The organism is Reticulibacter mediterranei (genome assembly GCF_016587455.1).
On record NZ_BNJK01000001.1, the window covers coordinates 2,302,876 to 2,360,546 of the forward strand.

52 protein-coding genes (2 of these 52 only partly in view) are annotated in these 57,671 nt (G+C 51.5%); 27 read left to right on the forward strand and 25 right to left on the reverse strand.

The genetic code is table 11. The features are described 5' to 3' along the window. The 3 genes from K3T83_RS09855 to K3T83_RS09865 form a co-directional block, all read left to right on the forward strand. A protein-coding gene (locus K3T83_RS09855) for a trypsin-like serine peptidase (protein ID WP_220202797.1) crosses the window boundary here: on the forward strand, positions 1 to 288 show its 3' portion. The gene continues 693 nt to the left of window position 1, outside the view; the window shows 288 of its 981 coding nt (coding positions 694–981); the start codon falls outside the window, past its left edge; its stop codon occupies positions 286 to 288. A gap of 188 nt (positions 289 to 476) precedes the next feature. Further along, entirely contained in the window at positions 477 to 1,385 is a 909-nt protein-coding gene (locus K3T83_RS09860; RefSeq protein WP_220202798.1) for an LLM class F420-dependent oxidoreductase, read from the forward strand. A gap of 17 nt (positions 1,386 to 1,402) precedes the next feature. Then, positions 1,403 to 1,852 (forward strand): TIGR03668 family PPOX class F420-dependent oxidoreductase, encoded by a 450-nt coding sequence (locus tag K3T83_RS09865; RefSeq protein WP_220202799.1) that lies wholly within the window; start codon positions 1,403 to 1,405, stop codon positions 1,850 to 1,852. On the opposite strand, the gene K3T83_RS09870 is transcribed toward K3T83_RS09865, so the two are convergent. Next, complete coding sequence (locus K3T83_RS09870) at positions 1,839 to 2,429, reverse strand: 3'-5' exonuclease (RefSeq protein WP_220202800.1); 591 nt, start codon at positions 2,427 to 2,429, stop codon at positions 1,839 to 1,841. The genes K3T83_RS09865 and K3T83_RS09870 overlap by 14 nt on opposite strands. A gap of 149 nt (positions 2,430 to 2,578) precedes the next feature. Between K3T83_RS09870 and fes the strand changes: the two genes are divergently transcribed. Further along, a complete protein-coding gene (fes, locus tag K3T83_RS09875; protein WP_220202801.1) occupies positions 2,579 to 3,829 on the forward strand; it encodes an enterochelin esterase in 1,251 nt (416 codons plus the stop codon). A 35-nt stretch (positions 3,830 to 3,864) separates the two neighbouring features. Here fes and K3T83_RS09880 read toward each other — a convergent pair whose 3' ends face one another. Further along, a complete protein-coding gene (locus K3T83_RS09880) occupies positions 3,865 to 4,491 on the reverse strand; it encodes an FMN-binding negative transcriptional regulator (protein ID WP_220202802.1) in 627 nt (208 codons plus the stop codon). Positions 4,492 to 4,693: 202 nt separating this feature from the next. Between K3T83_RS09880 and K3T83_RS09885 the strand changes: the two genes are divergently transcribed. Together K3T83_RS09885 and K3T83_RS09890 are read left to right on the forward strand one after the other, a co-directional pair. Then, complete coding sequence (locus K3T83_RS09885; RefSeq protein ID WP_220202803.1) at positions 4,694 to 5,479, forward strand: RNA ligase family protein; 786 nt, start codon at positions 4,694 to 4,696, stop codon at positions 5,477 to 5,479. 15 nt (positions 5,480 to 5,494) lie between these two features. Beyond that, positions 5,495 to 6,655 carry an AAA family ATPase gene (locus tag K3T83_RS09890; RefSeq protein ID WP_220202804.1) on the forward strand — a complete coding sequence of 387 codons (1,161 nt, stop codon included), beginning with the start codon at positions 5,495 to 5,497 and terminating at the stop codon, positions 6,653 to 6,655. 95 nt (positions 6,656 to 6,750) lie between these two features. Here K3T83_RS09890 and K3T83_RS09895 read toward each other — a convergent pair whose 3' ends face one another. From K3T83_RS09895 to K3T83_RS09920, 6 genes are all read right to left on the reverse strand, one after another. Then, positions 6,751 to 7,278, reverse strand: coding sequence for a general stress protein (locus K3T83_RS09895; protein WP_220202805.1), 528 nt, complete (start codon positions 7,276 to 7,278; stop codon positions 6,751 to 6,753). 293 nt (positions 7,279 to 7,571) lie between these two features. Then, entirely contained in the window at positions 7,572 to 8,486 is a 915-nt protein-coding gene (locus K3T83_RS09900; RefSeq protein WP_220202806.1) for a protein DA1, read from the reverse strand. A gap of 8 nt (positions 8,487 to 8,494) precedes the next feature. Then, positions 8,495 to 9,379, reverse strand: a complete 885-nt coding sequence (locus K3T83_RS09905) for a GNAT family N-acetyltransferase (protein WP_220202807.1) — start codon at positions 9,377 to 9,379, stop codon at positions 8,495 to 8,497. A gap of 210 nt (positions 9,380 to 9,589) precedes the next feature. Further along, positions 9,590 to 10,681 (reverse strand): WD40/YVTN/BNR-like repeat-containing protein, encoded by a 1,092-nt coding sequence (locus K3T83_RS09910; protein ID WP_220202808.1) that lies wholly within the window; start codon positions 10,679 to 10,681, stop codon positions 9,590 to 9,592. A gap of 70 nt (positions 10,682 to 10,751) precedes the next feature. Beyond that, the gene (locus K3T83_RS09915; protein WP_220202809.1) at positions 10,752 to 11,852 is read right to left on the reverse strand and encodes a WD40/YVTN/BNR-like repeat-containing protein; all 1,101 of its coding nucleotides are present in this window, start codon (positions 11,850 to 11,852) and stop codon (positions 10,752 to 10,754) included. Between the two features lie 36 nt (positions 11,853 to 11,888). Further along, on the reverse strand, positions 11,889 to 12,164 hold the full coding sequence (locus tag K3T83_RS09920; protein ID WP_220202810.1) for a MoaD/ThiS family protein: 276 nt from the start codon (positions 12,162 to 12,164) through the stop codon (positions 11,889 to 11,891). 348 nt (positions 12,165 to 12,512) lie between these two features. Between K3T83_RS09920 and K3T83_RS09925 the strand changes: the two genes are divergently transcribed. Continuing rightward, positions 12,513 to 12,863, forward strand: coding sequence for a hypothetical protein (locus K3T83_RS09925; protein WP_220202811.1), 351 nt, complete (start codon positions 12,513 to 12,515; stop codon positions 12,861 to 12,863). 16 nt (positions 12,864 to 12,879) lie between these two features. After that, a complete protein-coding gene (locus tag K3T83_RS09930) occupies positions 12,880 to 13,050 on the forward strand; it encodes a hypothetical protein (protein ID WP_220202812.1) in 171 nt (56 codons plus the stop codon). 94 nt (positions 13,051 to 13,144) lie between these two features. Here the strand turns inward: K3T83_RS09930 and K3T83_RS09935 are convergent, their stop codons facing one another. Further along, positions 13,145 to 14,386 carry a multicopper oxidase domain-containing protein gene (locus tag K3T83_RS09935; protein WP_220202813.1) on the reverse strand — a complete coding sequence of 414 codons (1,242 nt, stop codon included), beginning with the start codon at positions 14,384 to 14,386 and terminating at the stop codon, positions 13,145 to 13,147. 344 nt (positions 14,387 to 14,730) lie between these two features. Here K3T83_RS09935 and K3T83_RS09940 point away from each other — a divergent pair, with 344 nt between their 5' ends. Beyond that, positions 14,731 to 16,011, forward strand: a complete 1,281-nt coding sequence (locus K3T83_RS09940) for an alkaline phosphatase family protein (RefSeq protein WP_220202814.1) — start codon at positions 14,731 to 14,733, stop codon at positions 16,009 to 16,011. Positions 16,012 to 16,015: 4 nt separating this feature from the next. Here K3T83_RS09940 and K3T83_RS09945 read toward each other — a convergent pair whose 3' ends face one another. The 3 genes from K3T83_RS09945 to K3T83_RS09955 form a co-directional block, all read right to left on the reverse strand. Next, the gene (locus K3T83_RS09945; protein ID WP_220202815.1) at positions 16,016 to 16,303 is read right to left on the reverse strand and encodes a hypothetical protein; all 288 of its coding nucleotides are present in this window, start codon (positions 16,301 to 16,303) and stop codon (positions 16,016 to 16,018) included. Between the two features lie 18 nt (positions 16,304 to 16,321). Next, a complete protein-coding gene (locus tag K3T83_RS09950; protein WP_220202816.1) occupies positions 16,322 to 17,611 on the reverse strand; it encodes an alpha/beta hydrolase family protein in 1,290 nt (429 codons plus the stop codon). 119 nt (positions 17,612 to 17,730) lie between these two features. Beyond that, positions 17,731 to 18,213 carry an NUDIX domain-containing protein gene (locus K3T83_RS09955; RefSeq protein ID WP_220202817.1) on the reverse strand — a complete coding sequence of 161 codons (483 nt, stop codon included), beginning with the start codon at positions 18,211 to 18,213 and terminating at the stop codon, positions 17,731 to 17,733. Between the two features lie 553 nt (positions 18,214 to 18,766). On the opposite strand from K3T83_RS09955, the gene K3T83_RS09960 reads away from it, so the two are divergent. The 5 genes from K3T83_RS09960 to K3T83_RS09980 all read left to right on the forward strand — a co-directional run bounded on the left by K3T83_RS09960 (position 18,767) and on the right by K3T83_RS09980 (position 22,531). After that, positions 18,767 to 19,021, forward strand: coding sequence for a hypothetical protein (locus tag K3T83_RS09960; protein WP_220202818.1), 255 nt, complete (start codon positions 18,767 to 18,769; stop codon positions 19,019 to 19,021). A 188-nt stretch (positions 19,022 to 19,209) separates the two neighbouring features. Then, positions 19,210 to 19,920 carry a thiaminase II gene (gene tenA / locus K3T83_RS09965; RefSeq protein WP_220202819.1) on the forward strand — a complete coding sequence of 237 codons (711 nt, stop codon included), beginning with the start codon at positions 19,210 to 19,212 and terminating at the stop codon, positions 19,918 to 19,920. A 100-nt stretch (positions 19,921 to 20,020) separates the two neighbouring features. Next, positions 20,021 to 21,133 carry a glucose 1-dehydrogenase gene (locus K3T83_RS09970; RefSeq protein ID WP_220202820.1) on the forward strand — a complete coding sequence of 371 codons (1,113 nt, stop codon included), beginning with the start codon at positions 20,021 to 20,023 and terminating at the stop codon, positions 21,131 to 21,133. A gap of 174 nt (positions 21,134 to 21,307) precedes the next feature. Next, a complete protein-coding gene (locus K3T83_RS09975) occupies positions 21,308 to 22,081 on the forward strand; it encodes a phosphatase PAP2 family protein (protein WP_220202821.1) in 774 nt (257 codons plus the stop codon). Between the two features lie 246 nt (positions 22,082 to 22,327). Continuing rightward, positions 22,328 to 22,531 (forward strand): helix-turn-helix domain-containing protein, encoded by a 204-nt coding sequence (locus K3T83_RS09980; RefSeq protein WP_220202822.1) that lies wholly within the window; start codon positions 22,328 to 22,330, stop codon positions 22,529 to 22,531. A 343-nt stretch (positions 22,532 to 22,874) separates the two neighbouring features. Here the strand turns inward: K3T83_RS09980 and K3T83_RS09985 are convergent, their stop codons facing one another. After that, positions 22,875 to 23,852 (reverse strand): diacylglycerol/lipid kinase family protein, encoded by a 978-nt coding sequence (locus K3T83_RS09985; RefSeq protein WP_220202823.1) that lies wholly within the window; start codon positions 23,850 to 23,852, stop codon positions 22,875 to 22,877. 432 nt (positions 23,853 to 24,284) lie between these two features. Here K3T83_RS09985 and K3T83_RS09990 point away from each other — a divergent pair, with 432 nt between their 5' ends. After that, positions 24,285 to 25,541 carry a glycoside hydrolase family 18 protein gene (locus K3T83_RS09990; protein WP_220202824.1) on the forward strand — a complete coding sequence of 419 codons (1,257 nt, stop codon included), beginning with the start codon at positions 24,285 to 24,287 and terminating at the stop codon, positions 25,539 to 25,541. Between the two features lie 19 nt (positions 25,542 to 25,560). Here the strand turns inward: K3T83_RS09990 and K3T83_RS09995 are convergent, their stop codons facing one another. Together K3T83_RS09995 and K3T83_RS10000 are read right to left on the reverse strand one after the other, a co-directional pair. After that, entirely contained in the window at positions 25,561 to 26,310 is a 750-nt protein-coding gene (locus K3T83_RS09995) for an SDR family oxidoreductase (protein WP_220202825.1), read from the reverse strand. Positions 26,311 to 26,337: 27 nt separating this feature from the next. After that, positions 26,338 to 27,123 carry an SDR family NAD(P)-dependent oxidoreductase gene (locus K3T83_RS10000; RefSeq protein WP_220202826.1) on the reverse strand — a complete coding sequence of 262 codons (786 nt, stop codon included), beginning with the start codon at positions 27,121 to 27,123 and terminating at the stop codon, positions 26,338 to 26,340. 173 nt (positions 27,124 to 27,296) lie between these two features. On the opposite strand from K3T83_RS10000, the gene K3T83_RS10005 reads away from it, so the two are divergent. From K3T83_RS10005 to K3T83_RS10015, 3 genes are all read left to right on the forward strand, one after another. After that, positions 27,297 to 28,436: a Gfo/Idh/MocA family protein gene (locus tag K3T83_RS10005; RefSeq protein WP_236064863.1), complete on the forward strand. Its 1,140-nt coding sequence runs from the start codon at positions 27,297 to 27,299 to the stop codon at positions 28,434 to 28,436. Positions 28,437 to 28,625: 189 nt separating this feature from the next. Continuing rightward, positions 28,626 to 29,603 carry an ABC transporter ATP-binding protein gene (locus K3T83_RS10010; RefSeq protein WP_220202827.1) on the forward strand — a complete coding sequence of 326 codons (978 nt, stop codon included), beginning with the start codon at positions 28,626 to 28,628 and terminating at the stop codon, positions 29,601 to 29,603. Beyond that, positions 29,600 to 30,517, forward strand: a complete 918-nt coding sequence (locus K3T83_RS10015; RefSeq protein ID WP_220202828.1) for an ABC transporter permease — start codon at positions 29,600 to 29,602, stop codon at positions 30,515 to 30,517. The genes K3T83_RS10010 and K3T83_RS10015 overlap by 4 nt, the downstream gene beginning before the upstream one ends. Before the next feature lie 65 nt (positions 30,518 to 30,582). On the opposite strand, the gene K3T83_RS10020 is transcribed toward K3T83_RS10015, so the two are convergent. Continuing rightward, positions 30,583 to 31,614: an N-acetylglucosamine kinase gene (locus tag K3T83_RS10020; protein WP_220202829.1), complete on the reverse strand. Its 1,032-nt coding sequence runs from the start codon at positions 31,612 to 31,614 to the stop codon at positions 30,583 to 30,585. A 20-nt stretch (positions 31,615 to 31,634) separates the two neighbouring features. Further along, on the reverse strand, positions 31,635 to 32,933 hold the full coding sequence (locus K3T83_RS10025; RefSeq protein WP_220202830.1) for a family 4 glycosyl hydrolase: 1,299 nt from the start codon (positions 32,931 to 32,933) through the stop codon (positions 31,635 to 31,637). Between the two features lie 770 nt (positions 32,934 to 33,703). Between K3T83_RS10025 and K3T83_RS10030 the strand changes: the two genes are divergently transcribed. After that, positions 33,704 to 34,828 (forward strand): ABC transporter ATP-binding protein, encoded by a 1,125-nt coding sequence (locus K3T83_RS10030; protein ID WP_220202831.1) that lies wholly within the window; start codon positions 33,704 to 33,706, stop codon positions 34,826 to 34,828. A 57-nt stretch (positions 34,829 to 34,885) separates the two neighbouring features. Here K3T83_RS10030 and K3T83_RS10035 read toward each other — a convergent pair whose 3' ends face one another. After that, positions 34,886 to 36,052 carry an aminotransferase class I/II-fold pyridoxal phosphate-dependent enzyme gene (locus tag K3T83_RS10035; protein ID WP_220202832.1) on the reverse strand — a complete coding sequence of 389 codons (1,167 nt, stop codon included), beginning with the start codon at positions 36,050 to 36,052 and terminating at the stop codon, positions 34,886 to 34,888. A 1,150-nt stretch (positions 36,053 to 37,202) separates the two neighbouring features. On the opposite strand from K3T83_RS10035, the gene K3T83_RS10040 reads away from it, so the two are divergent. The 3 genes from K3T83_RS10040 (at position 37,203) to K3T83_RS10050 (ending at position 40,564) form a co-directional block, all read left to right on the forward strand. Then, positions 37,203 to 38,585, forward strand: coding sequence for an ABC transporter substrate-binding protein (locus K3T83_RS10040; protein WP_220202833.1), 1,383 nt, complete (start codon positions 37,203 to 37,205; stop codon positions 38,583 to 38,585). Between the two features lie 102 nt (positions 38,586 to 38,687). Then, positions 38,688 to 39,626 carry a carbohydrate ABC transporter permease gene (locus K3T83_RS10045; protein WP_220202834.1) on the forward strand — a complete coding sequence of 313 codons (939 nt, stop codon included), beginning with the start codon at positions 38,688 to 38,690 and terminating at the stop codon, positions 39,624 to 39,626. Positions 39,627 to 39,661: 35 nt separating this feature from the next. Next, entirely contained in the window at positions 39,662 to 40,564 is a 903-nt protein-coding gene (locus K3T83_RS10050; protein WP_220202835.1) for a carbohydrate ABC transporter permease, read from the forward strand. Between the two features lie 111 nt (positions 40,565 to 40,675). Here the strand turns inward: K3T83_RS10050 and K3T83_RS10055 are convergent, their stop codons facing one another. Then, positions 40,676 to 41,341 carry a hypothetical protein gene (locus tag K3T83_RS10055; protein WP_220202836.1) on the reverse strand — a complete coding sequence of 222 codons (666 nt, stop codon included), beginning with the start codon at positions 41,339 to 41,341 and terminating at the stop codon, positions 40,676 to 40,678. 408 nt (positions 41,342 to 41,749) lie between these two features. Beyond that, positions 41,750 to 43,204 carry an NADP-dependent isocitrate dehydrogenase gene (locus K3T83_RS10060; protein ID WP_220202837.1) on the reverse strand — a complete coding sequence of 485 codons (1,455 nt, stop codon included), beginning with the start codon at positions 43,202 to 43,204 and terminating at the stop codon, positions 41,750 to 41,752. Positions 43,205 to 43,516: 312 nt separating this feature from the next. Between K3T83_RS10060 and K3T83_RS10065 the strand changes: the two genes are divergently transcribed. Then, positions 43,517 to 44,098 carry a hypothetical protein gene (locus K3T83_RS10065; RefSeq protein ID WP_220202838.1) on the forward strand — a complete coding sequence of 194 codons (582 nt, stop codon included), beginning with the start codon at positions 43,517 to 43,519 and terminating at the stop codon, positions 44,096 to 44,098. Between the two features lie 12 nt (positions 44,099 to 44,110). On the opposite strand, the gene K3T83_RS10070 is transcribed toward K3T83_RS10065, so the two are convergent. Together K3T83_RS10070 and K3T83_RS10075 are read right to left on the reverse strand one after the other, a co-directional pair. Next, positions 44,111 to 45,136, reverse strand: coding sequence for a LacI family DNA-binding transcriptional regulator (locus K3T83_RS10070; protein WP_220202839.1), 1,026 nt, complete (start codon positions 45,134 to 45,136; stop codon positions 44,111 to 44,113). A gap of 350 nt (positions 45,137 to 45,486) precedes the next feature. Beyond that, positions 45,487 to 45,732 (reverse strand): hypothetical protein, encoded by a 246-nt coding sequence (locus K3T83_RS10075; protein ID WP_220202840.1) that lies wholly within the window; start codon positions 45,730 to 45,732, stop codon positions 45,487 to 45,489. Between the two features lie 93 nt (positions 45,733 to 45,825). Here K3T83_RS10075 and K3T83_RS10080 point away from each other — a divergent pair, with 93 nt between their 5' ends. The 4 genes from K3T83_RS10080 to K3T83_RS10095 all read left to right on the forward strand — a co-directional run bounded on the left by K3T83_RS10080 (position 45,826) and on the right by K3T83_RS10095 (position 50,148). Beyond that, positions 45,826 to 47,214: an extracellular solute-binding protein gene (locus K3T83_RS10080; protein WP_220202841.1), complete on the forward strand. Its 1,389-nt coding sequence runs from the start codon at positions 45,826 to 45,828 to the stop codon at positions 47,212 to 47,214. A gap of 187 nt (positions 47,215 to 47,401) precedes the next feature. After that, the gene (locus K3T83_RS10085) at positions 47,402 to 48,346 is read left to right on the forward strand and encodes a carbohydrate ABC transporter permease (protein WP_220202842.1); all 945 of its coding nucleotides are present in this window, start codon (positions 47,402 to 47,404) and stop codon (positions 48,344 to 48,346) included. Between the two features lie 22 nt (positions 48,347 to 48,368). Beyond that, positions 48,369 to 49,190 carry a carbohydrate ABC transporter permease gene (locus K3T83_RS10090; protein WP_220202843.1) on the forward strand — a complete coding sequence of 274 codons (822 nt, stop codon included), beginning with the start codon at positions 48,369 to 48,371 and terminating at the stop codon, positions 49,188 to 49,190. Positions 49,191 to 49,410: 220 nt separating this feature from the next. Continuing rightward, a complete protein-coding gene (locus K3T83_RS10095; protein WP_220202844.1) occupies positions 49,411 to 50,148 on the forward strand; it encodes a cytidylate kinase-like family protein in 738 nt (245 codons plus the stop codon). Between the two features lie 12 nt (positions 50,149 to 50,160). Here the strand turns inward: K3T83_RS10095 and K3T83_RS10100 are convergent, their stop codons facing one another. The 3 genes from K3T83_RS10100 to K3T83_RS10110 form a co-directional block, all read right to left on the reverse strand. Next, on the reverse strand, positions 50,161 to 50,916 hold the full coding sequence (locus tag K3T83_RS10100; RefSeq protein WP_220202845.1) for a thioesterase II family protein: 756 nt from the start codon (positions 50,914 to 50,916) through the stop codon (positions 50,161 to 50,163). A 209-nt stretch (positions 50,917 to 51,125) separates the two neighbouring features. Then, positions 51,126 to 56,630, reverse strand: a complete 5,505-nt coding sequence (locus tag K3T83_RS10105) for a non-ribosomal peptide synthetase (RefSeq protein WP_220202846.1) — start codon at positions 56,628 to 56,630, stop codon at positions 51,126 to 51,128. Between the two features lie 5 nt (positions 56,631 to 56,635). After that, positions 56,636 to 57,671, reverse strand: partial view of a type I polyketide synthase gene (locus tag K3T83_RS10110; RefSeq protein WP_220202847.1) — the final stretch only. 2,912 nt of this gene lie beyond the right edge of the window; the window shows 1,036 of its 3,948 coding nt (coding positions 2,913–3,948); the start codon falls outside the window, past its right edge; its stop codon occupies positions 56,636 to 56,638.

A 57,671-nucleotide genomic window follows, 5' to 3' on the forward strand; every position in this document is an offset into this window, starting at 1 on the left:
TTCTACGCCTATGGTTATCCCGCTGCGTATCCCTTCGACGGGCAGACTCGCCAATCCTGCGAAAATCGTAGCAGTAGAAGCTGGCAGCATGCAGGTGGCCTGGTGATCTCCATTCCATGCAATATGACTGGTGGCTCCAGTGGTGGCCCCTGGTTTGTGCAGATCAACGGCAAACTGTACCTCAACGGCCATAACGATTTCACTAGTAGTATTCAGCCTGGACACATGTTCTCGCCCTACTACGACGATACCTGGTACGCCCTTTACGACAAAGCACAGCATACCTAAAAATACATACCAGAAGCTCGATCAGGCTTCCAACGCTTTGTCACACGTCCCGCAAGTCCAATCAAACCCATTTGTTGAGCTTGCGGGACAAACATGTTGTTTTGTATATTGATCGAAGAAAGCCAATCAAGGCTGTTTTTTTGTTGATAGATATACAACGAAGGCAGTAGTGCAGGAGTAGTTTATACATGCGATTAGGATTACAAGTCCCCAACTTTACCTGGCCCAACGGTCAGGGAGAGCTTGGTGAGACCTTTGGTTTGATTGCGCAACGGGCCGAACATGCTGGCCTCTACAGCCTGTGGGTCATGGACCACTTCTTTCAAATCCAAAATGTTGGTCCCGCTGAAAACGAGATGCTCGAAGGGTGGAGCGCGCTGGCCTTTGCCGCTGGTCACACCAATCACATCAAGCTTGGCACGATGGTAACAGGCGTGACCTATCGGTATCCAGGTCTGCTGGTCAAAACGGCAACCACGCTCGATGTCCTCTCACACGGACGCGCCTATTTTGGCGTCGGTGCCGCCTGGAACGAACAGGAGCATGCCGGTCTTGGCGTGCCATTTCCACCGCTGGGCGAGCGCTTCGAGCGATTGGAAGAGATGCTGCAAATCGCCCTGCAAATGTGGTCGGGAGATGAGAAAGCCTACGAGGGCAAACACTATCAACTTGCTCGCCCGCTCAACTCACCACAATCCATCCAGAAGCCGCACCCACCCATTCTGATTGGTGGAACTGGCGAGCGCAAAACGCTGCGGCTGGTGGCACAATATGGCGATGCCTGCAACATCTTCCTGCGCCTGGGCAAAGACGAGGTGAAACGCAAGCTGGATGTGTTGCGCGAACACTGCGATAAGCTGGGTCGCCCCTATGAGCAGATCGAGAAGACCACCCTCGACACAATCCGCCTTTCGCGCGATGGTCGCAACGGCACGCTCAGCCCCTCGGCGGCAATCGATCACTTCGCGGAACAGGCGGCGATAGGCATCGATCAGGCCATCTTCAATTCGCCCGATGTCACAAACCTGGAATTCTTTGATGTGCTGGCACAGATTATGCCAGAGGTCGAAAAGATCCCGGTCGCTGGTCGTGAGTAGAGAAAGCAGCAATAGAGATGAGCAAACGTACGGCTCTAAGCGAGGCTGAGGGTGCATTTGTACACAAGCAACGGGTCGCACGGCTCGCAACGGCAGACGAGAATGGGAGTCCGCATCTCATTCCCGTCTGCTACGCCTTCGATGGCACCTATTTCTACACACCGCTCGACGAGAAACCCAAACGTGTCACAGGAACACGCCTGCGCCGCGTTCGCAATATCGAAGCTCGCCACGAGGCCGCTCTGCTGATCGATCAGTATGACGATGATTGGTCGCGCTTAGGATATGTGCTTGTGCAGGGGAGAGCGGAACTGATCGAGCCGGAGCATCACTCACACGCCGGGGCGCTGGTCCTGCTGCGAGCGCGCTATATCCAGTATCACACAATGGCGCTGGAACAACTGCCGGTGATTATGATCACGCCCGAAAGCATAGCCTCCTGGGGACCGGCGATCACGGCTGGTTAGCTGATGTCTCGCTACTGAAAGAAGTTCTGAAATGTTTCAGCAACTCGGACAGAATACCCGCGATATTCCAGGCATCATCTCCCCCTCGATGATGCGTCCCCTCTAGAGGCAGTTGCATGATCCGCAGCGCCTCCGCCATTCCGGGTTCATAGCGTGTGGCATGCACCAGGGCAAAGAGCGTCTTGACATTCAAATGCCTGACGCCAAAAGGATATTCGATCTGGGACTCGCGACACTGCCGCTCGAAGACGCGCCGATCATAATCGCCATAGCTGGCCCAGACGCGCTCTTTTGAGGCATATTCTTGTCTGAGAATCGTACAGGCTTTTGTAAAGGACATTCCATGATCTACCATCTGCTGCGTTATGCTGGTGAGCTGCGTACAAAAGGGGCTGACGCGCGATCGTTGCGGCTTCACCAGCAAACTACGCTTCTCTACACGCTCGCCTGAAGCCACATCAAGCGTACAGAGTCCAATCTCAATGATCTCGCTTTCCTGATCCTCCGGTGCCGGTCCTTCCCAGCAGGTTGCCTCGACATCCACAATCAACACCTGATCCAATATTTTTCTTGGCACAACGCCCTCTTTTCTTACATACTCATTTCTTTCCACGGATCGCGCTTATCATAACAAATCCGATGGTACATTTTCTATAGGTTGAGGCAGCAAAATTTCTATGTCATAATGATAATAGATCATTTTATGCGCGATGAAAGGTTCCTTGTATGGAAGCAAAGAAAACGCCCGACAGTCCACGCATAGCCTTATTGCAACAGGCACTCATATCTAACGATGCAGCTGCACTGGCACCATTCTGGCAAGAAATTACAGAAAAAGGTACACCTCTGATTGAGCCAATTGAAAATGACGATACGCATCATCTGGTAACCTTTCTCTGGCGCGGCAAAGAAGATATACATAACGTGGTACTCTTCGGAGGCACCGTTGGCTGGGGCCACCCGGAGAAGAACCAGTTGACGCGCCTGCTAGATAGCGATCTCTGGTACAGGACGTACCGCCTGCGCAACGATTTACGTACGACTTATTTGCTGTCGCCAAACGATCCTTTAACCGAACTGAACAATGGGGCAGGAGATTATGGGACACGTATGTTGTCTGACCCGCTCAATCCTCGCCAGTTCATCTATAGCAAAGACGAAGAGCTTCCCGATGATCGAGATATTGCGGTGTCAATCCTGGAACTTCCTAACGCTCCTGCACAGCCCTGGATCACACCTCAACCAGATGTAGCCAGAGGGCATGTTGAGATACATCGCCTGCATAGTGATATTCTCAACAATGAGCGGCGTGTCTGGATCTACACACCACCTGGATACTCACCGATCGACGAACCATACAGTCTTTTCCTCGTATTTGACGGCCTCTCATACCAGGATGCCGTTCCCACTCCAACCATACTCGATAACCTGATCAATGCAGGCAAGATTCCTCCAATGGTAGCTGTTTTGCCTGATAGTATGGACCAGGATACACGCAACCGGGAATTGCCATGCCACGAACCCTTTGTTGAATTCCTGACCCGCGAACTTATGCCCTGGGCTCATAAACATTATCACGTCACCAGTAATCCAAAGCAAACGATTGTTGGAGGTTCAAGCTACGGTGGATTGGCCGCAGCATTTGTTGGCTTGCGGGCCTCAGAAGTCTTCGGCAACGTTCTATCACAGTCCGGCTCCTTCTGGTGGGATAGAGATCCAGAACTGGATATCTCACAGCAACAGCTCATTCAGCACTATGTAGCCAGCCCTCGTTTACCACTTCGTTTCTACCTGGAGGTCGGATTGCAGGAAAAGGGAGTAGCAGTTGAAATGATTTCCAGCAACCGGCACCTGCGCGATGTATTAATCCTCAAGGGCTACGAGGTACACTATTCTGAGTTCAACGGTGGACATGATTACATCTGCTGGCGAGGCTCATTAGCCGATGGATTAATCGCGCTGGTAGGTAAAAACTGAAAGAAAGGGCGGTAAGCTGATCTTACCGCCCTCCACTACTTCTTTTGCCGTACCTTCATCAGCGCCGCCACTTCTTGATCGAGAGGATCAGAGGAGGCCTGCAATGTGGCAGCGACCCGCTTTTGATCGTCTTTGGGCCGGTTCTGGCTCAATTTAAATTTCCCATCCAGGCTCATAATCTCCATCTCAAAACAGACGGTGCCACGCAACTTCTTCTCGACAAAATCCTGTGGCAAACCCGCAAATTGCCAGGGCCGCTCGAAACGCGACTCCGATTGCTGAGTCAGCGTCTCCATCAATGCGAGCATTTCCGCGACATCTTCTATGATACGTGGCCTGCCATAGACATGAACCGCTGTATAGTTCCAGGTGGGGACACTCAGCGGCTCATCGTACCAGGAGGGCGTGATGTAGGTATGTGGCCCCTGAAAAATCACCAGCGTTTCGGGAGCATCGGCAAACAAGCGCCACTGCGTATTGGCTCGCGCCATATGTGCTAGCAAGGTGCCATAGCTGCCTCTGGTTGTGTCGAGGATAAAGGGGAGATGCGCGGCAACAGGAACGCCATCCTGTTGAGAAACCAGGATACCAAAATTATTAGCTTGCATAAACGTCTGCAATTGGACAATATCATCTTCGCGGAAAGCCTTCGGAACGTACATAGTTGCCTCATTTCTGGAAAGGAACAATCACATATACGAGAAATAGTACCCAATGTGTGCCGATTTCACCACAGCCAATACAAAGGAAGTTCGCAGATTTGACTGGATAAGGGCTATACGGTCCCTCAAGCATATGTTATGCTTATCTCTGCAATGGAGAACTACGTAGAGAAGCATCGTTATTCACAATATTAAATGAATCATGAACAGCATCTATAAATATCCACGCACCTATCATATTGAAGGATCGGGTATACAACGGGGAGATGAAGATCTCGCCGTCATCCCGTTGCGCGAATTTGCAGGTAGGCATCTAGTCGTAGAAGAGAAGATGGATGGAGCCAACTGTGCGGTGAGCTTCGATAGCAACGGGCAGCTGCTCTTGCAGAGTCGAGGCCACTATCTCACGGGCGGTCCACGCGAAAAGCAGTTTCATCTCTTCAAAACCTGGGCCAGCAGATATACGCTGGAGCTATGGGAGACGCTGACAGATCGCTATATCATGTATGGCGAGTGGCTGTACGCCAAACACACCGTGTTCTATACCGACCTGCCGCACTACTTCATGGAGTTCGATATCCTCGACAAAACCAGCGGCGAATTTCTCAGCACGGCTAGAAGAGGCGAACTGCTTGCACGGGTTCCCTTCGTCGTTTCGGTCAAAGTACTCCATGAGGGTACAATACACTCCCTTCAAGAATTGAGAGCGCTGCTCAGCTATTCGTACTTCATCAGCGACGATCATCTAGAGCGTCTGCGCACGCTCTGTCAGCAGAAGGGGTTGGATGCCGCGCAAGTGCTGAGAGAGACAGCGCCCGAGACGCTGATGGAAGGACTGTATATCAAAGTTGAGGAAGAAGGAGTCGTCAAGGAGCGCTACAAATACGTGCGCCCGGGCTTCCTCCAGGCTATTATTAGTTCCGAAAGCCACTGGATGGATCGTCCCCTTGTGCCAAACTGTCTAAAAGCTGGCGTCACACTGTTTTAACAAAGCGAAATAGCCATGAAAGAACCAAATATCAAAGCAATATGGTCTTTTCCCTTTTGCCCCACGCCCCCGCAGTGGACGATGCGTTGGGATGATATCGAGGCGCAATTCTCATGGATACGCGCGATGGATGGCGTTCCACAAAGTCCCATCTACCACGCAGAGGGCAACGTCTTGATTCACACGCGTATGGTGGCGCAGGCAATGGTCGAACTGGCAGAGTGGCGCGGGTTAGCAAAAGAGCAACGGATGCATCTCTTCGCCTCCGCGCTACTGCACGATGTCGCCAAGCCGCAATGCACAACTACTGAAGCCGATGGGCATATCAGCTCAAGAGGGCATGCACGCAAGGGAGAGCTACAGGCCCGCCACCTGCTCTGGAAGGGACTGGAGCTAGACCCGGCCCCTTTACAAATGCGAGAGTATATCGCCCGGTTAGTGCGCTGGCATGGCCTGCCGCTGCAATTTCTCGATAAGCCTGAACCTGAGCGTATGGTAATTGCCGCCAGCCAGAACGTGCGCATGGATCATCTCGCATTATTAGCTGAGGCCGATGTGCGCGGCAGGATATGTGCAGATCAGGAAGAGTTGCTGGCGCGCGTGACGCTATTTCGAGAATTTTGTCAGGAGTTGGCCTGTTATGATGCTCCCCGCGCCTTCCCGGACAATCACAGTCGCTTCGTCTACTTTCATAGCGAGCAGGGCTATCCCGATTACGCCGCCTATGACGATACCAGCTTTGAAGTCGTCATGCTATCGGGTCTGCCCGGAGCGGGCAAAGATACCTGGCTCCACGAACATCTACCAGGGTGGCCGATCATTGCATTGGACCAGATACGCGCCGAATTGAAGATCGGTCCCGAAGAAAATCAGGGACGCGTCATCCAGGTAGCCAGGGAACGGGCCAGAGAATTGATGCGCCAGCAGCGCTCGTTTGCCTGGAACGCAACCAATATCACGAAAATGTTGCGGCAACAACTGATCGATTTTTTTGTCGGCTACGGAGCGCGTGTACGGCTCGTCTACCTTGATGTGCCATTTGCTACCCTCTTGAAGAGAAATCAAGAGCGCCAGGCCAGCCTACCTGAAACAGTCATTCACAAGCTGGCAAGCAAACTGGAAGTGCCTGATGTGACAGAGGCGCATAGTGTTGAGTGGGTAGAGCAGGATGTTTAAAAATAAAAGGATGCACCCATGAATTGAGTACATCCTTTGCATGCTTCTGGGGGCAACCAGCGGCCCCCAGAAATTTCTATGCTGTCAGACCAACCTTACCAATTGGGATAGTTGGTCTGTGCATATGAGCCAGGGCGTGTGGTTGCGTCATAGGCTCCAAAGCGGCGCAAGACATCTTTGACAGCTTGCTCCTGTCCAGATGCGTTGACTGTAACGATAGTACGTCCCGCCTCGAACTCACCTTGGTAGTACCGGGCTTCCTCTTCAGAAACGCCCATGCTGGTTAAGGCTCCAACGATACCGCCGGTCGCGGCCCCAACCACTACGCCGCCAAGCGTGGCCGCCAGAATACCGCCAGCTATCGCCGGACCAACACCAGGAATGAGCAAGGACGCGGCAGCACCGATAATCCCACCAGCAACACCACCGCTGGCAGCACCAACAGCCGCACGTTCAGCTGTTTCGCCTGGTGTGACCGTACCAGAAGTTCCACGTGCATCGCGTACCACATAGCCAATCTGATCGTCGGTAAATCCAAGACGGCGTAATTCGGTTACGGCCTGCTCAGCCTGCACACGATCAGCAAAAACGCCAACAACGGTTGAACGTGGGTTCATAGTCATTAGAGAGACTCCTTCCTACAGGTCGTGTTGAGATGATGTCTTCCTGTTATGTTCAAAATCAAAAACACACACAGGACAACCTCGCCACGTCTCTCTCCCTCTCATCTGAGACTTCAGAACGAAAGGAAGGCTAATGAAACTTTCCGTTCCATATCTCGTTTGTGGACTCCCTATATATACGGAGCAAGCAATCAGATGGTGACTCAACCGTAGATATTTCTCTATCAAGCAAAAGAAACAACTATTAGAATTTTGCGTGAAAGAGGTTAATAAAATTGTGGATACGCCAGTTGTCAGGGCAGGCGCTTTGTGGATTGGAGCGCCTCGACAAAGCGCTGAAAGCCCATTGCATCGGCGCGCGCACGAATGCGCCGAAAACCCTCACCGTACACAGGATCGCTGTTGCGTTCGATGCTGGCGGCGTGATGACGACCTTCTGGCGTATTCAACCCGCTGTAGTAACGGTAGGAGAGCAGTTCGCAGAAGCCCTCTTCGGCCCAGGATGGGAGATCTTGAATGCCCTGCACAATTAGCCAGACGTGACCCAGTTCATGAACGGTCACACCCTGGAAGAGCGTTGCGGGCAACCCCAGCAAAACCGCCACGCCAGTTACTTCAGAACGTACCACGCGCCCATCGAGCGAATAGGTCTTGCTCATCGTCGCCCCGAGGGAATGGTTCTGGCCGCGCTCGCTCAGATAGTACGCCAATTTCTCTCGGCCACATAGCTCCAACGTCAAAGGGAGGCTATTATAGCGCAATCCCTGACTGCCAACCCACTGGATCAGCTTCTTGAAGATCGGGCGAGCCTCCTCTGCGGATTCAATAGCGGTGCCGCGACAAACCGCACAACGTATCTCCTCGCCACTCCTGCCAGTTTCCTGCTCCTGGGGAGGAACCAGCCTCCCACAATAGGAACAGTGAGGAAACTGATGCTGATGCTCTTTACAAAAACGCGTTCCCCAATGGTCAATCAGATATTCTTCCACCAGGGGCCGCCCACAATAGGCACAACGGGGCGCGATGGCCTGGTTATAGCACTCGACGTGATATGGTTGGCCCTGATACAACTGAAAATGTATTCCATTGATGGGACGACCACAGGCGGCACAGACAAAATGCTCAGGATGCCAGCAAGCATCCATTGCAGTGAGATAGTTACCTGAAATCGGTTGTCCGCACCCTTTGCAAACAGGCTGCGCTGGCATATGTTTCGTTACGCTCTCCGCACGTCATAGGTGTAATATTCGTAGCTTCCCGTCTCTTTGAAGCCGCATGATTGATAGAGTGAGAGGGCATTTTTGTTATCGGTCGCTACCTCAAGCGAGACGCGCTTGCGCCCCGTCGCCAGAATCTCCTGAAGCGTTTTTGCCAGGATTTGACGACCATAACCACGACCACGATATCCGGGAAGCACAGCAAACCCGTAAATAAATGCCTCATCTTTATCAAGCGAAACATCAAGCTTCCCTATATATACGTCATCAAGAAGCGCAACGTAGTAACGACGAGAGGTATCCTGCAATTTTTGCTCTGAATACCAGTCCACCTCAGCCTCAGACATATCGAAGCCAACAGCCGTGATATGTGCCAGCACAGGACCATCCTCTGGTTTTGCCAACCGGAACTGCAAGCGCTCGTCAAATTTGCCAGGTATCCGAGCTTCTTTCAAAACCATTTTATACTCAGAGTGATGATAACGCATGCCATAGGCTTTAGCAAACGCTAGACCGGCTTTATAGGCATGGCCGATGATAAAGAGAATCTGCGGCAGCTCCCTCTTGCGACACTCCTCCTCAGCTGCCTTAAAGAGTGTGGTAAAAATCCCTTTGCGGCGGTAGCGTGGATGCACCATACCGCTACTTTCAGCCTCTCTGGAATTAAAACTAAACAAGGCAAGATAGCCAACGAGTACACCATTTTCATAGTACAGGAAATCGTTCGTCTCGTTTTGAGGCCGCACACGTAACGTCGTCCAGTTCAATTTCAGATCCGACTTATCATGCTTGTTACATATATTAGCGAGTTGCTCAATCTCGGCGAGTTCTGTCTGTGACAGGCCCAGGCTTTTCACCAGCCCTTGCTTCGCATCTGTATCCATACTGATCCTCAGATGATCAAAAACGACCACAATTTTAACTGATACATTTTCCTGCTCAAGAGTATACCGCTATTTTTTGTTACAAGCAAAGATAGCAACACAGTTACAGAAATCAGGCTATAGTATTCTACACCAAAAGCAACAAAATCCGGGCGAGAAGATTTTCGCCCGGCTATAGAAATCATCTCGACAGACATACTGAAATTGCTTTTAAACGAAAAGAGTGGCTGTAACTGAAAAGATAGAGGGAAGATAGTCGGCAATTATCTTCCAGCTCTCGCCACTATCGCTACTGACGAACAATTGTCCCGTATCGGTGCCTACATAGACGCCACACGGATTCAACATATCCGTGCATAACGCGTGGCGCAACACTTTGAGGCGAACGCCCGGCCCACCAGGGAGACCATTAGTAAGCGTTTCCCAGGTCTCGCCTGCATTGCACGTGCGATAGACTGTGAATTGATTGCCGATATTACGACGGATTTTGGGATCGGTGACGACCGCAAATAGCGTCTCCGGGTGATGTTGATCCAGGGCAAGTGGGAAGCCAAAGCCAGAGGGGAGATTGCCGCGAATGTCAATCCAGGTCTCGCCTGCATTGACGCTTTTAAAAATGCTACGACGATCCTGACGATAGAGAGTATCAGGCTGCGTCGGATGCTGGATCAGGCGATGGCTCCCCAGGCCAATCTCTTGCTGCTCTTGATCGAGATTGAGCGTGAGCCAGCTTTGCCCGCCGTCGTCGGTGCGCAAGCAACCACCACCAGAGATAGCAACCCACATGCGAGAGCGGTTGGTGGGATCGGCGATAATGCTATGCAGGCTGGTTCCGGCCAATCCGGGCGACCAGCGCGCATAATCTGGGTGAGACAGCAGTGCCTCATTGACCTCCCAGGTCTCACCATGATCCGTGCTGATCCAGAGCGAGGCCGGATCGGTTCCGGCATAGAGGACACCGGGTTCATCTGGGCGACCCGGCTCAATGACCCAGATATCGTTGAGCTTGTGCGTCCCGCCCTGTGGAAACTGAATGCCCTGGCGCGGCTCGTACCAGCTTTGTCCAAAATCGTCGCTATAGCGCACAAACGAGCCGAAAAAATCGCCGTTATCGGCTACAAAGAGCCGGTAGTCGTTGCGAGCATCAAACGTGGCGTGATAAATGCGCGAGGGCAACGTCTCTAGCTTTGTGGCCTCGATTTGCCAGCGCTGCCGATCCTGAGATGTGACGAGAAACAGGCCACGCCGTGTCCCAACCACCAGCATGATCGTTCCAACCGGGAACCTTTTGTGAGGTACCATAATGCCCCTTTCTCCCTGAGTAAAATAAAAATGGTAGAGTGTGACGATTGTTTCACACTCTACCATAGCACTAAGCAAGCACGGTAGCCGTAACAGAGTGAATGCGTGGCAGGAAGGTGGCGATCTGTTGCCAGCTATCACCGCGATTATTGCTGGCGAAGAGTTGTCCTGTATTGGTGCCTGCATAGACGCCGCAAGGATCGTAGCTATCAGTAGCCAGACCGTGACGTAGCACGCCGATACGCACACCCTCGCCTCCTGGCAGCCCTTCGGTCAACTCTACCCAATGATCGCCAGCATTATCGCTACGATAAATGGTAAACTGATTGTTGATATTATAGCGTCCCTCGCCATTCATCACGGCAGTATACAGCGTGTCGGGATGGTTGATATCCATCGCGATAGGGAAGCCGAACTCGGAGGGGAGATTATTGCGCATATCGATCCAATCATCCCCACCATTCAAGCTTTTATATTCCCCCTGGTGGTTCTGCTGATAGAGGACATCTGCTTTCGTGGGATGTTGGATCAAGCGGTGGACACAAAAACCGTATTCAGGCAGAGGGGCGGGCAAATAATCGGCGCACAGATTTTTGTTGGCAAACGCCCAGGTCTCGCCGCCATCGTCGGTGCGCAAACAGCCTACAGAAGAAATAGCAACCCACATTCTGGATGCGTTACTGTGATCTGGTACAATCGAATGCAAGCACATTCCACCAGCGCCGGGCATCCAATTGGAAAAGGTTGGGTGAGAGAGCAAACCCTGGTTTATTTCCCAGGTCTCACCGGCATCATGACTGGTCCAGAGGCTCGCATGATCTGTTCCAGCATAGAGAGTCTCAGGCTCATTGGCTCGTCCCGGCTCAACCATCCAGATGTTTGCCAGCTTCAGGCCACTTTCTGGCGAGAAACGGATACCCTGCTTCGGCTCCTGCCAGCTTTGTCCAAAGTCGTCGCTATAGCGCAACACGGGACCGGAAGCATCCTTATCGGAGGCAAAGAGGCGATAGTTGTTGCGCGGATCAAATGCAGAGTAGTAGACAGAGGTGTTTTGGAGCGCGGTCTCTTCGATACGCCACGTGACGCGATCTTGAGACGTGACCAGAAAGAGGCCTGAAGCGGTACTTACCGCTAATACGACGGTGCCTTTGGGGTATGTACTGATAGACATGACGTTTTTCTCCTTTATTGAAGTTGAATGAAGGCATCAGCCACCAGCGACGGACTGTAAGATGTACATCGTGGAATCAGGAGGAACAGGCGTATCGAGTCCCTGATAACGGCGCACATCTTCACTATTGAGAAAGATATTCACGTAGGGGCGCAACTCGCCCGTTTCGTAACAGAGATGAAAGAGCAGACCTGGATAGCTCTCATCGAGCTGATCAATGACCTCGCGCACAGTCTGACCGCTTGCCGTCACAGTCGCACGATTATCTGTCTTCTTGCGCAAAGCGTTAGCAATGAAAATCGTAACAGGCATACGCCATTCTCCCTTCCCTGATGCAAGAATAGAGGGAAACAGACAGAATGTACCGGAGTCTCACGACGGAAATCCGCCTGTTTCTCATACGAAAGCTCGTTCTTTTCGGGTTTGCAAAAAACGGAAATCCAGTTCTCCTGAAGCTGCACTAGAAACCCTATCCATCCGACTTGCGAGCAGTTCCCTGCACAATTAGTATGCCTGTTGCTGCAAGTACTCATCCGAGACATGCTTGCCATGTATGCATTGAATTTTGCGTACGTGAAACTGCTTTCTAACCCTTCCCGTATTAAAGTTAAGTATATTCATGAGAATTGCAAATAGAAGCATTCGACAAAGGAGGGTCATATGCTAGCCTCTCTCTTCGTATTAGCAGATGGTGTCACCATTAAGTTTGGTGATAACGTGTGGACTTTTGGTCTCAATTTCATTCTCTACCTGGTCATTGCTGCCGTTGTTGGCTTGATAGCCGAATATATCGTAGGTTGGCGTCTCCCGCTAGGCATTATCGGCGCGATTGTTGCTGCACTGGTCGGGATCTGGTTGATGACACAGGTGATCGTCATTACTGGCATAGGCGATTGGGTCTTGTTTGGCGTTCCCGTCGTTCGAGCGCTGATCGGGGCCATTCTCTTTACAGCTCTCTGGCATCTCCTGACCTATGGGTTAACGCGCCATCGCTATCGCGCTACTGTATAAAAAGGAGGTATCCGTTTTGCCACAGAAGAAGCCGTTGAAAGGCGTCAGTGATAAAGAAGAGCGTCAGTACGAGCATATCAAAGAATCTGCTGAGAAAAGCGGTCGCTACGGAGACCGGGCAGAGGAAGTGGCTGCTCGTACTGTGATGAAACAGCACAAAGAAAAACATCACAAGAAGGGACAGTAGTGGTGCAGGAAGCAGGAATAGACAAGATCGCTGGTTGCCGTAGAAGTGCAACCAGCGATCTTGTTTCAAGCAACTGGAGCAGGACTGAAGGAGGCTAACGTTCTACTTTGATAACTCCAACTGCTCCCTTGCTGGCATTGGCAAAAGAGTGCGTCACGAACGGGTACGAGCCAACTTCCGGGATCGTCAACTCAACAACCGCACCACCCCCAGGAGGAACCGTCACCGTCTGATTGCCAACCATATGATTTGCCGGGTTGCCATCAACATAGACATCGCTAAAAATTGCCCCGATGACATGGAAAGCCGAGAACTGCGTCGGTCCTGCATTCATCAGGAAGAGGCGAATACGCTGACCGACCTTCGCCTTCAAAGGTGCATCGTGATACTGTTCGGCATAGCCGTTAAAGACAACATAGTCAGGAATGCCATTCATCATCTTGGTAGGATCAACGCTATAGGTGCCATCCTGTCCCTTTGTTGTGTAAAATTCACTCTGCGTCAGTGAATACTCTTGAGCAGGTGTCCAACCATTGGCAGGATCGACAATGATCGTTCCATACATACCATTGGCCATATGATAGATCACAGTTGGAGTGCCGCAGTGGTACATGAAGACGCCAGGATAGTTTGCCTTCCAGGTAAATGTGAACGATTTACCAACGCCAATCGATTGATAGTTCACGTTCCAGGGGGTCTGCGCGGCGTGGAAATCAATGGAGTGCGCCATCGTCCCTTCGTTGACAATTGTCGTATGCACCATCTGGCCCTGGCGAACCCGCAGCACTGGCCCTGGCACCGTACCATTAAATGTCCAGGCATGGTAAACAATTCCAGGAGCAATAGTGATCAGATCATCCTTCATAGTAAGCTTGATATTCACCTCGTTCCCAGATGGGGCAGCAGGAGGCACCGCGTTATAGGTCTGATGCTTGACATTAGCGGTAGAGACAGAGGAACTGCTGGTGCCAGACATGTCCATATTCCCCATGCCTACACTTGAACTGGATGTATTGGTAGTACTTGAACTAGTTGCCTGCGAAGCGGATGAGGAATTGGTCGCCGGACGCAAATTGGCTAAAACAACACCCAACATAACCAGGAGTGATACGATGGTAATCGAGACACATGTTATGAACCAGCCATTGCCGCGAGAACGACGCTGCGGCCTTACCCTGTAGCCATTGGTAGCAGGCAAAGGTATCTCAGTAGAAACTTTCGTTGAAGCCGTGACCTCTTCAGTTCTGATGGCTGACTGCTTCTCGCGCAAAACGGCCTCGTCAGATTGGATAGTAGCCTGTTGATCCCCTGTGGGACGCTTCCTCACCTGGGTCATAAACTGGCCTCCTTATGTTACGAATGCAGGATTGTTTCAAGATAAAAATATCGTTAAAAAGAGAATATCTGTAACTCGTCTCAACCCGATCACGTAGACACAATGCAGTATCACAAAATAAGCACAGAGCAAACGTCTACTTTTGAGAAGTATCTCTGATGGTAGAGATTTTCGTGATATACTGTTAAACAGGCAGCAAAACGAGTTACTATCTTTACCCAACATTCAAAAGCGTATTTTCTGGGATAATACCTGGGCCTTTTGCAGCTTTGAAAGCAAACAAGCAGGCATCGAATGAAAGGCAATATTTGTACAGCCCCATCAACTAAGGAAGCAGGTATACAATGCTCAATGCAGTTTCACTGAATGTGATTAATAATTCAAAGTTCACGCAAAATTTCATCAAACCGCGTTACGATTCCTACTGCTTTGCCAATCTCCCCGCAACTATTACTTCTCTCTTTACGGGACAAAAGCAAGACTTAGCCCTTCCTCGCGATGTTTTCGGCAACCTACCCACCCGCTACAACAAAGTTATTTTCTTCTTTATCGATGCCTTTGGCTGGAATTTTTATGACCGTTACGCCAGCAAATACAACTTTTTGAAAACCATCCTCACACATGGCATGATTTCCAAGATGACCTCTCAATTTCCCTCAACCACCGCTGCCCATGTCACCTGCATTCATACTGGTCTCAACGTCGGGCAGGCCGGAGTCTACGAGTGGAATTATTACGAGCCGCTGGTAGACGAGATGATCTCGCCTCTGCTCTTCTCTTATGCTGGAGATAAAATTAGCAGAGATACGCTCAAACGTTCATCTGTTCCCCCGACAGATTTTTTCCCGCAACAGACCTTCTATCACACGTTACAGACACATGGCGTTAGCTCGCATATTTTTCAGTATCAGGCGTACTCCTCATCCACCTATTCAGATATCGTTTTCCGAGGAGCAACCGTTCACCCTTACAGAACCCTGTCCGACGCCTTCACACAACTGGCCGAGCTTGTGCGCACCCCGGCAACAACCCCGAGCTACTATTTTCTTTATTTTGATCGCATCGATCGAGAATGTCACAATCACGGCCCTTATGCGCGTCAGTCGGTCGAGATTCTCAATTATTTTTCGTCAATGATGGAGCAATTTTTACGCAATGTTCGTGGGAAAGCGCCCAACACGCTATTTATGATGAGCGCCGATCACGGCCAGGTCGCGGTCAATCCCCGCACCACCTACTACCTCAACCAACAAATACCCGAAATTGTGCGCTATATGAAAACCAATCAGCGTGGCACCCCTCTTGTCCCGGCTGGCTCACCACGCGATATGTTCCTACACATCAAAGAAGAATGTATAGACGAAGTGATCGGCAAATTGCGACAGTGCCTTGTCGGACGCGCTGAAGTGTATACGACGCAAGAGTTGCTGGCCCGAAACTTCTTTGGTTTACAGGCACCATCGCCCACCTTTTTAGCCAGAGTGGGCAATGTGGTCATCCTTCCTCACAAATATGAGACAGTATGGTGGTATGAAGAGGATAGGTTTGAAATGCACTTCCAGGGTCATCACGGTGGACTGACCCCGGAAGAGATGGAAATTCCGCTACTCCTACTACCCTTATAGCTTTTTAGACTCTTTTGATCGAGAAGCGTGTATAGAACCCGCGTATCCCATCGACGACTCGTGGCAAGACAAGTATACTCAGAACCGTTATCCACAAAGTCAGCGCCGTTGAGAGCAAATTTCCGAGCAGCAGCGCACCGAGCCATCCCGCAGCGCACGCGACCACCGCGCCAAGCACAGGCAGCCAAATCCAGGCCAGACGTTGCCATGAAGAGGGAGCACATCGCGCAAGCCAGGCCAGGCCACCTATGAGCAGGCCGATTGTCAGCCAAAGCAAGGAGAGAAACAACATACTACCACCTTTCCCGGCTTATGAGGCCAGTTGCAAAACGCGATATGTTACGCTAAAGAGACGAGAGCCGTCGCCGAGAATCTGAGCCAGATCCAGATGCGACTTCACCTCGACATGCTCGAAGATGTGAAACTCTACATAATCGTGTTCGTGATGGAGCTGCATCAGGGCAGCCGCAAAGTCGCGCGACTCGGTGAAGGGCAGAAAGGCATCGTTGCGATCATGCAGCAGAAAGATGGGAGCGCGAATTTCGCCAATTACCCGACTGGGAGAGAGCGAGGCAAGCTCTGCACGGACAGCAGGAGGGAGCGCGGCCATATTTGCATCCACTTTATCCGGCTCGTTGCCAGTGAGTAATTCGTAGGCAGCGCGCGCTCCCGGCGAAAGGTGAGCAATTTCCTGGGGCGAGAGCGGAGTGCCACCAGGCGCGAACACCGCACGGATGCGGATCTGCTCATCAAAGGGCAGCAGACCTGTTATCACATTAGCCAGCACTTCAACAGAGTACGCTACCGGATGCCAGGGTTCCAACTTGCCATCAACCAGCACAGCACGACGGCCAACGGCTTTGATGGCACTCTCAGTATTGAAATAGCCACCAAAGGCCGCTATATACGCAACATTATCGCGAATACGAGGGTCGGCAGCGGCAAGGCAAGCCAGCGGTACACCAGCACTAAAAGCCATCATGCCCAGATGTTGCCCTGCCAGACCGGGCTGGTGCGCAAGCATCTGAAAAGCCTGCACAACCCCATCGCTATCAGCTGCCGAAACCTCATTACTGAGCAAGGTATCGGTTGTCATATAGATTGCTATAATACCTGACTGCGCTAAAGACTGAGCAAGGTTAATAAGTTGTGCTTCCCCGCGTTGATCGCCCACACCGGGCAGAATGAGAACACCGCTGCGAGCATGAGGCAGCCAGGGAACGGGCGTCGTGGGGGCATAGATATCCAGGTAAACAGTGCCATTCTGCGAAGGAATGGTCATTTGCGTATGCTGTACAGGATCGCCCATCACTTTTAACGGCTCAGGTTCGGAGCCAGTGATCAGTGAAGGCAACAGAAGCGTTGTGCGCACAAAGGCACGTCCCCAGGGGAGCACTGAACAGGCAAACCCGAAGAGCAACAGTACAACCAGCACACAACGGGCGGCGAATGTTATGGCTCTGTGCTTGCGTTTTGTATATTGGCGTGAAGCGGCGGTAGGTTGTGCCGTATCACTTTTTATTGTCGATGTTGCATCGCTTTTTACCACAGGTCGTGCAGAGATTATCGATGACGGCTCTTCCGGTTCGTCGTGAAGCATATCGATCCTCCCAAAGCCTCGAAACATAGCTTGCTTGTATTCTTTGAGGCAAGTATATGCCAGTTCGAGAGAGAGAATGAGGGTCAACTGACCCATTTTTCGTGCATAAAAGAAACGTATCAGCTCTGAAGACGATCTCGCTGCTGGCTCTGATATACCTGTGCGAGGGCGACAAGTTGCCGATGAGAAGAGAGCAGGCCGTCTGGTAGCTGATCTGGTGGAAAAAATCTGGCCTCGATCACTTCTTTCGGGTCAAGCTTCAGCTCGCCACCAAGCAACTGCCCAAGAAAGCTCGCCTCAATACGCAATTTATAGCCGCTCACCATTTGCAGCAGCGCCCCGGTTTCAACTGCATAGCCTGTCTCTTCTCGTACCTCCCGGCGCAATGTGTCCTCCAACGTCTCGCCGCTATTAGCATAGCCGCCGGGTAAGCCCCACGATCCCTCGCGCCAAAAGCGATGCCTCAACAACAAGATCTGGCCTTGATCGTTAAAAATAACTCCGTTGACCCCAACAATAAATTTGTGGTGAAAGAGCCACAAAACATACCATTGCCATCGACCGCGCATCGTGCGCCACACTTTCGCCAACAAATACGCCATATACACACCTTGATACAGGAGATGAGAACAACAAGCGGCTTCTCTTCATCTAGATTACGAGTTTTTACAGGCAAATGCAAGCAACACAGTGGAATAACCAGGGCTTTCCAGTTCTCCGCTCAAAGGGGGGCAGGGGTCTCCCTGCCGGGGCCTGGGGCGTCCCCAGTTTCCTTCCCTCCTTCGCGCGCCGCCTGCGGCGGCGCGCAAAAGAGAAGAAAAAAGGTTTTTGCGGGGACACCCCGCACCCCGGCAAAGGGCTGCCGCCCTCTGCACTCCTGCTAGATGGGAGATTTGGAAAGCCCTGGTGGAATAACGACCTGTATAGAATTTTTTCGCTTCTATTTTAATTCTCCTCTCATTGCTTACATCTATCATACAAGTAAATGCCTTAACATTTTCATAAAATATATCTCCTATAATACAAAGATTAACACTAGATATTGCAAGTAGAAGCACGATTAGCAGTAACAAATGCTTATAATCCGCGCCCTTATCTGTGATTCATCCTGGTTTGCTTAGTCAGGCCAATATCATGCCAACGAGAGGAGAAGATATGGCGAAGCACATACATTGCACGAGCGAGGTTGCACAACTACGCCAGCAAATGGAACGAGAATGCGAAGCGATGCATTTAGCGTTAAGGGGTACAGCGATTGTAGCCAGACATGATATTATCTCCCACAGGCATAGAATACTGGATAACTATCAGGGACAGCTAGAACGGTTTGTCGGCTATCAGCAAGCGTTGCAAATCTCATTGGAAGTATACGATCAGGCCACAGCACGCCACCAGCCGGGCAGCCCATAAACCTCCCGATCGACAATAAAAAAGATACTTCACAAGGGAACTGTTGGGAGTAACTGGATTTCTAAGGAAGTGAAGTATCTCTATCCAGTATAGTGACTGATCCAAACAGGCAATGCTCTCTATTTTCATGCTCACAACTGTATATAATAGAGGTGCTGAATAAGCATTGTATACAGGAGGTTTTCACTATGTCCGCAGAGCAGAATACTACTACGCAAAATCAACTACCACTCTTGAGCGAGCGTTTGCGTGCAAGCATTCTTCCCTTCTGGAACCGTCATCTGGAGCATCCATTTGTGGTTGCGCTGGGAGATGGTACGCTGCCACAGGAGAAATTCGAGTTTTATATTCGCCAGGATGCCCTCTTCCTCGACGAACTGACCAAAACATTTGGCTATGCAGCGACCAAGAGCAGAGACCGCACCGAAATGGAGCAATTTGGCAAGTTACTCTTGAACACGATCCAGGTAGAGTTATCGCTGCATCAACAATATGGAAAACGCTTCGGGCTGACCCCAGATGAGATGGCCGCTACCCGAATGGCTCCTACCAATTACGCCTACACACGGCATCTGCTCTTCATCGCCGCCACCGGCACATTGCCAGAGCTACTCACGGCCATTCTTCCCTGTGCCTGGATCTACGCCAACGTTGGCAATCATTTCACGAGCCAGAATTTGCCTCTCGTTCCTGACCATCCCTACGCCGATTGGCTCTCTACCTATGCCTCGCCCGATTTTGATGCGGTCGGCATCTGGCTACGTGAGCGCCTTGACGCCTACGCCGCCCACATTAGCCCCAACGAGGAAGCGCGTCTATATGATATTTTTCTGACCAGCACACGGTACGAGTGGCTCTTCTGGGAGATGGCCTGGAAGCTAGAAGCGTGGCCTGTCTGAGATAAAGCAATCTTTACATCTGGCGAGTGGTTCTCGAAATGTGGTACAAATCGTTAGAGAGACATTGGCTCTTTATTCACAGTAGACTAAGGAGAACCGGATGCGGGCTATCGCTATCTTCCCCAAAGAGAAATCCATCAAGTTGATCGAGCATGAAGCGCCCCACATTACATCGCCCACGCAAGTAAAACTACGCATGCTGGAGGTCGGTGTTTGCGGTACAGATAAGGAGATCTGCACCTTCAGATTTGGTGCGCCACCACCTGGATATAACTATCTCGTGCTGGGACATGAAGCACTGGGAGAGGTTGTCGAGGTTGGAACCGGCGTCCAGAGGTTGAAACCCGGCGATCTTGTGATACCAACGGTGCGCCGCCCTTGTAGTGACTCTAACTGCCGCGCCTGTGCCGTCGCCAGACAGGATTTTTGCTTTACTGGCGAATACACCGAGTATGGTATCAAATCTCAGCATGGCTATATGACGGAATTTGTGGTCGATGATGAGCAATTTATGCATCCGGTTCCACAGGAACTACGCAATGTGGCAGTACTGACCGAACCGCTAACAATCGCGGAGAAAGCGCTTTTGCAGGTCTGGGCTATGCAGCAGCGCCTCCCCTGGCAAATGCCAGATGCTCCAGCAGACCAGCCAGGCAAGGGCTTGAAAGCGGTTGTGTTAGGTGCTGGACCCATCAGTTTGCTCGGCAGTATGGCATTGATCGTGGCAGGCTTTGACACTTACGTCTATTCGCGCTCGGTGCCACCTCACCCCAAAGCGGAACTCGTCCAATCTATTGGAGCCACGTATATTTCGAGCAAGACCACATCCGTTGAAGATATGGTCAAACAGGTCGGCAATATCGACCTGGTCTACGAAGGATTGGGAGGATCGACGCTGCCTTTTGAGGTCATGAATCACCTGGGAAGAAACGCGATCTTCGCCTTTACCGGCGTGCCGACCTTCACAACATCGACACAGGCAACCGATCAGCTTATGTCACGGCTGGTGGGCAAGAATCAGGTTGTTTTTGGGACGGTCAACGCTGGCAATGATGCCTTCGCAGCTGCTATTCGCGATCTGCATATATTTACACAGCGCTGGCCCGCCGCCGTGCGTTCGCTGATTAGCCAGCGCGTTTCAATGGAAAATGCCCAGGACGCACTACTTGGGAAATATGGTGGCATCAAAACCGTTGTCACCATCGCCGAATAATATCCTGCGAAACAACTCCCAACATTTTCTTCACGAGAGAAGTCATGTTCCGCTGAACCCGATCAGTCAAGACATGGCTTCTTTGCATCCTGTTTCATCTACGCCACGTATTTACCTTAACAATGTTGATAACTCAGGTTGCAACAAGAGGTTTCAAATAAGTGAGGAAAATGAATGCATCCATCAACAACATTCAATAGCAAACAAAATGAAGGGGATAATACATCTGCATCAGAGGAAAGCAGGCAACTCATCCATCCTCCGCGCCCCTGGGAAATAGCGGTATGGGTTGTCGGTCTGGTTCTATTCATCGCCCTGGCCGTTTTCATACATGGACATCCTGCCCCATTACCCCTGGAATTAGGGGTAACAAAAATGCTTCAGGGATCTCATCCCAATCCCTGCGTCTACGCTCAACTACCACACATGCCGATCAATAACCTGATCGATTTTGTCAGTAGCTTAAACAACCCGATTCTTTCTATTGTTTCACTCGCCATCGCAGCTATCATCTTACTCATCTTTCGCTTATGGCGACAGGCTATCTTTCTCGTCGTCATTGTTGGGGCAGGAACAGGACTGTTTACGCTCCTGGGTGATATCGTTGGCCGTCCACGACCCGATGTGAAATATGGCATCTGCGTGCATGATCTCATCCCGTTTCATAGTTTCCCCTCTGGTCATGTTATTCATGATGTCGTTTTTGCTGGCTTTTTATTCTACATTAGCATTATTCCCCCCGTCAGCACGTGGCGCTACCGCTGGCTACTGTTCCCGCTTCAAGGGCTTGCTATCGTGGATATTCTCCTGATAGGCTTATCCCGCCTGTATGCTGGCGAACATTGGTTGCTCGATGTTACAGGAGCTTACCTGACTGGTCTGCTGTGTCTGTTCCTCTTCATTTTTGTCTATAGGTGGACTAGCAAGCGACTAGTAAAAAAGTCATAATCTCCTATTGTAAAAATTTGTAAACAATCAATACTCTGTCAAGTCGCGTCTAGTGCGATGTGAGGGCTATACAGGTGGGGCTTTCAGGGACATTTTTACGCTGTCAACCCCTCATCACCCCACCATTGCCTTTACTAATATCTTACATTGTTGTACAATGCACACACAATGTTTTCTTGTGTATTCTTTTGTGCGGCTCTTGCCTTGCTTACATGCGATGAATTTTAAGAATGGAGTGAAGTAGAAATGAGTGATCTACTAACAGTATCAGAAGTGGCTCGGATTTTGCGCGTGGACGACACAACCGTTCGCCGTTGGGTAAAACAGGGAGCGTTGGAAGCCGTTGTGCTACCACACGTGAATGCAAGGCAGGCTTATCGCATCAAACGCGAGACGCTAGACCGGGTGCTTGGGGACAGCAGCCTGCTGCAACAACAAACGGCAGAATAACTCCATTTCGGCATAATATATAGATGATTATCAATAACTGATATCGTACTGGCGACAGGGGTATTTATCCAACATGTTGTGGATGTAGTCTGGTATGCGCAATTACACTGCGCTTCTCCGGTAGAGAGGGAATGGCACCACCGCCAATGATGTATTGAAAGAGAGGCTAGGAGTAATATCCAGGCATAAGAATACGATATCGCGATAACACTGTATCATATATTATACGAAAATGTTCTGTTCGTTTCAAACGTGGCTAACCAGCTATGTACATAAGAATGGTTAGCGCACAAGAGAGCATACTATTCGTGCTGAATGGTATGCTCTTCTTTTTTACAGATCATTATTCCCTCGTAAAGAGAGGCTCAGGAATGTCGTTGGGCACAATGACCTTTAATGCACCCGGTGCAACGGAGAAGATGGTGGGAGGGAAACCGCGTAGTGCGGTATAGCCGGTGGGATCGCCATCGACCTGAATCGCGACTGGCACAGAGGTATGGACCTTAATCTCTCGCGAGGATTCGTATCGTACCCATTGTTGCCGCTTCTTCCGGCCAAATAAGAAATCGGCAAAGACAAAAATACGCCCGAAGATATTCTGGCTACGCACCACACAGACATCGAGCAGCCCATCGTCGCATCTCGCCTGCCAGGTAAACTTGATCGCTCCGGCATACAACTGCGTGTTGCCAAAGATGATCTGAAGGGTGCGAACACGTTTTGCGCGTCCTCCCTGCTGTAAAAACGCCTGGAAATTGGGATAGCCAAGACCCAGCCAGGTGCCCATCAGAATATAGCCCAGTACGCCAAAGCGTTTGATTGGCTTGCGCTCAACGGCATGCGTGACCTCAGCATCGAAGCCAATTGTCGCCATTAAGAGAAAATAGCGATCATTGACTTTCCCAAGGTCAACACGTCGCATTTGCCCGTGCATCAGCACCTCGCGCGCCTGCACGATATCCAGCGGAATGCCAGTCTCACGCGCCCAGACGTTGACGGTGCCGCCAGGCAACACGCCCAGAGCCGTCTCGCTGCCTGCCAGTTCTTGAATCACCTCATTAATCGTGCCGTCGCCGCCAACTGCGACAACCACATCCAGTTGCTGTTCAACCGCCTCGCGAGCCAGCCTGCCAGCATCGCCCTGAGCCTCCGTAAGCTTCAAAGCAACATCCCAACCATGCTCGCGCAAGCGGATGATCGTCTCCTCTATTTGCATGGCATTCTGCGTATAGCTCCCAGCAGTAGGATTAGCGATAACGATCGCACTGATCTTTTGTGGTACTTCAAGAGAACGCTGCTCCTGTACGTCTCCTTCTTGCATCTGTTACTCCCTTTTTAATTTCCATCTACTAATGAATACGGGATGGAAGGGGTAAACATCTACAGTATCTTAAAATGATGACAAATGTGCCTACCGGTCATCCGTTCAGACGGCCAGCTGTCTAGAGCGAACTGCCACGCCCGCTAACTTCTCGCCCCAATTACAAAAGGTCGGAGTTACTTTTCCGCAGAATGAGATGCCTTTCTACCAAGCGCATAGGGCTGCTCTCTTTCTGCTGAGAGAGGTTTCATGAAAGCTTCTCCCTCATGGGTGAGTCTACTCTACCTATATGATACTGATGGGTGCAAATCTGCTGATGATATTCTTGCCGCTACGAGTGCTTGCAATTTCCGTTTTCAAACACCAATGTAGTATACTTGAAGGGAGTGCGAAAAATGCTATCAGTATATATCTTGCCCGAAAGGTGTTACGATGTCCCTGATCGAGCGTCTATGCAAAAACAATCTGACACTGCTAGCTGTATTATTAGGAGTGCTCCTGGGAGGAACAATAGGGCTATTGATGGCATCCAGATATGCACCTGAAACATTTCATCCTCAACTCCAATTACCCGTTAGTGCTGACAACAGTGATGACACGCCGCACCTCCTGCATGGCAAAATAGCCTCCCTGAGCTGGATCGTCGGTCAGGATTGTCAGCGAGGTCTGCAAGCGTATCTCCATACCGCCGACCTGCTTCCTGATGCGGCGCTGGTCGGCACGGGCTGGCTCCATCCAACCAACGGAAAGCTGATTACTGGAAAGAGCAATAACTGCGTTGCCAAAAGCGCGAGTATGGATGCAGTGGTACGACTTATTCACAGTCATGGCGGCATGGCCTATTTAACGCTCACGATGATGACAGACGGGACAACAGATGCCTGGACATCTCAACAGCAAGCCGAATATATTACGAAAGCCACAACAACACAGAGTTATATCGATATAATTGTGCATGAGGTATTACGCGCCAATTACGACGGCGTGATTATGGACCTGGAATCGACTCCACCCGATTATCCCGCCATTCAGCAATCGTTTGCGCTCTACAACCAGCATCTATGGGCTACGCTCAAAGCGCATCACAAGCTCTACGGTATTGCCCTGGTCCATAAAGTGAGCAACCACGACAGCTACTATATCCTCAATGGCTTTCAGGATTGGCGTCTGTTGGCCCATAGTGCCGATTTCATGGTGATTATGGCCTTAGATCAATCATATGCAACGCCCGGCCCATCTGTGAGCCTTCCCTGGCTAAAACAGATCCTTGCCTATGCCCAACAAACCATGCCTGATATGCTGCCTGATATAATCTGGGAACTGCCACTCTATGGCAATAGCTGGCATCAAGCAAACGAGGCGTGGGTCTTCGATGGTCTCATCAATTATCAGGAAGCCCAACATATCCACTCGCAGGTAGACGAGACGCGCATTGATACGAGCGCAAGCAATCTGGATGGTGCCACAGATACTTATCTGATCTATAGCGATGAGGCGGGAGTCAAACACGCGCTCTGGTATCATACTGCGCGCAACCTGTACACGATTATTACCGCATTCAGCCGGACATTGGAAGAGACGTCGGAATTTGGCACAGCCGTTCCTCAGATCGCGGTCTGGTATCGCAGCACTCAGGAGCCGGGCGAGCTATGGCCTATGCTCGCCACATCGCTGCTCAATAGCCCGTAGTCTCACGCCCTCATTTAAGCTAGAGACGGCTCATCGCGCCACCATTGACATGCAAGATTTGTGCCGTCACCCATTCCGCATCGTCGCTACAGAGATAGCGCAGACACCCGTAAATATCTTTACTGGTCCCCGCACGCTTGATCATCCCTTGTTGGACGATACGCTCAAAAGCTTCAGGGGTATATTGACGTTGAACCGCCTCGTTATAGATCGGGCCAGGGGCGATGGCATTGCAGGTAATACCAGCATCGGCGACCTGTTGAGCAAGGCTGTAGGTCAACTGGTTCAACGCCAACTTGCTAACCGAGTAGACGCTGCCCGGCTTATATGCTCCACCAGAAGAAATATTGACAATGCGGCCCCACTTTTGCTGGCTCATAAAGGGGATCACGGCCTGGCTGCACAAAAGCGCTCCTTTCAGATTCACATCCAGCACGGTATCCCAATACGCGGTATCAATCTCTAGCAGAGAGACCGACCGCAAATCTCCCCAGATAGCGGCGTTGTTGACGAGGATATCAATATGCCCAAAAGCCTTCATAGCCTGTTCTGCCATCGTGTTTGCACTGGTTGGACTGGTTACATCAACGGAGACGGCCAGCACCCGATCAGTAGCCTGCAACTCGCGTGCATTTGCTTCTACAGCCTCGCCTTGAATATCAGCCAGAACAACGTTAGCGCCATCCTGCAAGAAAAAGCGCGTATAGTCCCGCCCCAGGCCACGAGCGGCCCCGGTAACAATGGCAACTTTGCCATCAAAGACGCCCATATACCCTCCCGGTGTGTAAAGTGCTAATCAATACGTAATCATACCGCCAGTTACGTTAATAGATTGGCCGGTCATATAGCGCGAATCGGGGCCAATAAGAAATGAGACCACGGAGGCTACATCATCCGCTTCACCAATACGGCCCATCGGCACGCGGCCCACCCGTTCATTTCTGATCTGGAGCGGCGTTTTCCCTGTAACGCTGGCGAACTCTCGATCTACCACATCCTGCATCGGCGTCTCAATGATGCCCGGACAGACGGCATTGACACGCACCCCTTCAGCAGCATAGGTCAGCGCAAAGGTCTTGGTCATCGCAATCACAGCAGCCTTGCTGACGTTATACACGGGATGCTGTGGAGTGCTGGCTGCCTTCCCTGCGAGCGAGGCCATATTGACGATACGCCCGCTGTGCTGAGATAGCATGTGCCGTAGCGCGAGTTCGCAACAAAAATAGACGGCTTTGGCATTGACATTCATCACGGCGTCCCAATGTTCTTCAGTCACATCCAGCGGCATCGCCACCCGCTGGATCGCCGCATTATTAACCAGGGCATCGAACCTGCCAAGCGTAGTCAGAGTTGTCTCAAACAGGCGTTGCCGATCCTCTGCTCTGGTGACATCGACGGCCAACGCCAGCGAACGCCTCCCCAATGCCTGTATCTCTTCCGCCACACGCTTTGCTCCCTCCTCCCGATAATCGGCCACAACCACATCCATACCATCCTGAGCCAGACGCAGGGCGATGGCGCGCCCGATCCCCTGGGCCGAACCAGTCACTATCGCCACCTGATCTTTCACTGATTGTTCCAAGTGCTTCTCCTCATCTTTCTAATTCTACAGTGCTTGCTTCTCTATCCCTATTGTTTCCCGCGCCAGCAAGCAATGTCAATGGCTTGACATTCTCTCCTTCAACGGGCTACATACAAGATGTATCCTCTTTGGAGAGAAGAGGATATGGAGTAGTACGCATGAGGAGATACTGGATGCAAAAGACGCTGAACGTTGGCATTGTTGGCTACAAATTCATGGGGAGAGCGCACTCCAATGCCTATCGCCAGGTGGCAGCATTTTTCCCTGATGTCGCTTTTCATCCCGTCATGAAAGCGATATGTGGACGCGATGAGGAGGCAGTGCGCGCTGCTGCGACACAGCTTGGATGGGAAGGCTACGAGACGGACTGGCGCAAACTGGTGGCGCGCGACGATATCGACCTGATCGATATTTCAACTCCCAGCGATACCCATAACCCTGTTGCGGTTGCTGCCGCCGAACATGGCAAGCATATTTTCTGCGAGAAGCCGCTGGCAAGAGATATGAGCGAGGCTCGTCGTATGCTGGCAGTTGTGCGACAGGCTGGTGTAATCGCAATGGTCAACTTTAATTACCGGCGCGTGCCTGCGGTACAGTTGGCAAAACAGTTGATCGACGAGGGGCGCATTGGGCAAATCTACCACTGGCGCTGCGCGTATTTACAGGAGGGTGGGGCCGACCCGCAGCGGCCCATAACATGGCGACAACAGAAAGAACATGCTGGCAGTGGTGCCGTTGGTGATCTTGGCGTTCACGTCATCGATCTCGCCCGCTTCCTGATTGGCGACATTACAGCCGTCACTGGCCTGACCACGACATTTATCAAACAGCGCCCTATCGCCGGTGCGGAAGATCAAACAGGCACCGTCGATGTCGATGACGCAGCACTCTGGCTGGCCCGTTTCGCCAATGGCGCGATTGGGAGCTTTGAAGTCACCAAGCTCGCCAGAGGACGCCGCAACTACAATTCTTTTGAGATCAACGGCTCAAAAGGGAGCATTGTTTTCAACCTGGAACGACTCAACGAATTGAACGTCGTTTTCGCTGATGATCCACCTGAGATTCGCGGGTTCCGCAACATCCTGGTAACGGATCGCTCGCATAAATACGTCAGTGCGTGGTGGCCAGCCGGACATATTATCGGCTGGGAACACACCTTTACGCATGGCATCTACGATCTCTTGAACGGCATCGGCAGCGGCACAACACCAGCCGCAACCTTTGTAGATGGCCTGCGCGCTCAGGCAGTTGTTGAGGCAGTGGAGCGCTCATCCGGCAGCGGAAGCTGGATCGAACCTGATTATAGCGAATAAATCTATTTTCATAAAAGAGCGGGAGAGACATATATGGGTCAAGCTATCTCATATATGTCTCTCCCGCTCTTTTTCTCTTTTAGAGACAAATTTGCGACACCTATGCGATAGACATGCGACAGGCTCTCTCTATCATACAAGCCAATACATCATGCTGATGTATAACGACGATGAAAGGATAATTGAAGCATGTCAGACAGGCTTATGACAGAGCCAGAAATGCCAATCGATGCAACGGCTCGCTCTGCCGAGGTTGTACTACGAACGCATGGCTTATCAAAACGCTATGGGCAGCGGCTCGCGGTCGATACGCTTAACTTGGAGATACGACGACAAGATATCCTGGGCTTTCTTGGTCCTAATGGAGCAGGAAAAACGACCACGATTCGCATGCTGCTGGGGCTGATTACGCCAACAACGGGTAGCATCGAAATACTAGGGCACAATCTGGCAACCCAACGCGCTCATCTCCTGCCACGCGTTGGAGCGCTCATCGAAACACCAGCTCTGTACCTCTATATGTCGGGCTGCGACAATCTGCGGGCCGTTGGAGCTATCCTGGGCGGTGTTTCCGCGAAACGTATCGATGAGGTGCTGGATCTGGTGGGACTGCGCGATCGCCAGCGCGACCGTGTGCGCACCTATTCGCTGGGGATGAAACAGCGTTTAGGGGTAGCGATGGCGCTTCTGCAAGATCCCGAAATCTTGATCCTCGACGAACCAGCTAATGGCCTCGATCCTGCCGGGATCGTCGAAATGCGCGATCTCATGCATCGCCTTTCAGCCAGCGGCAAAACAGTGCTGATCTCAAGCCACCTGCTCTCTGAAGTACAGCAGATTTGTACACGCGTCGCCATTATCAATCTAGGCAAGTTGGTGACAGAAACATCGGTTGAGGCTTTGACGCGTGGACATGGCGAATATAGCGTGCAATTGGAACAGGCTCAGGAGGCGCTAGCTGTGGTGAGAGCACAACCCTGGGGCCATAACGCGCATATCGCCACCGATGGAGCCTTGATTACTCCTGCACCGGAAGGTCGGGGCAAAGACCTCAATCTCTTCCTGGTCAATGCGGGTTTTGCCCCTGACACTTTGATGCTTGCGACACAGGATCTAGAACAGATCTTTTTACAACTCACCAATGGCGGTTCAGGAGATAGCAAATGAGTACAGTAATCACAACTGCCCATCTAGATAGCAACCGGCTCCGCACCACAAAGCCGAGCTTTCCAGGTCTCGTACGTGGCGAACTGCTCAAAACCTCGCGGCAATGGCTGACCTGGGTCATGCTGGTTCTGCTAGTTGGAGTGACCATCTTTGCACATTTGCTCACACTCAGCTCCAACAATACAAACGAGAAAATAAGTGAAGCTCCTTTACATTTTCTCTACAATGAGATGGAAATCAGTCTTTCTATCCTGCGTATATTCGGCGGCATTTTCATCATTATCATAACGGCCTATCTCATCGGTATAGAGTATCAGTATGGCACCATCCGCATTGTGCTGGCTCGTGGCGTGGGACGCCTCCAATTGCTCTTTGCCAAGCTATTAACGCTGGTTCTTATCGCACTGGCTCTGGTTGGCGGCCTGCTTCTACTCAATGCGCTAATGATTTGTCTCGTCATCAGTTTTATCGTTGGCAATTTGCAGCCACTCAACGCCATCACGCCGGAGTTCTGGTCAAACACCGGACTTTACCTGCTGACGGTGCTGATCAGCCTGGGAACGAGTATATTGATGTCCGCTACAATGAGCGCAATAGGGCGTTCGCTCTCATTTGGCGTGAGTGCTGCATTAACATGGTTTCCAGTTGACAACATGGGCCTGCTTTTTATGAATATGGCTGCACAGTTGACCCATAACGACTTCTGGAACCAGATCACCGCCTACTTTCTAGGGCCAAATCTCAACGCCATGCCCATAGTGCTTTTACCGGCCCAGCTCAAAGCCAATTCGATTGGTATCCCACCGCTTGCCCCCATCAACGGACCGCACACATTATGGCTCACATTGGCATATGCTCTCGTTTTTGCAACCGTCGCCATTGTCCTGACATGGAAACGCGATGTGAAGGAATAGAGGCAACAAAGAAAGAGGGAGCGAAGATCTGAAATTCGCTCCCTCTTGATTATTGAAAACAACTATCAGTCACGAATGGGGATCGATTCAAAGAGCGCAGCATCAGGAATCGTAGAGGTCACGCGCTCTATAACCGTATCATTGATGGTCACACCAGCCTCTTCCAGAGCCGAGAAGAGGACACCAATAACTGGTTCAAAGCGCGAACGAACGGGCTGTACCTCTGGCGACGTTGTACGCAACTGTTCCGTGATGGCATCGGGCAACAACGACGAAGGATGGCGCAAGACACCGCCTGCCAGCACCAGGGGAAAGGCTGTTCCCTCGATGCCCACACGTCGGGCCGCCACCTGAGCTATCCGGCCCAACGCGCGCCCGTGCCCCTGTACAATATTGAGCGCAACGCCATCGCCCACCTTCGCTTCGTCGAGCAACATCGGCGTCAGACCACCAATCACATGATGTTTGAGAATGGTCTGCTCGCGGGCCGTTAGATAATGCAACACCTCCTCAACGGTGTTCAAGCCAAAATACTTGAGAACACAGTTCGTCAGTGTTGTGGTGGGAGCAATGCCCAGATCCGCACAGAAGACCGCCTCTAACATCTTATCGGCCAGTTGAATACCGCCCTCGGCCCCAAACTGCCAGAAGCTACTATGCCACACCTGTCCATCTGGTCCACGTGCGCCCGTAGCGGACCCGGTACCACACACAAGCGAGACCCCTACGTTGCGCGTCGTGCCAGCATGGAGAACGCCCAATGCATCGTTCTGAATAAGAATAGTGCGCCCAAAACCACGTGCACTCATACCAGCATGCAGCACTGTAAAATCTTCTGGCCAATCTGCGCCCGCCATCCCAAACACGCCAGCCACCAGATCGGTAGGAACAGCATGAGAGGCCATCAGCGCCGTCATCACCGCATGCTCAATATTGCTAAAAGCGACATCTATAGCTTTTGCCCGGTCTCTTCTATCTGCATTATAGATATCGCCACATCCGGCACGTCCCGTACCTAGGATAGTTCCATCCAGTGCTGCCACCAGCGCAATCGTCTTTGTATTGCCGCCATCAACAGCCAGCACACATTCCTGCATATACCTTCTCCTGTCTGACATTATTGGAGGAGGCGTTCTGGTAAGTAGGCTCGATGGGCCGCAGCCAGTTCGTCATAAATGGCCTCAGCTTTATGTAGTGAGAAGACGAGCGGATGACTGGCAAGCGCTCTCACTGCATCCTTACGCGTACCCGACCAGGCCGCTTCAGCCGCCAGTGCTTGATATTCGCCAAGCATCTTCACCAGACCGCTCACTTGACGCGGTAGTGGTCCCTGCATCAGCGGTGTGACGCCGTTGCGATCCAGATAGCCAGTCATTTCAACCACGCGATCAGCTGGGAAGTCGGGAATAGAGCCGTTATTAGGCATATTGACGTAGAGAACCTCTTTACGATCATTGTAGATGGCATCCATTGCATCGATAGCTAGCTCCAGTTCATGGATACCACCACGTGAAAGAGAGGGATCAAGCACAGGATTGTCGCTCTGGGCCTGCTCCGTGTAATGCGCCCAATACTCTCCAACTTGCGACATAATATCCTGGGCGCGCGTCGTGGGCTTGGCCTGTAGCTCAGCCAGGATCTCCTCTTTAAAGTAGTAATATTGAAAATAGGAGTTTGGCAGCGTCTCCATCGTACAGGCAAGTTCAAGCAGCCGTGCCTCGTAGCGGGAAAGTGAGTTGTCGCGCAGCTTGCGTTCGTAAGCTTCTTGCAACAAAGGAATGAAATCCTTGCCCTCATAGAGATGGCGGATCGACCAGGAGCCATGATTGAGGCCAATAAAGGTTGTATCAAGTTTCGCAGGATCAAGATCGGCCAGAGTTGCATAATGATGCGCATCCGAGATTGGCCCCTCACAGAAAGAGACTGCGGAGATAGACGTATGATGCGTGACCGCCTCGGAAACAAGATTAATGGGGTTCGTGTAATTGAAGAGGCGCGCGTTGGGACAGATCGCTTCCATATCTTCAATGATGCCCTTCATAACCGAGATGGTACGTAAGGCCATGAAGAAGCCTCCTGGTCCCTGCGTCTCCTGACCAATCACCCCATGCTTGAGCGGGACACTTTCGTCAAGATAACGAGCCTCAAACCCTCCGGGACGATAGCTGGTCAGGACGGCATCGCAGCCCTGCAAACCGGCGCGACGATCAGTAGTAATAGAAAAGGTGAGGTCGAGACCTCGCGCACGCGTCATCTTCTGCGCAAGTGTCTGAACAAGCTTCAGGCGCTCCTCATTGAGATCAATCAGCACAACTTCGGAGCCATTAAAGTTCTCGCCTTGATGAATGAACGACGCCATTGTACCTGCGCCGCGCGTACTCCCTCCCCCAATATAAGCCAATTTAATACGAGCCATAGCACCCTTTCCTATCTCAAACGCCATCCATGAACAGATGGCAGGACATACAACTACATCAATTTTATATCATATCTAACCTGCTCACTGTAGGGTTATGGCTCGTCAACCTCGTCAAATGTCGCGAGATCATAGCTGTAATAGAACCAAAAGAGTGCTCATGTCTGATACATAAGGTAGCGAAGCAGCCAGGAGAAAGTGGGCAGTGAATATTTCTTCAAGAAGAGGTATATTTACACAAAAAGACATAAAATAATACAGTAAAAAGAAGGTACACAGTACCTTTGTCATGATGAGCTAAACAGAGATCTGGCCTGTATTTGTAACTAAATAATACAGGATTCTCCCCCTGGTTGTTGTATACTTAGAGCTTTTTTGTTATACTGCTACGAGGCTATAGGCAGGAATCCTGAGAAGTACGCAGAGCACATTGCTGGGAAAGTTCTCCCAGAAGGCATGGCGGAGCAGGATTCTGAAAAATAGATTGATAAAAATCGTTATAGTAAGTAAGGCCGGGTGTTTATTGGTCGAAGAGAGATAACTGCACTTCATACCCTACAGATCAATAACCCTTGCCGAGCGCTTTACTCCCCTTGCCGTAGATGAGCGGTAGATAACAGTGTTGTTATCTAGGTGTACTAGATGGATATCAACGACGTATCACGTTACCAGGGTCTTTCCGCTGTCTCCATACGGGTCGCTCTCCGATGAGAGCAACTGAGAAAGAACCGTATACAGGCGTAGTAGACGCCAGAGGAGATCTCGTAGGAATGAGTGAAGTAGAAGTAAAAGGTTTGGCGAAACGATTTGGCCGTAACATCGTCGTAGAAGACGTAAGTTTTCAGGTCAAAGATGGCGAGTTCTTCGTATTGCTGGGGCCGTCGGGCGGAGGAAAAACAACGATTTTGCGCATGATCAGTGGATTAGAGCCACCAACGCGTGGCACTGTCTGGATTGACCATCAGGACATCACCAAACAGCCTCCACACATACGCAATGTCGGTGTCGTTTTCCAGGATCTCGGCCTCTATCCTCACATGGATGTCTACAACAACATTGCTTATGGGCTGGAAGTGCGCAAAGTAAGCAAGGAGGAGATTGGTAAGCGCATTACTGAAGCAGCCAATAAGCTGGAGTTGAAACCTATTTTAAACCGCTCAATAGAAGACTTATCGGGAGGGGAACGGCAGCGTGTAGCGCTGGCGAGGGCACTCGTAAAAAGCGCTGATGTTTACCTCTTCGACGAGCCGCTTTCTAACCTCGATCCCCCTCTTCGTTTGCAGGCACGCCAGGAAATGGTCATGGTCCACAACCTCAAGAAGAAGCCGACCGTGTATGTGACTCACGACCAGGCAGAGGCGTTTGCCATCGCCCATCGGATGGCTGTGATCGTCAAAGGGAAAATACTCCAGACGGGTACACCAACCGAGCTATTTCGGAAACCTGTAAGCCTGTTCGTCGCACAGTTCATCGGCACGCCCCGCATGAACATTCTCGATGTCGATATCGTCCACTCCGATCCCCGCTACAGCCTCATAGGAGAGGGCATTTATTTCACCTTGCCGAGCCGCTGGACGAAAACGCTGAAGGACCGCAAGCTGACGCGAGTGAAACTGGGCATTCGGCCCGATGCCATCATTCCCGAATGGGCATTCAGCGAACTGGATCACAGCGAGTACTTTCTCACTTGCGGGCAGATCATACGCCTCGAAGCACGGGTAGGGGAAACCTCTGTCTGGCTCAAGATTGGCACAATGTCTGAGATTCTCGCGGTCTTCGAGACCCAGAAAGATGTCTACCTCCAGGTCGGTCAAATCATCAATATCGGCATCCATCGCGAGCAGATCTATCTGTTCGATCCCAAAACCGAGCTATCACTCTGGCCCTCAGAATAATGATAGCCCGGTTTTGTAGTCTCTCCTTTTAGCAACTGGTGAGCCATCTCACCATGTCTATTTGCGTAGCTTTGCCAGACGTTCCTTCGCCCCAAGCAACATCTCATCACTCTTGCAGAAAGAGAAACGCACATAATTGCTTCCGATATGCAGATGCTCGGCGGAATAAAAGGTTTCAGGAGGAATACAGGCAACACCAATCTCTTTTGTCAGATAATAGGCAAACTCGGTGGGGGTGCCGTCAAAGAGATCAGAGTAGTCGGTCATAACAAAATAAGTACCCTGGGGAGCAACATATTTCAACCCGCAGCCGTCCAACGCCGACCTCAATAGCGCAAGCTTGCCCTCGTACATGGCGCGGAAATCTTGAAAGTAGGTATCGGGAAGGGCAAGAGCATAGGCAATGGCTTCCTGAGTGGGATGATGCACTGCAAACGTAATAAACTGATGAGCACGCGCCACCCCTTCCACAAGATCAGGATGTCCATAGACCCAGCCAATTTTCCAACCGGTGGCATTAAAGGTTTTGCCCGAACTGCTAATTGTTACCGTGCGCTCAAACATGCCAGGCAAGGTGGCGAGAGGGATGTGCTGCGCTCCAGCAAACGTGAGATGCTCATAGACTTCGTCGCAGATCACGGTCACATCATGCTCAATACACAGCTCAGCAATCAGCATCAGTTCTTCGCGCGTATAGATACGTCCGGTAGGATTTTGCGGCGTATTCAAGATCAGCGCACGGGTCTTTTTGCTAAAAGCAGCGCGCAACTCATCGGGATCAAAGTTCCACGTTGGGGGATGGAGCGGCACATACACAGGGACGGCATGAGCCATAATAATGCTCGGCACATACGAATCGTAGCAAGGCTCGATGACGATCACCTCATCGCCTGGATCGACCAGCCCCAGCACAGAGGCGAGAATTCCTTCAGTGGCACCCGAAGTGACGATTACGCCGCGAGCCGGATCGATATCGAGCTGGTAAAAGCGAGCGACATGATCAGCAACCGCTTTGCGTAAAGAGGGAACGCCCGGCCCCGGCGCATATTGATTTTGATAGCCGGACTGTAGAGCCTGAACAACCTGCGCCACCACATCGGCCGGGGCATCAAAATCAGGCTTGCCCTGTCCCAGATTGATGGCATTATATTGCTGTGCAAGCACATTAATTTCGGTAAAAATAGTGGTTCCAAAAGTATCCACGCGATGGGCATAAGTGGGCATGCAATCTGACTCCCTAACATATGAATCCGCACCCGTCCCTCCACAGGACAGCCCGCAAGAGGATGTGTACGGCAAACGGTCCAAAAAGCCTTCACAAACCATGTGTATAATTACGCCCATTATATCCATTGGGAGGGGGCAAGTGCAACCAAACCATATATGTTATAGAAGAAATAAATTCGTGAAGGGTAAATAATGAATGAAGATATTATCAAAATATTCTCAATTTTACTGGAACAAAAGAGCCAGGCGTGCTCCTCGATCACGCCTCTATTTTTAGATGAATCGCAATCAGATAGATAATGAAAATAAATCGCAACCGTATAGATTTTCATACAAGCACTTATTGTAAAAATATCAGCAGCCATTACAAATACATCAAAACAACAATAGCACCATCGAAACATAATCTTTCTACGATCTCTACATATTGACAAAGAGAATTCATTTATGTTAATTTTGTTATACGTTTTGAGAAAGCGTTTCCTGAGATGCAGAGGGAGGCAATGAAGTTTCTCTCGCCTTGCTGCTAAATCACATCAGGATGCATGGAGTCAAATAATGGAGACATCAGACAATCAAAAGTTTGTCAATCCTCTGGCAAACTTGAAACATGTTCTTCCTTTGCACAGGAATTTCCTCCTCTTATACAACAGGTGTACGTTGTATTTGCATGTACCCTCTCTAAATGTAATGCATCCACAGTGCAATAATAATAGGCTCGCTTATTCACTGTAGTACTGGGCACCCCGGCTTTCTGCCAATCGTAGCATACGAAATTGTTTTCCATCTCATCGCATCTCATTTGGAGAGCAACCGTCCAGATGTTACACTTTAGCAGCAGACAGTGTTATTGATTATAGCAAGGCCACATATTGAAATCCGCTTACCTGGCCGTCACACCACAGAAAGGAGTAACACAGGAAAAACTGCATAGCCCAAAGGAGCTGCATTTCACCATTTATACGTCCTATGTTAATGCAGCATGAATTATTTGTGATTTACATTTGTTCACTTTTCAGAGTAGAAACAGCACGTATTGAGCATTATCGCAGATGCTCAAACAGTGAGCTTCTATACCTGACGTTCATAATGTTATTACTGGTCTCATAGTTGAACCAGCAAGTTCTACATCAGGAGAATAGAACCCGTGAGCGATACACAAACGTTACTTCAAGATTTGCAGTCTGGCCGCATTCATCGTCGGGAGTTCATCGGTCGCGCGATGGCATTAGGAGTTTCGTTCAGCGGCATTATTGCCATGCTTGAAGCCTGTGGCGGTGGAAGCAGCGGCGGCAGCGGTGGCAGCGGAGCCTCCATCAAATGGTCAAACTGGGCCAACACGGGAGAAATTCAACGCTTTAAGGATTTCACCGCTGATTACAACACAAAGCACAAGACCAACGTACAGTATACCTTCATCCCCTCAGCCGACAACAACTATTTCACCAAGATTTTGACGCAATTGAACGGCGGCACTGCACCCGATGTCTTCTATGTCGGCGACGGCGACATTGCCAAACTGGTTGCCAACCAGACAATCATGCAACTGAACGACCTGCTCGACAGCTCCAAGAGTAAAGAAAAGGCCGATGATTACGTCTCGGATCTGTGGGGGGCCGCAAAAACCAAAAGCGGCAAAATCTTTGGCGTACCCGTTGACTGTAACCCGCTGGTGCTCTGGTTCAACAAAAAAGTCCTCGCCGATGCAGGCATTACAACCATGCCCTACGACCTCTACGAGCAGGGCAAGTGGACCAGGGACGCCTTTACAGACATGATCACGAAGATTCGTGCAAAAGGCAAGATGGGCTTCATTCTGGATGCCTGGTCATTACAATTTTATGCCTGGTGTACCACGAACGGCGGTCAGATCTACGCCGATAACGGCTATGGCGACTTTATCGCGCATCAAGATCCCAAATCGCTCGACGCCTTCAAATGGATGGCGGAACAGATGCGCAATAAGACCTTCACCTATGCCGGTACGCTGCCAAAGGGCCAGGGATCTGATCTGGCATTTATCGGTAATCAGGTTGGTTTCCTCTCCGTTGGCCGCTGGGATCTCCCCTCCTTCAAAAAAGCTGGCGGATTGCAGTACGACATCGTACCATTCCCCTCTTCTACTGGCAAAATCGCGCCCGCCCCGGTTGCGCTTGCATACATGGTCATCAATAAAAAGACCAAGCTCACCGATCAGGCGTTTGATTTCCTGACCAACTTTGTCTCTGGCGAAGGACAGACCTTCAGGCTGCATGGTGGCGGTAACGCGGTGCCTTCAATCAAATCGGCGGATGCTGAGAAAGTGGTCCTCGAAGGCAACGATCCGGCTCACGCGCAATATCTGCTCGACGCCCGTAACGCTGGCTATGGCCTCCTCCCAGCTGAGGGTAGCACACCAGCCCTGAGCGACGACATTAAGACGGCGCTCGAACCTGTCTGGTTGCAGGGCAAAGATGTCACCACCGTACTTGGGCAAGTTGCTACAATGGCAAATCCTCGTATCAAGAAAGCTCAAGACACCCTCAAATAAATAGGTGACGTAGCCACTCTGAAATTGCAAGGAAAAGACGCCTGAAGAAGATCCAGCTCTTTTCCTTGCGGTTTCTATCACTAGAAGATAAGGTTGGCAGACATGGAGTATCAAGTACAATCGTTAGGAGATCCTCGGCACCTTCCAGCCAATGAGAATCTACGAAAAAGACGGATCAAAGAAGCCCTCTGGGGCTACTTCTTTATTCTCCCGCAGCTGGTTGGTGTCCTGGCCTTCGCCCTCATCCCCCTCATCGTCGTCTTCTACCTGAGCTTAACGACCTGGGATGGGTTGGGACCAATTCAATTCGTCGGCTTCCAGAACTTTATCGACCAGTTTCAAGGCGACGATCTGCGCATCGCCTTCTTCAACACATTGCTCTACACGCTTATCGTTGTACCCGGCGGCCTTGTCCTCGCCCTCTTAGTCGCCCTCGGCCTGCATAGGGTTGGCGGCAAAGATATCTATCGGGTGCTCTACTTCATGCCAGTCGTGACGGGTCCGGTTGCCATCGCCGTGATGTGGGCCTGGCTCTTAAACAGCGATTATGGCCTGATCAACAGCCTCTTGCGCAATGCGTTCCACATTCAAGGTCCGGGCTGGCTCACCGATTCGCATGTGGTCATCCCATCAATTGCAATGGTCAGCATCTGGGGCGGCCTGGGCTTCAACATGATCATCTTCCTCGCCGGTTTACAGGGCATACCCGCTACCTATGCTGAAGCAGCACGCATCGACGGAGCAAATAAGTTCCAACTATTCAGGAACGTCACGCTGCCCCTGCTCACTCCCACCATCTTCTTTACGAGCGTGATTTCGATTATCAACTCCTTCCAGGGCTTCGATCTCATCTTCGTATTGACCGGCGGTGGTCCCGGCAAGGATAGTTACACCCTCGTCTATCACATCTACCATCTGGCTTTTGAAGTCTCAAACTTCGGCCCCGCCAGCGCTGTAGCAGTGATCCTCTTTGCGATCTTGCTCGCTCTGACGATCTTCCAATTCCAGTTCCAGAGACGCTGGGTCAACTACGATGTGTGATGCGTAAATTTGCAAGAGAAAGAGAAGTGAATGCTATGTTGCAAGAAACGATCAGTAAGGGCGAAGCGAGCGGGGCAAAACAGACCAGTGTTCCCGCACAACGAAAAAGCAACGCTCCCCATATACTGGGCAGAATTCTGATCCACCTGCTATTGGCGATCGGCGCACTGGTTATGGCCGCACCGTTTTTCTGGATGTTGCTCACCTCGTTGAAAGATACCAGCCAGGCCTTTAGCGATCCTCCAACCTGGATTCCCAATCCGTTTGTCTGGAGCAACTTCCCGGATTCGCTCAACGCGCTCCCCTTTGGGCTGGCCTACTTTAACAGCACCTATATCGCGGTGGTCGTCGTTTTCTGTCAGCTCCTCACCTGCTCAATGGCAGGCTATGCCTTTGCGCGCATCAAGTTTCCAGGGCGGGATATCATCTTTATCCTCTTCCTGGCAACGCTGATGATCCCGTTCCAGCTCACCATCATTCCGGTGTTCCTGACGATGAAAGAACTTGGCTGGCTCGATACCCATCTCTCACTAATCGTGCCGCCATCTCTTTTCAGCGCCTTTGGCGTCTTCTTGATGCGCCAGTTCATTATGAGTATTCCTATTGAGTTGGAAGAAGCTGCGATTGTTGATGGAGCGAACCGCTGGACCATCTACTGGAACATCCTGCTTCCCCTGCTCAAAGCACCGCTGGCCGCGCTGGGCATCTTCTCGTTTCTGGGCATGTGGAACGATTTCTTCCGACCACTGATTATGCTCAACTCCCCCAACAACTTCACCGTCCCCCTGATGCTCAATCAGTTTCGTGGACAATATGCAACCGAGTGGACAATGGTGATGGCTGGCTCGGTCATCGCCGTGATACCGGTCTTGATCGTCTACATCATCTTCCAGCGCCAGATTATTCAGGGTATTGCCACGACGGGTTTGAAAGCATAAGGCGATTTCTCGAAGCTCCATGTATGCAATCGCGCTGCTCTGTTGTGAGAAAGGCTATTCTCCTTTCCTACAACAGAACAGCGCGCCTTGTATACAATCACGCTTCGCTTTTTACTTCTCATATTCGTGGAATTGTTTTAAGAGAGAAGAGAGCAATTGATAAATTTCCTGGAGATGAGCAAATTCGGATGGACAGAGATCAATAATTTCGTGAGGCGTGAGACCGCAATAGAAAAGCAGATAGGCCAACCGCTGTTCCCGCTCATTGGTGGAAAGCTGCTGTTGCAATAATGCAGGGTCCATCGATGCAATAGAGTCATCGGAGATAAGCAGTTCGTGGCGCTTGATCTTCTCAAACCAGGCAACACTGCGCAGCGTATCGAGCAAGACGCCATTCACGCACACTAGCAAATAGCGCAATCCAGCAGAGAGCGTTGGGAAAACCATCGCTTGCGCAACCACTTCCTGGCGAAATTTTGCCAGGGCGAGGACAACATAGCGCCGCTCCGCCTTGACACGACAGGCCTCCTCATAGCGTGAGTGACGACGCAGCCAGGCACGAACCACAGGGGTAAAACAGCGTTCTAGAGCAGACCAGAGCTGTTCATCATTATGTAATATGGCTAACGAAAGCAATTGCAGACCTGACACACCCTCGCTGTCTTCTCCACGCTGGAGACGATCCATTTCCTCCTGGCAGCGCAGGGCCAGTGCTGAGATGACAGCGCTATCAGGCACAAGTTTTGTGGAAAATGATGATAAATTTACGTTTTGCATCAATGCATCCTTTATAAACACTACCTGGTCCGGTCAATGGAACGCTCGTGCGTCTATTCATCATCCAATGATAAAGAGACTATTATCTCATCATAAATTTTCCTTCCATCTATCAAAACACAGTATTCTCCTATTCAGTTACAGGTGCGCTTTTTTTCTCAGCGCCAGCGTAGAGCAAACCGACAGATCGAAAGGGAAATAGCGAGGAAAATAGAGATGGCAGGGAGGTTTCCTGCGCATCTCTCTATAGAACGATACTGACAGGCTTCGAGCACGGTTTCGAGCATCCTGCAATAGCGTTATATTCACATCGTAATGAATGAGCGTCGCAAAATCGTTACGAGAATCAGACAGAGCAAACAAAAATGTGGCCTGGTCACATCTTTGTTTGCCACGAGAAGCAAGGAGCTACTCCCCCTGAATCGAAGAATAAGCGGGCTTACCATCGAAGGTATAGAGATTTTCGGTCTTAATCACGTCAAAATCAGCATCAGCAAAGCGCTGAAGCAGTCCAACAACCTGGGAATAAGAAACCTGTGCGTTGGCTTGTGCAGGCTGGAAACGGCAGCGCCAATGGTCAGTGCAGAAGGTCTCCGGCAATCCCTCTGGCCACACTTTCGCGCCACGATTGGTGATGCGCTTCAACTCAAGGCCAGCGCCGTTGACTTTCTGTACTGCTGCACCCAGCTCATCGGCTGTACCCTCGCGCCATTCCAGATAGACATCAACGCCCACCAGCTCTTTTTTCTCTAGCGACTGCACATGAGCTTTCCCGTTCCCGCTCACCTCGCCAGCGGTTGAGGAGTAGCTGGCCGCTTTGAGCTTCTCAGGCTTCTGACCAATGCGAGCGACGACAGCATCAGCAAACTCTTTAGTACCCACCTTCTGCTTGCTCACACCTTCTTCGTAGATATCATATGTGTGAACACCATCTTCCAGCGTGCGCAACCAGGCATTATGCACCAGCGTCGCAATCTCTGGCTGACCGATATGGACCAGCATCAGCACGGCACCAAGCAAGAGGCCGGAGGGATTGGCAAGATTTTGACCGGCACGACGGGGGGCCGAGCCGTGAATAGCCTCAAACATGGCGCAAGCATCGCCAATGTTGGCAGCACCGGCAAGGCCAACCGAACCGGCAATCTGCGCGGCCACATCGGAGAGAATATCGCCATACAGGTTGGGCATGACGATCACATCGAACGCTTCCGGTGTATCGGCAAGCTTGGCCGCACCGATATCGACGATCCAGGCTTCATTAACAATATCGGGATACTCGGCAGCAATCTCATCAAAAACCGCGTGGAAGAGGCCATCGCTCTGTTTCATGATATTGTCTTTCACAAAGCAGGTCACTTTTTTACGGTTATTGGTGCGAGCATACTCGAAAGCATAGCGGATAATCTTTTCACTACCGGGACGGCTGATCAGCTTGAGGCTCTCCATCATATCGTGCGTCTGCCGATACTCGATACCAGAATAGAGATCCTCTTCATTCTCACGAATAATCACCACATCCATATTCGGATGCTTGGTATCTACAAAGGGGTAATAGGCGACTGAGGGGCGCACATTGGCATAGAGGCCAAAAACGGTGCGCACGGTAACATTGAGGCTCTTGTAACCGCCGCCCTGAGGAGTGGTAATCGGAGCCTTGAGAAATACTTTCGTGCGCCGGAGCGACTCCCACGCACTCGGCTCGATACCAGCACTCACTCCACGAAGATAGACCTTTTCCCCTACTTCGATCTCTTCAATATCTATTCGAGCGCCTGCCGCCTGGATAATCTTCAGGGTGGCATCCATAATCTCAGGACCGATGCCATCGCCATAAGCTACTGTAATGGGTACGTTCTGTGCCATGAAAGACTCTCCATTGTTTCCTGTTCTGTTGACCGAAAAAGTCGCTTACAGTATAGCATATTGCCGCTTGACAGGCTTGCTTTCTGCTCAATTTACTTATCAGCCATGCTAAAATAGCCTGATGTACCGGGTTCTTCAGGAGCAGCTATTTATGAAATCTTCCTCTCAAAAGTGGCAATGTCATTCGTAGTGTAGCGATATATCGCTACACTACGAATGACATTGCCGGATTTGCTGCCACAGTGAGAGGCTTGCCAAAAGTGCGCATTTTCAGTTAAGCTTAGGGCAAGATCCACACGAGGAATGTGTCCCATGCGAAAACAACAACCTTTGCAAACGCTTCTGCTGCTCGCTCTGCTCTGCGCTCTTGCCGCATGCGGTGATGCTACAGGCAATCAGGCTCAAACCGATCTCGCAAGCACACCAGCAACATCCATTTCGACGCCTCCCCCGACACTGACCAATACGATTAGCTTCACCACAACCGGTCAGGTCAGCGGCTCGCATACAATTACTTCACAGGTGCATACGTCGAAATTGCGTCATGGACATAAAGAGTTCACGATTGAGGTGGCGAACGCAGGGCAATCGGTCATCATGGCGTTCTATGGCTACGAGGGGCCGCGCACCTATACGTTAGAGGGGCACAACAACGGAGGGGATGTGCGGATTGACTTTGGGAAAAATGCCTCTGCCTGGGATCTGCCCATGACCCCCGGCATCGCGTGTACGGTCAATATTGAGAGCGATCTGCCAACACCCTATACCGGCTTAGACAGAATGAAAGGCAGCTTTACCTGCCCACGCCTGATCTCCATCAATCCCGCCGCACAACATCGCTCAATCACAGTCAGCGAGGGCCATTTCGACCTGTTTATCATCGTGGAAAGTTGAACACAATCCTGCCTATTCGCGCTCCGCTACAACATAACTCTCCGGTGCAGCAGTCGAATTACGCACAACCAGTTTCGGGGGCAGCAGGGTTGTCGTAATTTCCTGTGCTTCCTCACTCAACAAAGCGGCAACAACCAGCTTGCTCATCTCAATAACGGGCTGCGCAACGGTGGTTAGAGGAGGCGCGGCCATGCCCGCCAGAGGGATATCGTCATAGCCAACCAGCGACATATCGCGCGGCACCACGATACCAACCTCGTGCAACTTCTGAAGGACTCCCACAGCAATCAGATCGGTGGTAGCAACAATGGCCGTTGGCAAATCTTCCCGCTGAAGAATCTGCTGGGCCAGTGCATATCCTGCATCAGCGCCAAAACCACCACTGTAGACCTGAAAGCTGTTTTGAGCGATCCCGTACGCTTCCAGGGCTGCCGAAAAGCCGCGCAACCGCTCCAGCGAAGAGCGCAAATAGAGCGGCTCCAGAAAAACCGCCAGCTTGCGATGCCCAAGCTGAATCAGATGCTCAGTGACCAGATAGCTCCCCAGATAATGATCGGTGGCAAAGACGGGATAAGGGGAATCGGTCACAACGCGATCCACAAAGACTGCACGTACGTCTTGCCTCTGGAGTTGCTGAATTGCACTCTCGCTGGAAAATTCGGACGAAGCAATGATAATTCCATCAAATCGCTTACTGAGCAAGGTATCAACCAGTTTTTCCTCACGCTCCTGTTTATTGTCCGTACTGCAAGCAAGCACTGAATAATTGTACGATAGCGCCACTTCCTCTATAGCGCGTATCAGCAGACTGGCAAAAGGATTTACAACATCGGGCACCAGCAATCCCAGCGTAAACGTGCGCTTCTTCTTGAGAGCACTGGCAAGCAAGTTGGGACGATATTGCAGTTCTTCGACAGCGCGCTCGACGCGCGCGATCGTCTCCTTGCCCACACGCCCAGTGCCATTCAAAACTTTCGAGACAGTGGCCGTAGAAACTCCTGCTCGCTTTGCTACATCGTAAATAGTCACCTTCGACATGCATTCAATCCTTCTGATAAAAAATAAAAACGTGAACGCGTGGGGCCAAACATTGGCCAAATAGCCCGAATCATGGCGTAATATCTAAGTAATTGCTGAGTAAACTCTGAGTAACCGATTACCTACTACCCAAGTATAATCCGACCCACATTTACTGTCAAGAAACTCCTGCTTTATTATAGTTTTTGTCCATTTCCGGCAATCTTTTAAAAGAGTTTTTACAGACTATTTCATACATTACCAGATTTCTTCATGCATTTTATCAGATTATTTTCGTCCTGTGAAGTAGATTTGCCATCATTCCCACCTCTGATTGAGAAATGTTTATGGAAACACTTGACATCTACTTTTCATCGGGTTACTATTACTACCGTATAATCATCTTGAAAAAACGTTTTCCCTTGCCCACATTTTTGTGTTGGTGTACCTGCCTGGCTATATGTATAAGCTTTTTTTATTGCATCAACATGAACGATGGAGCAACTCAAAGGGAAAATACCACTTAAAGATGCTTTATATTTGTTGATGCATATATAACTATTATCTGAAAGGAGGATAAGACAGACAGGCACTTCTTTTATTTTCGCTTTATTCAAGCATTCTTCTTAGAGGCAAAGTAGCTCTAAAAGACCTGCCACAATTGGTTACATGTATACATTGTTTGTCCCATCCAATGAAGGAGAGGCTTCATGAGTAATCGGTTGAAAAAACCAGCGTCCTTATCTCTCATCAGCAGCCTGGCACTGCTGGCGATGCTTGTTCTCCAGGCATGCGGAGGATCACCTTCTACCGGCAGTACGTCCGGCGGCAGCGGTCCAATCACACTCACCGTCGCCTATCAGCAATTCGGATCTCCCCCCTACCAGGATCAGATCTGGTGGACCAAAGTCAAGCAACAGGTCGAAGCATCCAACCCCAACATCAAAATCAAGCTGCTCCCCATCGTTGCCGACGAAGGTGCATATTACACCAAACTCGATCTGATGATGCGCTCCAATAACGCACCTGATATTGTGCGTGAGGACAGCTTCCTGGTTGGCTCCGATGTCACCGCTGGCTACCTGGCTCCGCTTGACGACTATCTCAACTCGTGGCCGGAGTACAAAGAGCAGTGGTTTGACAGCATGCAGAAGATCACCACGTTCAACGGCCACAACTACGGCATCATGAATGGCACCGATGTCCGTGCCGTCTGGTATAACAAGGATATTTTCAAAAAGGCCGGACTGCCGACCGAGTGGCAACCTAAGAACTGGGCCGACATCCTGACAGCCGCTCGCACTATCAAAGCGAAGGTTCCCAACGTCATTCCGATGAACCTCTACTCGGGCATCCCGATGGACGAGGCATCGACCATGCAGGGCTTCGAGATGTTGCTCTACGGCACCAAGCACACCCTCTACAACTACGATAGCAAAAAGTGGGTTGTATCGAGCAAAGGCTTCCAGGACTCTCTGGATTTCGTCAAACAGGTTTATGATCAGAAAAACCTGCTTGGCCCCACCAATGATATCGCGCTCAGCACGACCGCTGGCAACACCGTTTCTCAGCAGTTGTTGCCACAGGGCAAACTGGCTATCGACATCGACGGCTCCTGGCTCCCTGGCAACTGGGTCAAAGGTGGCGCGGCTCCCTGGGATCAGTGGCAGCAGACAATGGGAATTGCCAAGATGCCTACCCAGTTCGGCGATGATCCCAAGTACGTAACCCTTTCCGGTGGCTGGGCCGACTCCATCACAGCTCGCTCTCAACACAAAAAAGAGGCCTTTGACGTACTCAAGGTCGCTTACAGCAAAGACATGTTGGCAAGCTATGATGTCGCGGCAGCGCAGATCACTCCTCGCAAAGACATCGTTGACGTGGCAGAGTACAAAAACGTGCCATTGTCCTCATTCTTCACCGAACTGGTTGGCTTCACACAGTTCCGACCGGGTTTCCCGGCCTATCCCAAGCTCTCGGTTGAGATCGACCGCGCCATGCAACAGGTGATGCAGGGGCAGTCATCAACCGATGCGATGAAAGCCTACCAACAGGCGGCAACCAATATCGCAGGAGCCGATAACGTAGAAACGAAATAATCAGCGTGAATGTTTGCCGATGATATGCGGGTTTGTATTGTCGGCACAGGAGATGAAGCACGACGGGCATCTAGTAATGTATAGTTAAAGCAATTAATCTGGACAGCTTGCCCATAGCTCTATAGATTAATTACTTCAAGACCATTACTATCCACGTTGTGCTTCGTCTATTCAAAGGAGTTCAACTATGCAGGTGAAGACTCAGGCTGAGGCGATCAAGCTCGTCGGCGTCACTCCTCAGAGCCAGAGACGTAAGCGCTTGCGCATTAGCCTTCTATTCATGGCCCCGGCATTCATCGTCATTGCCATTTTCATGCTTGGTCCGGCGTTCTGGGCCTTTTACATCTCATTCACCAATATGTCCCTGACTGGCGCAGGTGCCGCGACTCCGCAATGGGTCGGCCTGCAAAACTTTGTTCAGATTGTGCGCGATGGCGAGTTTCTCAATGCCTTCCGTGTCTCCCTCACCTATCTTGTTTTCTCGGCACTAATCGGGCAGGCCGGAATGGGTCTCTTGCTGGCCCTGCTGATGCGCAACCGTCAAAAGGTCTTTAAAAGCGTGCTGGGAGCAATTATCATCAGTGCATGGGTTATCCCCGATGTCGTGGCTGGCTTCCTCTGGAATTCGTTCTTAGCTGGCGGCCCACAAAGCGTTCTCTCTCCTGGCCTGCTCAACTCAATTATGACGGCCCTCACGCTCCCCCAACACGCCTGGGTACAGGAATATCCGATGCAGATGATCATCATCGCCAACATCTGGCGCGGCACAGCTTTCTCCATGCTGCTCTACGCATCGGCCCTGGAAGGCATTCCCGATGAGCTACTCGAAGCGGCAGCTATCGATGGCGCGAATCTCTGGCAACGCGTCCGCAGCATCATCCTCCCGCTCATTAAAGGCTCAATTGCCACCGATCTGCTATTGATTACGCTGGCGACACTCTCCGACTTCACGCTTGTCTATGTGCTGACAGCTGGCAGCAACCTCAATACAGAGCTTTTGACCATTTATCAATATCGTCAGGCGTTCCAATTCTATCAAATTGGCTATGGTAGCGCCATTGCCCTCTTGATTATTGCGGTAGGTGCCATTCTCTCTTTGATCTATATCCGCATCCTACGTGTAGAGATCTAAATACGCTAGAAGGAGAATATCTATGGCTATTCGCCGCATTGTTATTCCAACGTTTGTCTATATCTTTCTGACGCTCATAGGGTTATACTTTCTTATTCCCTTGCTCTGGCCCATCTTTGCCAGCATTAATACGAGCGCAACGCTTGCTTTGCAATGGCCTGCGGTTCCCAGCCTTGATAATTACATTACAATCATTACAAATGGCCTGGTCGTTCAGCCTTTCACCAATAGCCTGATTATGGCGGTCAGCACGATGGTACTGGTGGTTGTGCTTTCCGGGCTGGCAGCGTACCCCCTCTCACGCTACAACTTCCCCCTCAAAGCAACGGTGATGTACCTGATCCTCTTTGCCAGCGCCCTGCCAATTCTGGCTCTGGTGACGCCGCTCTACGCCATGTACGTCTCGCTCAACCTGACCGACACTTTGCAGGGCTGTATTCTCTTCTTCACAGCCAGTGCGTTGCCCTTTAGTATCTGGCTGATGAAGAACTTCCTCGATTCGGTGCCGGTTGAGATGGAAGAGGCGGCATGGATCGATGGCGCGAATATTCTGCAATCGTTCTGGTATATCATGTTGCCGATGGCTGCACCGGGCATCTCGGTTGTGGGCGTCTGGAGCTTCCTGGGTGCCTGGACCAACTTCTTTGTCCCGCTGATTATCCTGCAAACCCCGGAACTACAGCCCGCCTCTGTCAACATCTACACCTTCTTCGGTGCCTATGGACAGGTCAACTATGGACAACTGGCGGCATATGCAATGCTCTATGCCCTGCCTGCCGTTGCCCTCTATACACTGGTCTCGCGCTTCTTCGTCAAGGGCATCAGTGGAGGCCTCAAAGGATAACTAGCTGCTCTTTTTTGTGGCGGGGACATTCCCCGCTACAAAAACCTGTATACCTCTTTCACCTTTTCTACAACACATTGTTTGACACTCAAGCTCTCTCTCCACTTCCATTCCACCTTTATGCTAAAATATACATAGAACTTCCTCAAATACTTTTATTGTACAGTTTACCTATCATCAAACAGGTCGGTGCCGGTGCTATCCCCGAAAGGAAACATTGATGAATGAGCAGAGGTTGATGTCTCAGATGCAAGCAGTGACCATCTCACGCGAGTATGGCAGCGGCGGTGGCGAAATTGCCGCGCGCCTGGCTCAACGCCTGGACTGGCAGTTGATCGATCACGAAATTGTGGCGAGTGTGGCTCAAGCTCTGGAGATCAGCGAGGAAGAGGCACAGGTTCACGATGAGCATGTTGAAAGCGCCATCAACAGCCTGCTTACGGGCATAAGTACGGTCCACCCTGCAATATTCGTTACCCCCATGCCAACGGTCTACACTGATCCGAGAACCTATCGTGAAGCGCTCAATCAGGTGATCGAAGCTGCCGTCACACGGGGACACGTCGTTATCGTCGGGCGGGGCGCACAGGTGGTGCTGGCACAGCGGCGCGATGTCCTCCACGCCCGTATCGTCGCCCCATTAGAAAAGCGCATCGAGTATGTGATGAGACGCGAAGGGTTAAGCAGAACCAATGCCCAGATGCGCATTCAACTGAAAGAACATGATCGCGCACGCTATTTGCAGGCCCAGTATCATCGCCGCCCGGACGATGCCCACCTCTATGATATCATCATCAATACCAATATCCTCGATCTTGATAGCACTGTTGATCTCCTCTACGACGCATTTCAGCACAAAGCGCAACGCCTGACTGTGCCAACGAGCAAGCTGGGGCCAGCAACCGGCATGCCACGCTATCCCGGTCAGCCCGGTGACATTCGCACTACCAACGAATAAGGCGGGGCAATACTATTTGTTGAGGACATTTCGTAGTTCTCGACTCAGCGCCTGTAAAAAAAGATCCTGCGCGCTGTGGAGAAAAAAGTGGTCGCCCGGAATGCCGGTCAAAGTAAAGGGGCCGCGTGTCTGCTCACGCCACGATACAAGCTCGGCCGCGCTGACAAGATGATCCTGCTCGCCATAGAAGGCACTCATAGAGCATGTAAGCGGTTCATCAGGAACGTAGGTATAGGTCTCATACAGCGTGAAATCGGCGCGCAACATGGGGAGCATTAACTCCATCAGTTCTTTGTTTTGCATCACCGCTGCGGGAGTGCCGCCGAGACGAAACACGCCATCAAGAAACTCCTTATCCGGCAGATGATGAATGGGCGCATTGCGCGGTGGCAACTGCGGTGCTCGTTGGGCCGCTATGATCATATGCTCCGGCGTTTTCCCATGCTGTTTGCGCAAATGACAGGCCCAGACATAGCAGATCTCGGCCCCCATGCTATATCCGCACAGCGCAAAAGGGATATTGGTATATAGCAACAACTCATCGGTCAACGCCTCAGCCAGCGCATGAATATCGGTAAACCCCGACTCACTAAAGCGGCCCTCTCTGCCTGGCAAATAGATAGGGCACACCTCGACCTCGGCAGGCAGCCCCTCGGACCAGCGCCGAAAAATGGATGCGCTCCCACCTGCATAAGGGAAACAGAACAGCCTGAGTTGTGGATGGGGTTTGGAGCGCACGATCCAGCGATTACTTTCCTTCTGCACCATACTACACCTTTCACAAAGATGATAGGTACATCCACTAAATCTTCGGGATGAGGTCGAATATGGTAGAGGCGATGGCTTGTCCTCGCCCGTGTTGCTTATATTACGCGTGGCGAGGCAGGGCGAGGACAAGCCATCGCCCCTACCATATTCGGGAGGCTATCCTCGCTTCATTTGTCGGATGTACCTATCATCTTATCGCATATCTTCTCTTAAAAGTAATACGTCGCACAACCAACTTGGAGGCCTGAGCCGACGCTGATCAGCAGAGCAATATCACCGTGCTGCACCAGATGGTGCTCACGTGCATATTGCAGAGCGTATGGCAGCGAGGAGGTGAGCAGATTGTGCTGGCTCTGCACATCGACAAACTTCTCGCGTTCCACGTGCATAGCAGCGCTCAGAGCATCGATGAAACCGGTCGATATCTGCGGCGGCAGCACAACCTTGATCTGCGACAGGTCCAGCTCCTCGATAGCGAGCAGTTCGCCCACCGTCTCCTGAATACACTGGAGATAGTACTCCTCCAGGCGCGGATCTTGCACATAGCGCATCGTCATCCGACCGTTGCGCAGTTCGCTGTGAGCATCGAACGCCTCGATATAGTCCGTAAAGTATTTGAAGACAAAGTTGCCAAAGCCCGTTGTGCCATCAGGACTCTTATCGAGGATCAGGGCCGAGCCGGTCTCCTCAACGCCAAGCAATTCGGATGGGTAGATCTCGCGATTGTTCTCAATCTCCGCTGCCAGCACCAGCGCATTGTTCGCCCGCTCGCCACGAATCATGCCGATAGCGGCGTAGCAGGCGTTGAGGAAGCCAACCGCGCCGTTAAAGACATCCAGGGCAAAGGTTTTTTTCTCCTCTGGCGTCTCGATAGCATCGTTGATCTTGAGATCCCCTTCAAGGATCGATGCGATGGCTGGTTCGCACGTCAATTCGTCGCGATACACACCAGCATAGAGGACAAGATCGATGTCGTTGCGCTCATACGACGAAGCTGCCAGACAGTTCTCGCCAGCTACGCGCCCAAGTTCAAAGACCTCTTTCTTTACCTCCGCACCCAGCGGCACGGTGCCGATGCTCTCAACGCGAATACGTTGTGTTGCAGGCAGCAACGGTCGCACATGCGGCTCGGATGAGACAACCTTTTCCGGCACATACTCGCCTGCCTCAATGCGACGAATGCGATCTGGCAGATCATCAAAGGTGTAGATGGCCGAGCCAATAGTCGCTCCTGAGCCAGTGATACCCAACACGACGTTATCGCCCGATTGAATGCGATTGGAATGAATGTGATCCATAATCGCGACCATCTGCGTTGTCGTCGCCGTATTGCCGCGCTCGGCGATATTGTTGATGACGTTTTCCTGCGTGCAGACCTCTTTGCCAAAGTAGCTGTTGATCTCGCGGGCAGCGTCACGAATAGTGGTACTCGATGTCTGGTGAATGATGATGTGCTGAAAGGCATCGTGAGACCAGCCAGAGCGAGCAATCACCTGAGCGGCGTGCGCAACCGCGTATTTCATATTGACCGCCGAGACGCGCACCGCATCGGTATACATGATGCCGCCCCCATGTGGTTGATCTGTCGCTTTTCCGATACAGTCGCGGCTATAGCTACCAAGCGTAAACAGCTCGAAGTCATGGAAGCCAACCCGCGTATCCGGCGTGCGTTCCAGAATAACGGCGGCTCCGGCATCGCCAACAGTCAGACAGGCCAAGCGAGAGTCCATAAAGCCTTCCAGCTCTTTCTGGGCCGTCAGCGCGATATGGGAGATGTACTCGCCGCTCACCGCTATACCGCGCCGAATCAGGCCGGCTTTGAGGAAGGCATCGATGATCTCCATCGCCGTAAACAGACCGGTACAGGCGTTATCGACATCGAAGACAATGGCGTTCGTGAAGCCGAAGTAGCGCTGCAACTGAATAGCGTTGCTTGGCTCAAACGAGATAGAGATGTTCGGACGATTATAGCGCGAGATATTGCCGCAAATGAGCATGTCGATATCTTCAGGATTGTATTTCGACTTCTCAAGACAATCAGCAATAGCTTTTTTCGCCAAATCAATAGAAAACTCGGTCTCGCCAGCCATACGTCTGCTCTTAATACCGCTCAGTCTGGCCAGTGGAAAGCGAATCGGCTTAACACAACCCTGAAGCAATTCATCGGTCGTGACAACCTTTGGCGGCAGATAGACGCCCAGGCTCTCGATAATGGTATTCTGATCTGGCTGAATCGTAGGTTCCACAGTTTTTGTTGGAGCAACCTGCACTGGTGCTTCAGGAGCAGTCTCGCTACCAGTTGTTACGTTGGCAGGCTCAGATGGAGCTGCATTGCCATCATCAATAGCGGCTGCCAATTCCTCAATCGTCTGGAACTCGAAGAGCGATTCCAGCGCGACCTGCAAGCCCGCCTCACCAGCTTTTGCGATAATATCGAGGCTTTGAATAGACGCGCCGCCCAGATCAAAGTAGTTATCGCGAATACCTATCTTCTCCAGGCCCAACACTTCGGACCAGATGCGTGTCAGTTTCTCTTCCGTTGGTGTGCGCGGTGCCAGATACGCCTCTTCCAGCTCAGGGCGCGACATGTCAGGTGTCGGCAGCGCTTTGCGGTTGACCTTGCCATTTGGCAGGAGTGGCATCGCATCCAGGAAGATGAAGGCAGCCGGAACCATATAGAAGGGCAGCTTATCCTTCAGGAAGCCTCGTAACTCTTCAATTGAAAGACCAGCCTCGTGCGGCGCAAGAACTACGGGCGCGTCCCCATCCTTTGAGACGGCTGTGGCCTGAGTGGGCACCAGATAGGCAATCAGGCGCTTATTGCCGGGCGTATCCTCGCGCGCCACCACTACGACCTCTTTCACGGCTGCATGCTGGCTCAAAACCGCCTCGATCTCACCTAGCTCGATGCGGAAGCCGCGAATCTTGACCTGATAGTCGATACGTCCCAGAAACTCGACGGCCCCATCGACACGATAGCGCACCAGATCGCCGGTTTTAAAGAGCCGCGCACCCTCTTTCTGGCTGAACGGATCACGAATAAACTTCTCCGCCGTCAGTTCAGGGCGGTTATGATAACCGCGCGCTACACCGATCCCGCCAATATACAGTTCGCCAGGAATGCCAACAGCGACTGGCTGCATCGCCTCGTCGAGAATATAGATCTGCGTGTTGGCGATGGGACGCCCGATAGGAACTACCAGATCGCGGCTCTCACGCTGACAGGCCCAGTACGTCACGTCGATAGCGGCCTCTGTTGGCCCATAGAGATTATGCAGTTCCGCATCGAGCAGCGCAAAGAAACGTTCTTGAAGGTCGAATGGGAGCGCCTCGCCGCTACAAATGACGCGCTTCAAACTATTACAGCGCTCTATATGCGGCTCCTGTAAGAACGCATGGAGCATGGAGGGAACGAAGTGTATGGTTGTAACGCGTTGTTCGGCAATCAGCGAGGCCAGATACGCCGGATCTTGTTGGCCGCCCGGACGCGCCACCACCAGACAGGCTCCCGTCAGCAACGGCCAGAAGAACTCCCAGCCCGACACATCAAAGCTAAAGGGCGTCTTCTGCATGACGCGATCCGCACCCGTGAGTTGATACTCCTGCTGCATCCAGTAAAGACGATTGACGAGGCCGCGATGGTTGTTCATCACGCCCTTCGGCTTGCCCGTTGAACCAGAGGTATAGATCATGTACATCAGGTGATCGGGCTGCACCGCGCTTGCTGAATTGGCGAGCTGCTCGGTGCTGGCAGCGCCCCAATTCGCATCGAGGCGCAAGAGATGGGCATCGATACGCGGCAACTGCTCTGCGATGGTCGATTGGGTCAGCAACACAGGCACGCTCGAATCCTCGATCATATACACGAGGCGCTCCTGCGGATAAGCAGGATCAAGCGGCACATATGCGCCACCAGCCTTGAGGATGCCCAGCAGCGCCACGACCATCTCAAGCGAACGCTCCATGCAAACGCCGACCAGCACATCCGGTCCCACGCCAAGCTCTTGCAGGTCTCGTGCCAGAAGATTTGCGCGTCGATTCAACTCACTATATGAAAGCGCTGTGCCCTCAAAAGTGACGGCCTCCGCGTCCGGCGTCCTCTCGACCTGCTCCTCAATCAATTGATGAATGGTGGCCTGCTCAGGATAGGCACGCTCTGTCCGGTTCCATTCGACAAGGATCTGCTGACGCTCGCCCTCGCTGAGGAGCGACAGGTTCAGGATTGGTTGATCGGGTTGCGCCACCGCTCCTTCTAGCAGCGTGACAAAATGCTGTTCCATACGCGCAATCGTCGCGGCATCAAACAGATCGACGTTGTAGCGGAAATCGGCTGAGAGTGAACCGTCTACCTCAAAGATTGTGAGGGTGATATCAAACGGCGCTCCCTGTTGACCCATCAAATACGGTTCCAGCTTGAGTTGCTGTGTCAACTGCGTCGGGATGCCGGGCAGGGCAAGCGTCTGCTCGTTGCGAGAGCGCGGCTTGTCCCAGATAAAGAGCGATTGAAAGAGCGGCGAATAGCTGGGATCGCGCTTTGGCTGTAAGCGCTCAACCAGCAGCGCAAAGGGAAAATCCTGATGATCCAGCGCCCCAACAACGGTCTGCCGCACGCGACTCAACAGCGTTCTGAACGTTGGATTACCAGCAAGATCGGTACGCAACACAGTTGGATTGACGAGGTAGCCAACGATCCTTTCCAGATCGGCCCGGCTGCGGCCCAGCATCGGTGTGCCCACCAGAATATCTTCTTGATGCGTGTAACGATAGAGCAGCGTCTTAAAAGCTGCCAGCACGATCATATAGAGCGTGACCTTCTCGGTGCTCGCCAGCGCACGAAGTTGCTTCGTCAGGGTATCGCTGAGTGGGAAACTGTGTGAGGCACCGCCATAGGTCTGTACAGGAGGGCGCGGCCTATCGGTAGGCAGGCTTAACATCGGCAGATCACCGGCCAGTTTCTCTTGCCAGTAGGCCCAGTGCTGCTCTCCTTCGCGTCCCGCCAGCATCTCCCCTTGCCACTTCACATATTCGGTAAAGGGCGGTCCTGGTGGTGGCAATGGAGCCTGCGTTCCTGCTCGCTCTGCTGCGTACAGCAGATACAACTCATCCATCAGAATGTCCAGCGACCAGAAATCCAGCGCGATATGATGCACGGTCAGTACAAGAATCGCTTCTTGTGCAGAGCGCTGGAACAGCTGGATGCGCAGAATCGGGCCTTTTTCCAGATCAAAGGGACGATTTCCTTCTTTATAGAGCCGCTGATCCAGTTCTTCTTTGCTCCAGGTGGAGGCATCGATCACTTCGGCCCACACCTCCTGGTCTGGATGGAAGCGCTGAACCGGCTCCCCATCCTGCATGGTATAGGTTGCCGTCAGAATAGAGTAGCGCCGCACGAGCGCTTGCAAGGATCGCTGCAAAGTCGGGATATCGAGAGCGGAACTGACGCGAGCCGAATACAGGAGATTGTATGCCGCGCTGTTGGGTGCCAGTCGGTAGAGAAACCACAACGCCCGCTGCCCCTGAGAGAGCGCTCCCCATTGTTTTACCTCGCCTGTCTTCCCGTTGGGTGGCGATACATCCACGCCATGAGAAGATGTATGAGCGCCGTTACCCGCTGGAGGCTGGGCGTTTTTCGCCTTCTCCCTGAGTAAACGTGCAAGCAAGGCTCTCTTCTCATCAGGAGAGAGATGCGCGAAATTCTTTGAGGCTTCGTTCATTGATATTATTCCTCTTCCTGTACGATCTGGCTAAGCAAGCTGTCTATATGCTCATCCGATAGCTGATCCAGTTGCCCTAGCAATCGTGCGGCCTCCTGTGAATCGATACCGCCAGACTTCCCCACAGCCTGTCCGCCATCGCCCACAATCTCCTTGCCATTGCCACTATGCTGATGTTCCTCTTGCATTATTTGTCCGAGGAGCGCGTTGACCTCCTCATCCGTAAGTTCATCAACCTGAGTCAATAACTGTTCGGCTTTTTCGCGGCTGATCAGCGCAACGCCGCCATCATGCTGTCGGCTCTGCACGCTCACAGGAGCCTCACTGGTCGCCGGAACAGGTGCCGCTGTTGCCACTATCTGCTCAAGCACCTGCCCGGCAAACTGAGCGATGCTTGGCCCTTGCAAAAACGTCACAATCGGAATGCGTACTTTTAAATCAAGCTCTATGCGGTTCTTCAACTCAATCGCCATCAGCGAATCGAGGCCCAGCGTCGTCAAAGGCTGCTCGATATCGAGCCGCGAGGCAGGAACGCGCAATACATTTCCCACCTGCTCACAGAGATATGTCTCCAATAACGACAGGCGCGATGAGGTCTCCGCTGCCAGGATTTCGGGAACGATGGCGCTTCCCGCGTGAGTTGTTACAGTTGCCTGCACATTATCGCTGCCAGACACAGCGACCAGATGACTCACCAGCGGCAGATGGGCAATCTGCGGGAAGAACTCCTGCAACAGATGCCAATCAAGCTTGATGACGCCGATCTGCGCGATCTGTTGTGGAATCAGAAGATTGAGCGCCGCCAGCACATGGCGCGGGGTAATGCGCTGAATGCCATGCGATTCCCAATACTCGTGAACGCGCTGCCCTTCAGGTGTCCCGCCAAAGCCGATCTCCGAGATAGCTCCCCAGTCGATACTGATCGCTGGCACGCCCTGCGCTCGCTGATAGTGTGCCAGCGCATCGAGAAATGCACCGGCTGCGGCATAGTTGCCCTGAGCTGCTGAGCCAAAGAGCGAGGCACCCGACGAGAAGGAGACA

Excerpts from the sequence above, each read along its gene's own strand:
- K3T83_RS09860 (WP_220202798.1), top strand. The coding sequence starts at position 477 with ATGCGATTAGGATTACAAGTCCCCAACTTTACCTGGCCCAACGGTCAG.
- K3T83_RS09865 (WP_220202799.1), top strand. The coding sequence starts at position 1,403 with ATGAGCAAACGTACGGCTCTAAGCGAGGCTGAGGGTGCATTTGTACAC.
- fes (WP_220202801.1), top strand. The coding sequence starts at position 2,579 with ATGGAAGCAAAGAAAACGCCCGACAGTCCACGCATAGCCTTATTGCAA.
- K3T83_RS09880 (WP_220202802.1), bottom strand. The coding sequence starts at position 4,491 with ATGTACGTTCCGAAGGCTTTCCGCGAAGATGATATTGTCCAATTGCAG.
- K3T83_RS09885 (WP_220202803.1), top strand. The coding sequence starts at position 4,694 with ATGAACAGCATCTATAAATATCCACGCACCTATCATATTGAAGGATCG.
- K3T83_RS09890 (WP_220202804.1), top strand. The coding sequence starts at position 5,495 with ATGAAAGAACCAAATATCAAAGCAATATGGTCTTTTCCCTTTTGCCCC.
- K3T83_RS09895 (WP_220202805.1), bottom strand. The coding sequence starts at position 7,278 with ATGACTATGAACCCACGTTCAACCGTTGTTGGCGTTTTTGCTGATCGT.
- K3T83_RS09900 (WP_220202806.1), bottom strand. The coding sequence starts at position 8,486 with ATGCCAGCGCAGCCTGTTTGCAAAGGGTGCGGACAACCGATTTCAGGT.
- K3T83_RS09905 (WP_220202807.1), bottom strand. The coding sequence starts at position 9,379 with ATGGATACAGATGCGAAGCAAGGGCTGGTGAAAAGCCTGGGCCTGTCA.
- K3T83_RS09910 (WP_220202808.1), bottom strand. The coding sequence starts at position 10,681 with ATGGTACCTCACAAAAGGTTCCCGGTTGGAACGATCATGCTGGTGGTT.
- K3T83_RS09915 (WP_220202809.1), bottom strand. The coding sequence starts at position 11,852 with ATGTCTATCAGTACATACCCCAAAGGCACCGTCGTATTAGCGGTAAGT.
- K3T83_RS09920 (WP_220202810.1), bottom strand. The coding sequence starts at position 12,164 with ATGCCTGTTACGATTTTCATTGCTAACGCTTTGCGCAAGAAGACAGAT.
- K3T83_RS09925 (WP_220202811.1), top strand. The coding sequence starts at position 12,513 with ATGCTAGCCTCTCTCTTCGTATTAGCAGATGGTGTCACCATTAAGTTT.
- K3T83_RS09935 (WP_220202813.1), bottom strand. The coding sequence starts at position 14,386 with ATGACCCAGGTGAGGAAGCGTCCCACAGGGGATCAACAGGCTACTATC.
- K3T83_RS09940 (WP_220202814.1), top strand. The coding sequence starts at position 14,731 with ATGCTCAATGCAGTTTCACTGAATGTGATTAATAATTCAAAGTTCACG.
- K3T83_RS09945 (WP_220202815.1), bottom strand. The coding sequence starts at position 16,303 with ATGTTGTTTCTCTCCTTGCTTTGGCTGACAATCGGCCTGCTCATAGGT.
- K3T83_RS09950 (WP_220202816.1), bottom strand. The coding sequence starts at position 17,611 with ATGCTTCACGACGAACCGGAAGAGCCGTCATCGATAATCTCTGCACGA.
- K3T83_RS09955 (WP_220202817.1), bottom strand. The coding sequence starts at position 18,213 with ATGGCGTATTTGTTGGCGAAAGTGTGGCGCACGATGCGCGGTCGATGG.
- K3T83_RS09960 (WP_220202818.1), top strand. The coding sequence starts at position 18,767 with ATGGCGAAGCACATACATTGCACGAGCGAGGTTGCACAACTACGCCAG.
- tenA (WP_220202819.1), top strand. The coding sequence starts at position 19,210 with ATGTCCGCAGAGCAGAATACTACTACGCAAAATCAACTACCACTCTTG.
- K3T83_RS09970 (WP_220202820.1), top strand. The coding sequence starts at position 20,021 with ATGCGGGCTATCGCTATCTTCCCCAAAGAGAAATCCATCAAGTTGATC.
- K3T83_RS09975 (WP_220202821.1), top strand. The coding sequence starts at position 21,308 with ATGCATCCATCAACAACATTCAATAGCAAACAAAATGAAGGGGATAAT.
- K3T83_RS09980 (WP_220202822.1), top strand. The coding sequence starts at position 22,328 with ATGAGTGATCTACTAACAGTATCAGAAGTGGCTCGGATTTTGCGCGTG.
- K3T83_RS09985 (WP_220202823.1), bottom strand. The coding sequence starts at position 23,852 with ATGCAAGAAGGAGACGTACAGGAGCAGCGTTCTCTTGAAGTACCACAA.
- K3T83_RS09990 (WP_220202824.1), top strand. The coding sequence starts at position 24,285 with ATGTCCCTGATCGAGCGTCTATGCAAAAACAATCTGACACTGCTAGCT.
- K3T83_RS09995 (WP_220202825.1), bottom strand. The coding sequence starts at position 26,310 with ATGGGCGTCTTTGATGGCAAAGTTGCCATTGTTACCGGGGCCGCTCGT.
- K3T83_RS10005 (WP_236064863.1), top strand. The coding sequence starts at position 27,297 with ATGCAAAAGACGCTGAACGTTGGCATTGTTGGCTACAAATTCATGGGG.
- K3T83_RS10010 (WP_220202827.1), top strand. The coding sequence starts at position 28,626 with ATGTCAGACAGGCTTATGACAGAGCCAGAAATGCCAATCGATGCAACG.
- K3T83_RS10015 (WP_220202828.1), top strand. The coding sequence starts at position 29,600 with ATGAGTACAGTAATCACAACTGCCCATCTAGATAGCAACCGGCTCCGC.
- K3T83_RS10020 (WP_220202829.1), bottom strand. The coding sequence starts at position 31,614 with ATGCAGGAATGTGTGCTGGCTGTTGATGGCGGCAATACAAAGACGATT.
- K3T83_RS10025 (WP_220202830.1), bottom strand. The coding sequence starts at position 32,933 with ATGGCTCGTATTAAATTGGCTTATATTGGGGGAGGGAGTACGCGCGGC.
- K3T83_RS10030 (WP_220202831.1), top strand. The coding sequence starts at position 33,704 with ATGAGTGAAGTAGAAGTAAAAGGTTTGGCGAAACGATTTGGCCGTAAC.
- K3T83_RS10035 (WP_220202832.1), bottom strand. The coding sequence starts at position 36,052 with ATGCCCACTTATGCCCATCGCGTGGATACTTTTGGAACCACTATTTTT.
- K3T83_RS10045 (WP_220202834.1), top strand. The coding sequence starts at position 38,688 with ATGGAGTATCAAGTACAATCGTTAGGAGATCCTCGGCACCTTCCAGCC.
- K3T83_RS10050 (WP_220202835.1), top strand. The coding sequence starts at position 39,662 with ATGTTGCAAGAAACGATCAGTAAGGGCGAAGCGAGCGGGGCAAAACAG.
- K3T83_RS10055 (WP_220202836.1), bottom strand. The coding sequence starts at position 41,341 with ATGCAAAACGTAAATTTATCATCATTTTCCACAAAACTTGTGCCTGAT.
- K3T83_RS10060 (WP_220202837.1), bottom strand. The coding sequence starts at position 43,204 with ATGGCACAGAACGTACCCATTACAGTAGCTTATGGCGATGGCATCGGT.
- K3T83_RS10065 (WP_220202838.1), top strand. The coding sequence starts at position 43,517 with ATGCGAAAACAACAACCTTTGCAAACGCTTCTGCTGCTCGCTCTGCTC.
- K3T83_RS10070 (WP_220202839.1), bottom strand. The coding sequence starts at position 45,136 with ATGTCGAAGGTGACTATTTACGATGTAGCAAAGCGAGCAGGAGTTTCT.
- K3T83_RS10080 (WP_220202841.1), top strand. The coding sequence starts at position 45,826 with ATGAGTAATCGGTTGAAAAAACCAGCGTCCTTATCTCTCATCAGCAGC.
- K3T83_RS10085 (WP_220202842.1), top strand. The coding sequence starts at position 47,402 with ATGCAGGTGAAGACTCAGGCTGAGGCGATCAAGCTCGTCGGCGTCACT.
- K3T83_RS10090 (WP_220202843.1), top strand. The coding sequence starts at position 48,369 with ATGGCTATTCGCCGCATTGTTATTCCAACGTTTGTCTATATCTTTCTG.
- K3T83_RS10095 (WP_220202844.1), top strand. The coding sequence starts at position 49,411 with ATGAATGAGCAGAGGTTGATGTCTCAGATGCAAGCAGTGACCATCTCA.
- K3T83_RS10100 (WP_220202845.1), bottom strand. The coding sequence starts at position 50,916 with ATGGTGCAGAAGGAAAGTAATCGCTGGATCGTGCGCTCCAAACCCCAT.
- K3T83_RS10105 (WP_220202846.1), bottom strand. The coding sequence starts at position 56,630 with ATGAACGAAGCCTCAAAGAATTTCGCGCATCTCTCTCCTGATGAGAAG.